At 62.5% G+C, this 57,671-nt stretch carries 51 protein-coding genes (1 of these 51 cut by a window edge); 28 read left to right on the plus strand and 23 right to left on the minus strand.

Annotation, left to right across the window (positions count from 1 at the left end; all coding sequences use genetic code 11):
- Positions 1 to 24: 24 nt before the first annotated feature.
- Positions 25 to 762, minus strand: coding sequence for a DUF4163 domain-containing protein (locus G7A66_RS03685; RefSeq protein WP_174294361.1), 738 nt, complete (start codon positions 760 to 762; stop codon positions 25 to 27).
- Positions 763 to 996: 234 nt separating this feature from the next.
- On the opposite strand from G7A66_RS03685, the gene G7A66_RS03690 reads away from it, so the two are divergent.
- The 9 genes from G7A66_RS03690 (at position 997) to G7A66_RS03730 (ending at position 8,381) form a co-directional block, all read left to right on the plus strand.
- On the plus strand, positions 997 to 2,412 hold the full coding sequence (locus tag G7A66_RS03690; protein WP_174294362.1) for a leucyl aminopeptidase family protein: 1,416 nt from the start codon (positions 997 to 999) through the stop codon (positions 2,410 to 2,412).
- An 81-nt stretch (positions 2,413 to 2,493) separates the two neighbouring features.
- On the plus strand, positions 2,494 to 2,838 hold the full coding sequence (locus G7A66_RS03695) for a hypothetical protein (protein ID WP_174294363.1): 345 nt from the start codon (positions 2,494 to 2,496) through the stop codon (positions 2,836 to 2,838).
- A 1-nt stretch (position 2,839) separates the two neighbouring features.
- On the plus strand, positions 2,840 to 3,772 hold the full coding sequence (gene argC / locus G7A66_RS03700; protein ID WP_174294364.1) for an N-acetyl-gamma-glutamyl-phosphate reductase: 933 nt from the start codon (positions 2,840 to 2,842) through the stop codon (positions 3,770 to 3,772).
- 237 nt (positions 3,773 to 4,009) lie between these two features.
- On the plus strand, positions 4,010 to 4,348 hold the full coding sequence (locus G7A66_RS03705) for a P-II family nitrogen regulator (RefSeq protein ID WP_174294365.1): 339 nt from the start codon (positions 4,010 to 4,012) through the stop codon (positions 4,346 to 4,348).
- A gap of 58 nt (positions 4,349 to 4,406) precedes the next feature.
- Positions 4,407 to 5,816 (plus strand): type I glutamate--ammonia ligase, encoded by a 1,410-nt coding sequence (gene glnA, locus G7A66_RS03710; protein WP_174294366.1) that lies wholly within the window; start codon positions 4,407 to 4,409, stop codon positions 5,814 to 5,816.
- 133 nt (positions 5,817 to 5,949) lie between these two features.
- Positions 5,950 to 6,549, plus strand: coding sequence for a lysozyme (locus G7A66_RS03715; RefSeq protein WP_174294367.1), 600 nt, complete (start codon positions 5,950 to 5,952; stop codon positions 6,547 to 6,549).
- A gap of 166 nt (positions 6,550 to 6,715) precedes the next feature.
- Positions 6,716 to 7,120 carry a hypothetical protein gene (locus G7A66_RS03720; RefSeq protein WP_174294368.1) on the plus strand — a complete coding sequence of 135 codons (405 nt, stop codon included), beginning with the start codon at positions 6,716 to 6,718 and terminating at the stop codon, positions 7,118 to 7,120.
- Complete coding sequence (locus G7A66_RS03725; RefSeq protein WP_174294369.1) at positions 7,117 to 7,818, plus strand: hypothetical protein; 702 nt, start codon at positions 7,117 to 7,119, stop codon at positions 7,816 to 7,818. Before G7A66_RS03720 ends, G7A66_RS03725 begins: the two co-directional genes overlap by 4 nt.
- Positions 7,815 to 8,381, plus strand: a complete 567-nt coding sequence (locus G7A66_RS03730; RefSeq protein WP_174294370.1) for a fasciclin domain-containing protein — start codon at positions 7,815 to 7,817, stop codon at positions 8,379 to 8,381. Before G7A66_RS03725 ends, G7A66_RS03730 begins: the two co-directional genes overlap by 4 nt.
- 21 nt (positions 8,382 to 8,402) lie before the next feature.
- On the opposite strand, the gene G7A66_RS03735 is transcribed toward G7A66_RS03730, so the two are convergent.
- The 4 genes from G7A66_RS03735 to G7A66_RS03750 all read right to left on the minus strand — a co-directional run bounded on the left by G7A66_RS03735 (position 8,403) and on the right by G7A66_RS03750 (position 17,075).
- Complete coding sequence (locus G7A66_RS03735) at positions 8,403 to 12,620, minus strand: translocation/assembly module TamB domain-containing protein (RefSeq protein ID WP_174294371.1); 4,218 nt, start codon at positions 12,618 to 12,620, stop codon at positions 8,403 to 8,405.
- Positions 12,620 to 14,692: an autotransporter assembly complex protein TamA gene (locus tag G7A66_RS03740; RefSeq protein WP_332310480.1), complete on the minus strand. Its 2,073-nt coding sequence runs from the start codon at positions 14,690 to 14,692 to the stop codon at positions 12,620 to 12,622. Before G7A66_RS03740 ends, G7A66_RS03735 begins: the two co-directional genes overlap by 1 nt.
- A gap of 97 nt (positions 14,693 to 14,789) precedes the next feature.
- Entirely contained in the window at positions 14,790 to 15,647 is an 858-nt protein-coding gene (locus tag G7A66_RS03745; RefSeq protein ID WP_174294473.1) for an arginyltransferase, read from the minus strand.
- 162 nt (positions 15,648 to 15,809) lie between these two features.
- Positions 15,810 to 17,075: a threonine ammonia-lyase gene (locus tag G7A66_RS03750; protein ID WP_174294373.1), complete on the minus strand. Its 1,266-nt coding sequence runs from the start codon at positions 17,073 to 17,075 to the stop codon at positions 15,810 to 15,812.
- Positions 17,076 to 17,186: 111 nt separating this feature from the next.
- On the opposite strand from G7A66_RS03750, the gene G7A66_RS03755 reads away from it, so the two are divergent.
- The 4 genes from G7A66_RS03755 to G7A66_RS03770 all read left to right on the plus strand — a co-directional run bounded on the left by G7A66_RS03755 (position 17,187) and on the right by G7A66_RS03770 (position 20,555).
- Positions 17,187 to 18,098, plus strand: a complete 912-nt coding sequence (locus G7A66_RS03755; RefSeq protein ID WP_174294374.1) for an NAD(P)-dependent oxidoreductase — start codon at positions 17,187 to 17,189, stop codon at positions 18,096 to 18,098.
- Positions 18,095 to 19,771, plus strand: a complete 1,677-nt coding sequence (locus G7A66_RS03760) for an amidohydrolase (RefSeq protein WP_408609235.1) — start codon at positions 18,095 to 18,097, stop codon at positions 19,769 to 19,771. Before G7A66_RS03755 ends, G7A66_RS03760 begins: the two co-directional genes overlap by 4 nt.
- A gap of 175 nt (positions 19,772 to 19,946) precedes the next feature.
- Positions 19,947 to 20,177, plus strand: coding sequence for a hypothetical protein (locus G7A66_RS03765; RefSeq protein ID WP_174294375.1), 231 nt, complete (start codon positions 19,947 to 19,949; stop codon positions 20,175 to 20,177).
- A 162-nt stretch (positions 20,178 to 20,339) separates the two neighbouring features.
- Complete coding sequence (locus G7A66_RS03770; protein ID WP_174294376.1) at positions 20,340 to 20,555, plus strand: hypothetical protein; 216 nt, start codon at positions 20,340 to 20,342, stop codon at positions 20,553 to 20,555.
- Positions 20,556 to 20,669: 114 nt separating this feature from the next.
- Here the strand turns inward: G7A66_RS03770 and tatC are convergent, their stop codons facing one another.
- The 9 genes from tatC to G7A66_RS03815 form a co-directional block, all read right to left on the minus strand.
- Positions 20,670 to 21,464: a twin-arginine translocase subunit TatC gene (gene tatC, locus G7A66_RS03775; RefSeq protein WP_174294377.1), complete on the minus strand. Its 795-nt coding sequence runs from the start codon at positions 21,462 to 21,464 to the stop codon at positions 20,670 to 20,672.
- Positions 21,465 to 21,466: 2 nt separating this feature from the next.
- The gene (gene tatB, locus G7A66_RS03780; protein WP_174294378.1) at positions 21,467 to 21,928 is read right to left on the minus strand and encodes a Sec-independent protein translocase protein TatB; all 462 of its coding nucleotides are present in this window, start codon (positions 21,926 to 21,928) and stop codon (positions 21,467 to 21,469) included.
- Positions 21,929 to 21,945: 17 nt separating this feature from the next.
- The gene (tatA, locus tag G7A66_RS03785) at positions 21,946 to 22,248 is read right to left on the minus strand and encodes a twin-arginine translocase TatA/TatE family subunit (RefSeq protein WP_174294379.1); all 303 of its coding nucleotides are present in this window, start codon (positions 22,246 to 22,248) and stop codon (positions 21,946 to 21,948) included.
- 71 nt (positions 22,249 to 22,319) lie between these two features.
- The gene (scpB, locus tag G7A66_RS03790; protein WP_174294380.1) at positions 22,320 to 22,928 is read right to left on the minus strand and encodes an SMC-Scp complex subunit ScpB; all 609 of its coding nucleotides are present in this window, start codon (positions 22,926 to 22,928) and stop codon (positions 22,320 to 22,322) included.
- On the minus strand, positions 22,925 to 23,734 hold the full coding sequence (locus G7A66_RS03795) for a segregation and condensation protein A (protein WP_174294475.1): 810 nt from the start codon (positions 23,732 to 23,734) through the stop codon (positions 22,925 to 22,927). Before G7A66_RS03795 ends, scpB begins: the two co-directional genes overlap by 4 nt.
- A gap of 11 nt (positions 23,735 to 23,745) precedes the next feature.
- Complete coding sequence (nagZ, locus tag G7A66_RS03800) at positions 23,746 to 24,765, minus strand: beta-N-acetylhexosaminidase (RefSeq protein WP_174294381.1); 1,020 nt, start codon at positions 24,763 to 24,765, stop codon at positions 23,746 to 23,748.
- An 86-nt stretch (positions 24,766 to 24,851) separates the two neighbouring features.
- On the minus strand, positions 24,852 to 25,667 hold the full coding sequence (locus G7A66_RS03805) for an SPOR domain-containing protein (RefSeq protein ID WP_174294382.1): 816 nt from the start codon (positions 25,665 to 25,667) through the stop codon (positions 24,852 to 24,854).
- Between the two features lie 2 nt (positions 25,668 to 25,669).
- Complete coding sequence (argS, locus tag G7A66_RS03810; protein ID WP_232366622.1) at positions 25,670 to 27,427, minus strand: arginine--tRNA ligase; 1,758 nt, start codon at positions 27,425 to 27,427, stop codon at positions 25,670 to 25,672.
- A gap of 67 nt (positions 27,428 to 27,494) precedes the next feature.
- Positions 27,495 to 28,154: a hypothetical protein gene (locus G7A66_RS03815; RefSeq protein ID WP_174294383.1), complete on the minus strand. Its 660-nt coding sequence runs from the start codon at positions 28,152 to 28,154 to the stop codon at positions 27,495 to 27,497.
- Between the two features lie 74 nt (positions 28,155 to 28,228).
- Between G7A66_RS03815 and ispH the strand changes: the two genes are divergently transcribed.
- From ispH to rnhA, 3 genes are read left to right on the plus strand one after another with little or no spacing between them, the layout of a single operon-like run.
- Complete coding sequence (gene ispH / locus G7A66_RS03820; protein ID WP_174294384.1) at positions 28,229 to 29,236, plus strand: 4-hydroxy-3-methylbut-2-enyl diphosphate reductase; 1,008 nt, start codon at positions 28,229 to 28,231, stop codon at positions 29,234 to 29,236.
- Positions 29,237 to 29,255: 19 nt separating this feature from the next.
- Complete coding sequence (gene thrB / locus G7A66_RS03825; RefSeq protein ID WP_174294385.1) at positions 29,256 to 30,296, plus strand: homoserine kinase; 1,041 nt, start codon at positions 29,256 to 29,258, stop codon at positions 30,294 to 30,296.
- On the plus strand, positions 30,293 to 30,736 hold the full coding sequence (gene rnhA, locus G7A66_RS03830) for a ribonuclease HI (RefSeq protein ID WP_174294386.1): 444 nt from the start codon (positions 30,293 to 30,295) through the stop codon (positions 30,734 to 30,736). The genes thrB and rnhA overlap by 4 nt, the downstream gene beginning before the upstream one ends.
- Here the strand turns inward: rnhA and G7A66_RS03835 are convergent.
- Together G7A66_RS03835 and G7A66_RS03840 are read right to left on the minus strand one after the other, a co-directional pair.
- Positions 30,729 to 31,811 (minus strand): NAD(P)/FAD-dependent oxidoreductase, encoded by a 1,083-nt coding sequence (locus G7A66_RS03835; protein WP_408609237.1) that lies wholly within the window; start codon positions 31,809 to 31,811, stop codon positions 30,729 to 30,731. The two genes, rnhA and G7A66_RS03835, sit on opposite strands and share 8 nt — an antisense overlap.
- A gap of 35 nt (positions 31,812 to 31,846) precedes the next feature.
- Entirely contained in the window at positions 31,847 to 32,962 is a 1,116-nt protein-coding gene (locus tag G7A66_RS03840) for an alpha/beta hydrolase (protein ID WP_332310482.1), read from the minus strand.
- Between G7A66_RS03840 and G7A66_RS03845 the strand changes: the two genes are divergently transcribed.
- The 7 genes from G7A66_RS03845 to G7A66_RS03875 all read left to right on the plus strand — a co-directional run bounded on the left by G7A66_RS03845 (position 32,963) and on the right by G7A66_RS03875 (position 40,452).
- The gene (locus tag G7A66_RS03845; protein WP_174294388.1) at positions 32,963 to 33,484 is read left to right on the plus strand and encodes an A24 family peptidase; all 522 of its coding nucleotides are present in this window, start codon (positions 32,963 to 32,965) and stop codon (positions 33,482 to 33,484) included.
- An 86-nt stretch (positions 33,485 to 33,570) separates the two neighbouring features.
- Positions 33,571 to 34,608 (plus strand): Flp pilus assembly protein CpaB, encoded by a 1,038-nt coding sequence (cpaB, locus tag G7A66_RS03850; RefSeq protein ID WP_174294389.1) that lies wholly within the window; start codon positions 33,571 to 33,573, stop codon positions 34,606 to 34,608.
- A 79-nt stretch (positions 34,609 to 34,687) separates the two neighbouring features.
- Entirely contained in the window at positions 34,688 to 36,349 is a 1,662-nt protein-coding gene (locus G7A66_RS03855; RefSeq protein WP_174294478.1) for a type II and III secretion system protein family protein, read from the plus strand.
- 10 nt (positions 36,350 to 36,359) lie between these two features.
- Complete coding sequence (locus G7A66_RS03860; protein ID WP_332310483.1) at positions 36,360 to 37,058, plus strand: CpaD family pilus assembly protein; 699 nt, start codon at positions 36,360 to 36,362, stop codon at positions 37,056 to 37,058.
- 2 nt (positions 37,059 to 37,060) lie between these two features.
- Entirely contained in the window at positions 37,061 to 38,347 is a 1,287-nt protein-coding gene (locus tag G7A66_RS03865) for a pilus assembly protein CpaE (RefSeq protein WP_174294391.1), read from the plus strand.
- 109 nt (positions 38,348 to 38,456) lie between these two features.
- Entirely contained in the window at positions 38,457 to 39,428 is a 972-nt protein-coding gene (locus tag G7A66_RS03870; protein ID WP_174294479.1) for a type II secretion system F family protein, read from the plus strand.
- A 16-nt stretch (positions 39,429 to 39,444) separates the two neighbouring features.
- Positions 39,445 to 40,452 (plus strand): type II secretion system F family protein, encoded by a 1,008-nt coding sequence (locus tag G7A66_RS03875; RefSeq protein ID WP_174294392.1) that lies wholly within the window; start codon positions 39,445 to 39,447, stop codon positions 40,450 to 40,452.
- Between the two features lie 25 nt (positions 40,453 to 40,477).
- On the opposite strand, the gene G7A66_RS03880 is transcribed toward G7A66_RS03875, so the two are convergent.
- The 5 genes from G7A66_RS03880 to G7A66_RS03900 are packed head-to-tail and all read right to left on the minus strand — an operon-like array spanning position 40,478 to position 44,781.
- Positions 40,478 to 40,972: a MarR family winged helix-turn-helix transcriptional regulator gene (locus G7A66_RS03880; RefSeq protein ID WP_174294393.1), complete on the minus strand. Its 495-nt coding sequence runs from the start codon at positions 40,970 to 40,972 to the stop codon at positions 40,478 to 40,480.
- A 54-nt stretch (positions 40,973 to 41,026) separates the two neighbouring features.
- Complete coding sequence (locus tag G7A66_RS03885) at positions 41,027 to 41,896, minus strand: phosphorylase family protein (protein WP_174294394.1); 870 nt, start codon at positions 41,894 to 41,896, stop codon at positions 41,027 to 41,029.
- Positions 41,889 to 42,758: a crotonase/enoyl-CoA hydratase family protein gene (locus tag G7A66_RS03890; RefSeq protein ID WP_174294395.1), complete on the minus strand. Its 870-nt coding sequence runs from the start codon at positions 42,756 to 42,758 to the stop codon at positions 41,889 to 41,891. Before G7A66_RS03890 ends, G7A66_RS03885 begins: the two co-directional genes overlap by 8 nt.
- A 31-nt stretch (positions 42,759 to 42,789) precedes the next feature.
- Positions 42,790 to 43,572, minus strand: coding sequence for an SDR family NAD(P)-dependent oxidoreductase (locus G7A66_RS03895; protein ID WP_174294396.1), 783 nt, complete (start codon positions 43,570 to 43,572; stop codon positions 42,790 to 42,792).
- Positions 43,573 to 43,611: 39 nt separating this feature from the next.
- On the minus strand, positions 43,612 to 44,781 hold the full coding sequence (locus G7A66_RS03900; protein WP_174294397.1) for an acetyl-CoA C-acetyltransferase: 1,170 nt from the start codon (positions 44,779 to 44,781) through the stop codon (positions 43,612 to 43,614).
- Between the two features lie 168 nt (positions 44,782 to 44,949).
- On the opposite strand from G7A66_RS03900, the gene G7A66_RS03905 reads away from it, so the two are divergent.
- From G7A66_RS03905 to G7A66_RS03915, 3 genes are read left to right on the plus strand one after another with little or no spacing between them, the layout of a single operon-like run.
- Positions 44,950 to 45,696, plus strand: coding sequence for a 2OG-Fe(II) oxygenase (locus tag G7A66_RS03905; protein WP_174294398.1), 747 nt, complete (start codon positions 44,950 to 44,952; stop codon positions 45,694 to 45,696).
- Positions 45,693 to 47,387: a putative 2OG-Fe(II) oxygenase gene (locus G7A66_RS03910; RefSeq protein ID WP_174294399.1), complete on the plus strand. Its 1,695-nt coding sequence runs from the start codon at positions 45,693 to 45,695 to the stop codon at positions 47,385 to 47,387. The genes G7A66_RS03905 and G7A66_RS03910 overlap by 4 nt, the downstream gene beginning before the upstream one ends.
- A complete protein-coding gene (locus tag G7A66_RS03915) occupies positions 47,384 to 48,310 on the plus strand; it encodes a methyltransferase domain-containing protein (protein WP_174294400.1) in 927 nt (308 codons plus the stop codon). The genes G7A66_RS03910 and G7A66_RS03915 overlap by 4 nt, the downstream gene beginning before the upstream one ends.
- 94 nt (positions 48,311 to 48,404) lie before the next feature.
- Here the strand turns inward: G7A66_RS03915 and G7A66_RS03920 are convergent, their stop codons facing one another.
- Positions 48,405 to 51,335 (minus strand): TonB-dependent receptor domain-containing protein, encoded by a 2,931-nt coding sequence (locus G7A66_RS03920; RefSeq protein WP_174294401.1) that lies wholly within the window; start codon positions 51,333 to 51,335, stop codon positions 48,405 to 48,407.
- Between the two features lie 241 nt (positions 51,336 to 51,576).
- Here G7A66_RS03920 and G7A66_RS03925 point away from each other — a divergent pair, with 241 nt between their 5' ends.
- Together G7A66_RS03925 and G7A66_RS03930 are read left to right on the plus strand one after the other, a co-directional pair.
- Positions 51,577 to 52,113, plus strand: a complete 537-nt coding sequence (locus G7A66_RS03925; RefSeq protein WP_174294402.1) for a hypothetical protein — start codon at positions 51,577 to 51,579, stop codon at positions 52,111 to 52,113.
- Between the two features lie 211 nt (positions 52,114 to 52,324).
- On the plus strand, positions 52,325 to 55,441 hold the full coding sequence (locus G7A66_RS03930) for a TonB-dependent receptor domain-containing protein (RefSeq protein ID WP_174294403.1): 3,117 nt from the start codon (positions 52,325 to 52,327) through the stop codon (positions 55,439 to 55,441).
- Between the two features lie 87 nt (positions 55,442 to 55,528).
- Here G7A66_RS03930 and clpB read toward each other — a convergent pair whose 3' ends face one another.
- Positions 55,529 to 57,671, minus strand: partial view of an ATP-dependent chaperone ClpB gene (clpB, locus tag G7A66_RS03935; protein WP_174294404.1) — the 3' portion only. Its footprint extends 437 nt past the window's final position; only the last 2,143 of its 2,580 coding nucleotides appear in the window; its start codon lies off the right edge, out of view — the gene reads right to left on this strand; the stop codon is at positions 55,529 to 55,531.

A 57,671-nucleotide genomic window follows, 5' to 3' on the forward strand; every position in this document is an offset into this window, starting at 1 on the left:
GGGCCCGGTCAGCGCAGGGCCCGGTCAGCGCAAGGCGAACGCTTCGTGATATTCCGGATTGACCGCGCTCAGAACCGCTTCGCTGACCGGTACGTCAATCTCGTAGGCGCCTTCGGCCCAAGGGCCCGCCACGTAAGGTCCGGCAAGCAGGCCGAGCCGGTTGAACTTGCGCCCGTTCGAAGAGCCGAGAAGAATCGTCAGATCTTTCAGCGGCGGACATTGCTTGAAATCATCGGCGATATCGGCGGCATCGGTGCCATCGCGGCGTTCTGCGCGTTCCGCCTGCAGCTTCGTGCAGAATGGCTCCCTGACCGCGTTCTCCAGCGCGGTCATGTCGCTGAAGAATGCTCGCGGTTTCAAGGCAGCCCGGCTCTCCCGATCCCAGACGAGCGAATTGAACCCGTAGTTGCCGTGAGCACCGCCCGTATAGCTGGACCGGCGAGCCGAAAGAGAGAGATATCGCGGCAGATCGGCCACCACCTCCCACTCCACGCGCAGCAGATAGCGGTTGTAGGGGAAGCCGCTGTCCCGCGCACCGTCGCGCCCCCTGGTCGCACTTTCCTGGAGCAATTCGAGGCTGTTCTGACGCCGCCGGTCGAGCAATGCGCGAAGGCCCGGCTCGTCGCCTGCGGCTTCCGGCCAGGAATATTCAAATTCGTAGAGATCGTTCGTTTCGGCAACCGAGAAGGCACCGCCCCCTGCAGTGGCCTCGCTTGCCGCCGCTGTGGCGCTCGCGCTTGCCTGCGTGCTGTCATCGGCCAAAGCCGTCGCTTCCGCCCGCGGTACGGCTGCGGCGCTATCTTCTTGGCCAGTGCCGACTGCATCATCCCCGGTCGCTCCGGGCGAACAGGCGCAGAGCCCGCATGCGGCTACTAACCCGATTGCCGGTTTCGCAACAGACTCGAGCCGCATCTACTTTATCTCTCGCAGCATGATTCTCATATGCGCCAGCGCCTGAAAGCTGACAAGTCACCTGACCTGTGCCATGACGCAAATATGACTGTTCAAACCGATTTGATAGAGGCCGATCGCGGCCAGAATGCAATTTCTCTCCACATTGTCGACAAGAACACTTTCGATGGATGGCGCAAGAGCCTTAACGAAGGGCAGCAGGCAGTGCTCGACGCTCAGAAGTTCGATGGCAGTGGCTACCAAACAGCGATCGTCCCGTTCGGGGCCGAAAAGCCGGCTGGCTGGTTTGCCGTGGGCGGCGTGGCCGATGTCGGCAATCTGTCGAGCTGGTGCCTTGCGAAACTGGCTGAAATTCTTCCGGAAGGCACTTACCGCCTTACCGGCCATGAGCCCGGTCCTGCCCTGCATGGCTGGCAAGTGGCGCAATATCGCTTCGATCGTTACCTCAGCAAGCCCGGTGAGACCGGCCCGCGCATCCTGCTGACGAAGAATGCAAGAGACATTCCGTCCGCGCAGGCTGAAGCCCGTGCGGTGAACAAGGTGCGCGATCTGGTGAATACGCCGGCCGAAGACATGGGGCCGGCAGCGCTGGAAGCCGAAGCCGAACGCCTGGCAAAGCTGCACGATGCGGAACTGACCGTGACGCGCGGCGATGCGCTGGAGCGCGATTACCCGATGGTTCACGCAGTGGGCCGGGCCGCGGCGCGCGAACATGCGCCGCGCCTGATCAGGCTGGAATGGGGCCGCAAGGACGCGCCCCGGCTCGCAGTTGTCGGCAAAGGAGTCTGCTTCGATTCGGGCGGGCTCGACGTGAAAAGCGCCAGCGGCATGAAGCTGATGAAGAAGGACATGGGCGGCTCGGCGCACGCTCTGGCGCTGGCTGGACTGATTATGGAAGCGGGGCTGGACGTGCGGCTGCACCTGCTGGTGCCCGCTGTGGAAAATGCAATCGCGGGCAACGCCTTCCGCCCGGGCGACGTGCTGAAATCCCGCAAGGGGCTGACGGTCGAAATCGGCAACACCGACGCGGAAGGCCGGTTGATTCTGGCCGATGCGCTGACCCGGGCGAGTGAGGATGACCCTGAACTGATAATCGATTTCGCGACGCTGACCGGCGCGGCGCGGGTGGCGCTCGGACCCGATCTGCCCGCCCTGATGACGCGGCGCGACGATACGGCGCAGGCATTGCTCGACGCCGGCAAGGCGCATGACGATGAATGCTGGCGCCTGCCTTTGCCCGCGCAATATGCGGAATTCCTCAGTTCCGATATCGCCGATACGAACAATGCACATGGCAATTCTTTCGCCGGAGCCAGCGTGGCCGGTCTGTTCCTCGACAAATTCGTGGGCGACAATAGCGACGGATCGCCCATTGACTGGGCGCATTTCGACACGTTCGCATGGCAGCCGGTGGCAAAGCCCGGCAGGCCCAAGGGCGGCGCGGCACTTGGTCTTCGGGCGGCATTTCACATGCTGAAGGCGCGGTATCCGGCTGCGTGAATCGCGATTGCCGCAAGTTTGCAACCGGCGCAGTCAGCGGCTAGATGGCCCGCTGTAATCAACAAGGGCTTGAACGAGACCGTGAGCGAAGCGTGCCAATATGATCTCCCGCGCGGCACTGTGACACTGGCCGGTCCGGTCGACAAACCGGAACCGGGCACCCTGCCCCTGCGCGGTGACATGGCGCATATCGCGCTGGCCGACCGTTTTCTGGTTACGCATTACGTGCAGCCGCAGAAGCGTAGCATCGGGGTTGACGGCGCGACATTGCGCTTCGCACCTGCCGCCGATGCTGCGGCGGTCGCCCAAATGGAAAGCGGATCGACCTTCGAAGCACTCGATTTCGCCGGTGGCTGGTGCTGGGGATGCTGCGGTCCTGCAGGGCCTACGGGGTATGTCGAGATCGGCAGCCTGGCCGGCAATTGAAATGGCAGCGCGGATTTTCATCGATGGGGCTGCAGGCACCACCGGGCTGGAGATTCACCAGCGCCTGTCGGGCCGGGAGGATGTCGAACTTCACCGCCTGCCCGACGAACTTCGCAAGGATGGGGACGCTCGCCGCGATGCGCTGAACACTTGCGACATCGCGATCCTGTGCCTGCCCGACGACGCGGCGCGCGAGGCGGTCGGCATGATCGATAGCGATTCGACCCGCGTCATCGATGCCTCCAGCGCACATCGTGTGGCGGATGGCTGGACTTACGGCTTTCCGGAAATCTATGGCCGCAATGCGATCCGGAAAGCGCGCTTCGTCAGCAATCCCGGCTGCTATCCCACGGGATTTCTCGCCCTCGTCGCTCCTCTGGTGCGCGAAGGATTGCTACCGGCGGACTGGCCTTACAGCGTGCATGCGGTGTCGGGCTATTCAGGTGGCGGGAACGCGCTGATCGATCGGTTCGAAACTGAAGGCGATCTGGCATGGCGCGGCTATGGTTATGCCATGGGGCACAAGCATCTGGCAGAAATGCAGATCCATGCCGGACTCGCCCACCCGCCCCTGTTCGCACCTGCAGTCGTGGACGCGATGCGGGGCATGGTGGTCGAGGTTCCGCTATCCTTACGCGCCATGCCGCGTGCGGCGACAGCGCCGGAACTGCGAAACGCACTGGCAGCGCACTATCGCAATTCATCCATCATCAGCGTCAGCACGGGCAAGATGCCGCAGGAACTGCTGCTGCAACGCGGCGCGGCGCCCTGGGATGGCATGGAATTGTTCGTCTTCGCCGACATGGAGACAGACCAGGTACGCCTTGTCGCCCGGCTGGATAATCTCGGCAAGGGAGCGAGCGGCGCTGCCGTCCAGTCGTTGAACCTGATGCTCGGGCGCGAAGAGACGAGCGGGCTTGAACTTTCTGCCTAAAAAAGTTGCAGCTTGTGGGCACAATTCGCGCAATCGGGCGCTGAACATCTGCAGGCAGCGCGACAGCCTGGTGCGAAACCGGCGCTGACCGACAGTTCCGTGCTGGCGATCCGGTTGGCATGGTTCTTGAATGGTTGCGCGCGAAGCAGCGCCTGCGACCAGAGCGGAAAATCGCGGTGCGATCGGCGCAGAACCGCATGCAGGGCGCCGTTACAAATCGCGGTCAAGGGAGGCAGCGTGAAAAAAGTCGAGGCAATTATCAAGCCGTTCAAGCTGGACGAAGTTAAAGAGGCACTGCACGAAGTCGGCGTGTCCGGGATCACCGTGACCGAAGCGAAAGGCTTTGGGCGGCAGAAAGGCCACACCGAACTCTACCGGGGCGCGGAATATGTTGTCGATTTCCTGCCCAAGGTGAAGCTGGAGGTCATCGTCAGCGACAATATTGCCGATCGCGTCGTCGAAGCTATCGCGTCCGCTGCCCAGACGGGGCGTATCGGCGACGGCAAGATCTTCGTTTCCGCGATCGAAAGCGCGCTCCGCATCCGCACCGGCGAACGCGACGAGGACGCTTTATAGACATCGTCATCGCTGCACATCAGCGCAGCAACAAGTTTTCAATCGAGAAGGACTGACAATGGCCACCGCTAAGGAAATCATCAGCGACATCAAGGACCGCGACATCGAATGGGTCGATCTGCGCTTCACCGACCCCAAGGGGAAGTGGCAGCACCTGACGATGGTCGCCAATCTGCTGGGCGAGGATGAGCTGGAAGACGGCCTGATGTTCGACGGATCGTCGATCGCCGGATGGAAGGTCATCAACGAAAGCGACATGATCCTGCGGCCGGATCTGGAGCGGACGTATATCGATCCGTTCAGCGCCACGCCGATGATGATCATGTTCTGCGACATCGTCGAACCCTCCAGCGGCGAACTCTATTCCCGCGATCCCCGCTCCACAGCAAAGCGCGCCGAAGCCTATCTGCAGACGACCGGCATCGGTGACACTGTCTTCGTCGGGCCGGAAGCGGAATTCTTCATGTTCGACGATGTCCGCTTCGAAGACGGCTATGCCGCGTCGGGTTTCAGCATCGACGACATCGAATTGCCGACCAATTCTGGGCGTGAGTATGAATCCGGCAACATGGGTCACCGCCCCCGCGCCAAGGGCGGCTATTTCCCCGTCGCGCCGGTCGACAGCGCCGTAGACATTCGCGGCGAGATGGTTTCGACCATGATCGAGATGGGCCTCAACTGCGACAAGCATCACCATGAAGTCGCCTCGGCTCAGCATGAACTCGGCCTCACCTACTCCACCCTGGTGGAAACGGCCGACAACATGCAGATCTACAAATATGTCGTCCATCAGGTCGCCCACGCCTACGGCAAGACAGCGACCTTCATGCCCAAGCCGATCAAGGACGATAACGGGTCCGGCATGCACACTCATTTTTCGATCTGGGAAGGCGGCAAGCCGACCTTCGCCGGCAACGCCTATGCTGGCCTGTCGCAGAACTGCCTCTATTTCATCGGCGGCGTCATCAAGCATGCCAAGGCGCTGAACGCTTTCACCAACCCGACCACCAACAGCTACAAGCGTCTGGTCCCGGGCTACGAAGCGCCCGTGCTGCTGGCCTATTCGGCCCGCAACCGGTCTGCGTCCTGCCGGATTCCCTATGGCGCGGGCGACAAGGCGAAGCGCGTCGAATTCCGTTTCCCCGATGCGATGGCGAACCCCTATCTCGCCTATTCCGCCATCCTGATGGCAGGCCTCGACGGTATTCAGAACAAGATCGACCCGGGCGAGGCGATGGACAAGAACCTCTACGATCTGCCGCCTGCCGAACTGGCAGACGTGCCGACCGTCTGCGGATCGCTGCGCGAGGCGCTGGAATCGCTCGACGCCGATTACGAATTCCTGCTCAAGGGCGATGTCTTCACCAAAGACCAGATCGACGCCTATGCCGAACTGAAATGGGAAGAGGTCATGCGCGTGGAGACCACCCCGAACGCTGTCGAATACGACCTTTACTACAGCGCCTGACGGCTGAAAATCCTGATGGGGCGTGCGGGAGAGATCTCGTGCGCCTCATTTGCTTCAACGCTGAAAAGCCTTTCCTACAGCGCCCTTTGCTGCGTAATGCCTGCGCCTCCTCATCCAGGTCGAGAGGCAGTTCATGCAGCGCAAAACCATCTTCGATGCCGTTCGGAATATCCTCGGGCGCGGGTTTCGCGCTTCCGAGGTCATCGAACTCGACCTAGCTATCGAGAATGCTCTCGGGCGTGAAGACAGTGGCGACTTGAGCAGCTCGCGTTCGTCCATGATTTCGGCTGAAGGCATTGCGCTCATCAAGAAATTCGAAGGTTGTGCGAAGATCAGGCGTGACGGATTGGTGGAGGCCTACCCCGACCCGGGCAGTGGCGGCGACCCCTGGACCATAGGATGGGGCGCAACGGGCACGGGGATTGCCCGCGGCACTCTGTGGACGCAGGACCAGTGCGACGCGCGGCTCGTAGCAGACCTGGCAAGCTATTCGCAGGAGGTTGCCCGCGCGATCGGCGGTGCTCCCACCTCGCAAGCCGAATTCGACGCCCTTGTCAGCTTCCACTATAACACGGGAGCAATCGCCCGAGCCACACTGACAAAGCACCATCGCGCAGGCCGGAAATCTGCCGCGGCTGCCGAATTTGCCCGCTGGAACAGAGCCGCCGGAAATATTCTTCCCGGCCTGGTGAATCGCCGCAGGGCGGAGGCCGCGCTGTATTCGCAGGGTTAAATCCTGCCTGCCGGTTAATCACGCTCGCAAACCATGCATCAGGTGCGCTTCGAGGGGCGGAAAAGGGGAACCTATGGCGCAGCGAGCCTGTTTTGCAGGACGAAGGAGGCTCAAATGCGCCACATTGTCATGATCGCTGCTGCGCTCGCCATCTTGGGCGTATCGGGTGGTATCGCCTCCGCTCAGGGCCAAGGACAGGGACAGGGACAAGGACAGGGACAAGGACAGGGACAAGGACAGGGACAGAGAAGCGATAAAGAGGCTGATCGTGAGCGAGCCGACAAGACGCCGAGGCAGAATGGCGATGTGCAGAACAGTCGGGCCGGATCTGACCGAACTGATAGAGGCGTTCCCTCCCGGCGCTCCGATGAAGCGGCAGATGAGCGGCAAGATCCTGCAACAGGTCCGGACCGGGCGACTGAGAGCGCAAGTCCGAACGCCATGCGCGGCAAGGGGCAGGTTACGTCGGGAAGCGGTAATTCTGCAGCCGGTCGCGCTGAAGATCGTAGTTTTTCACGCGATCTGCGGTCCGGAGAAACGAACGGTCGATCCCGCAAAGCCGATGCGATGAACAATGGACGGTCCCGTTCCGACGGTCGGAATGCCGCTCAAGGCAATCTGCGCCGGGCCGATGCAAACACCCAACCGATCTCCAGGCGTATCGTCGGCGACCGTGCACAGTTCCAGTTCGTGCAAAGCGACTATCTGATCCGCGGATGCCCGCCGGGCCTCGCCAGAAAGAACAACGGCTGCCTGCCACCCGGGCAGGAAAAGCAGCGCTTTCTCAGCTACGGAGCCGACTACTTCGGTTATCGCAATCTTGAGGACGGTCGCTACCGATACGGTAACGGCTATCTCTATCGGTTCAGCGACAGCGGTGGCTTGCTCGGATACATCCCGCTGCTGGGCGGAGCGCTGTCGATCGGCAGGATTTGGCCGCAAAGCTACCAGCGCAATCAGGTGCCGGACTATTTCACTGAATATTACAATCTTGGGCCGCCGCGCAATTACGGCTATGCCGGCGACGTCATCTACCGCCTCAATCCGCAATCTTCAGCCATTACCTCCATCGCGGCGCTGCTGACCGGAGACGAATTCAACGTCGGCGAAATAGCGCCCAGCGGATACGATATCTACAATGTGCCGGGTGCCTATCGGGAGCGATATCGCGATACCCCCGATGCAGACTATCGCTACTCCGATGGCTATGTTTACGAGATCGATCCGGCGACCCGGATCGTTCGTGCCGCAATTGAATTGCTCGCATGAGGCGCGGCGTCCCCTGGTTCATTGCAGTCTCGGCAACGATCGGCCTCGCTGCATGCAGTCCCGGTGAGGAGCAGCCAGCGGAAGAGCCGGCTGAACAGGTTTCGACCCGCACACTGGCGTCCGTCATCGCCGGAGTGGACGAATTGTCGAGACTGTCGGGGATCCTTACCACATCAGGCCTCGGCGCAGTTTTCGACGGACCAGCAAGCTATACAGTCCTCGCTCCCGGCAACGATGCGCTGACATCTGCCTTGCCGCCAAACATCGATGACGAGGCGGCGCTGCCGATCATCGTGGCGCTCATTCGCGATCACATTCTGCCCGGACACCTCACGCCGGCGATGATCCGGCAGGCGATTATCGAACAGGGCGGGCCTGTAGAGATGCGGACCTTGGGCAAGGGAACGGTCAGCTTTTCGCTTCAGGGCGAAACATTGATCGCCAGCAAGGGCGGAGATTCCGTGCCGCTGACGGGCGGAGCGCTGGTGGCGGATAATGGCGTTGTCATTCCGCTGGACGGCATCTTTGCTCCGCAACCGGCAACATCCACCGACTCCGAATAGGCACACGCACAACGTTGCGGGTCAGTAATCACGGCTGACTTCAGCGACCACGCTCTCGCGGCCGATGGTCGAAATGCTTGCCAGCAGCGAAAGCCAGCGAGTGATGCGGAATTCGGCGCTGGTCGCGCTGTAGCCGCGCCCGTCGGTAATCAGTTCGACATAAATGCGGCGGGATAAGTTCTTGCCGATGGCAATGCCGGTTCCGCGCCGCAGGGCGGCATCGGCATTCACGATCCGCAGGCGGTCCAGACCGATGGCGTTGCGCAGCGAATTGATCGGGTCCAGCCCGCCATCGCCATCGCCGCGCAAAGATGCCAGCGCCGCGCCCAGTTGCAGCGCGTCGGTTGCTGACAGAGCGGTGATCGATCCTCCAAACAGAAGACGGGCGAGGATCTCTTCCTCAGGCAGCATCGGCGTAGAGGAGAAGCGCACCTCGGGCGACTGCGCGTTTCCTTCGACATTGACGGTTACATCTATGCCGTTCTGACGGCTTTCCGCCTGAATGTTGATGCGCGGATCGATCGGGCCGTTCACGTCGAAATCGATGCGGCCACGCTCCAGGTCGAAACGCGCACCGGCAAAGCTGTAGATGCCCTGTACCACCTGAGCATCGCCGCCGATACGGGGATCGTCGGTCGTTCCGCGAATGCTGAGATCGGCACTCCATTCGCTTTCGAGTCCAAGCCCGTCCACATCGATGCGGTTGTTGCCCTGGGCATTGATGAGATAACGCCATGGCGCGCTGCGGCGGCGGGCGGGCGCAACGTCATAGGGCAGGTTCACATCGGTGGTCGCGATCTGCGGCAGCCGCAGTTCCTCGGCCGCGCGGCCCAGGCGCCAGCTCGCCCGTTCGATTTCCAGGCGCCCGGCGATGGTGCCTCCGATGCCGTTCGATACGAGCCGCAAGGGCCCGGTCACGACGGCCTGGAGACCGGCCTGATTGAGCAGGAGGGCGTTCGATGCCGCGACCTTGATGTCCAGTGCCGGTCCTCTTGCCCCCAAATTGGCGAGATCGACCGTGCCGCTGCCGACCACGGTGCCGCCATTCGGTGTATCACCGGCGAAACGGGCGATCCGTAGACGTGATCCATTGAACGTGCCGCGTGCCTGGATGTTGCGGATATCGGTTCCGGAAAGCGCGCTCTGCAACCTCAAATCACTGGTTGAGAGAGAACCTCGCACCTGCGGATCGGCGAGATTGCCGGTGATATCGGCAGCGATCTCGACGGGGCCAGTAAGGTCGAAGGTATCGACCGCCGCCAGACGCCACAGGGCCGAAGCAGGCCCGGCATAGCGAAGCTGCGCCGCCAGATTGCCCCTGCGCAGCCGATCGGCCAGCCCGCCCTGCCCCGGCAGATTGGCTATGCGGCCTTGCAGCCTCCCGCGCCTCTCGCCGCCCTCTGTCGCGACCGCACGCGTCTCCAGCCGGTCAGGCGTCAGCCGCAGGACGAGGGCAAGATCGATGGGCCGCGATGTCAGCACGAGGCCCGAGCGGGTCAGGCCGTCGATCTTGACCCGTGCCTGCCCGGTCGGCAGTCCCCCGGCGCTCTGGCTGTAATCGACAGTTCCGGAAACCGTCCCGCCCAGACCGATGGTGTCAGCCGCAATATCGAGCAAGGCCAGCGGCATGTCGGCCAGTTGCAGTTCCAGCGCTGTCTCGCTCCCGCCAAAGCGGCCCCGCGCGATGGCGCTACCCTGCCCGTAATTCACCTGCGTGGGGCGCAAGGTCCAGCCACCGCTTGCATTTTCCTCCAGAACGGCTCGGCGCGGCATCGTGATGTCCCGCCCGGCGTAGCGCCCCTGTGCAGCGACCGCGATACGCTCTGGCGCGACATTGGCGGCCAGCCGCAGTTCGAACTGGCTGCCCCTGCGTCCGGCGATCTGCGCGTCCACCCTGCCGCGCCCGTTCCGCAGTTCGGCCTCGGCTGCCAGGCGCCCGATAAAAATATTGCCATAGCTGAGGCCTTGCGCACTCGCCTCGCCATCGATCGTGCTGTTGCCATCCGCCAGATAGCCGGTGACATCGACTTGCGCCCGGCCGATGGCGAGCGGGGTGTCCCCTCCGAAGCGCGCATCGCGGACGGTCAGATCGATATCGAAGCCCTGGCCGCCCGCGCGCGGTGCCAGCAGGATCGCACCATCGACACCGCCTTCCGCAAAGCCGAGCCGCCCCCTTGCCGCGCCGCCCTGCAGGACGAGATCGCCAGTGACATCGGTGCCGCTGACCTGCAGCCGGTCGATCGCTATGCGGGCATCGCCCCCGGGCGGAGCGAACAGGCGGAAATCACCGTCGAAAGGTCCGAGCAGAGACTGTCCCCTTGCCGCGAGCGAGAAGCCACCATCTTCAGGGCGCAACGCCACGCGAACATCGCGCAAGCCCGCTTGCGGCAGCGGATCGGCAAAGACCAGCACGGCTTCCGGCCCGGAGGGTATCAGCGTGCCTTCGACCGTGAATGGCCCGAATTGAACGTGCCGCCCGCGTCCTGCCAGCGTCGTGCGGCCATCCGCGATGCGTCCGTCGAGTTCCGCCTGCAGCTTGCTGGCGTTCACGCGAAACTGGCGGAAGGAAAGCGGCTGGCCCTTGCCGAAAGTCACTCCTCCGGCGAAGCGGATGTTCTCTCCGGCAATCGTCGTCAGGGTGGGATTTGCGACCTGCACGAGTCTCCCATCGACAACGCCTCGCAGGGTCCAGGGCTGGTTGCGGGCAACATCGAAAACGATCTGTGCGCTGCCGTTGGCACGGCCGATATTTCGAAATTGCAGCCCTTGCGCCCGAACCGGCCCCGCCAGAGTATAGGCCCCATCGGCAGGCCGCGCGCGCAGTGCCAGCTCAGCACTGGTTTCGGGGAAGCGGACGCGCAATTCATCCGAGAACAGACGGCCTTGGTCGGCGATCAGCATGCCTGCGACAGTGCCGCCGACGAGGCGCGGATCGAGCAACTCGTTCCCGAGCCTGATCCGCCCCACCTCTGCATTCAGGGGCAGTTGCAGCCGTGATCCATCCAGACTGGCAGTGCCATTCTGCCGGAGATCGGTCACTGCGATTTCACCGGATAGCAGACGGTCGAGCGTCAGCCGGTGCCGAATGCTCAGGCTGCCGAAAGCACCGTCGGCGGTACCGCTCAGCCAAAGACCCTCAAGCCGCAGATCGCCGCCGAGTATGTCCGGCTGGCGCAGGCGAAGGGCGAAGCGCACATCCTCCAACAGATTGCGGCCGAGATCTACCTGGCCCTGCACTGCCCCGATCACCGCATCGGAAGCGAATTTCGCCTGCCCCTGCAGGATGCGCTGCTGCAAAGTGCCGGTTGCCCTCAGCGACAGCGCACCCGCGACCAGATCGGCTGGCAGGCCGTCCAGCGCGGTGCCCGGTGTCACCTGACCTGCGATTGCATATTCGCCGCTGCGGTTGGCGAGGCGGAAGACCGCGAAACGCGTGCCCGCGCGCTCCACAAGGAAGCGCCCTGCCCAGTTCGTCCACGATCCCTGCCCGTCGACGATTGCGCGATAATCCTCGTCCGCGCCAAGCAGGCTGGCCAGAACGCCGCCCGCAGGCGCAGCGTAGTCGAGGCTGAGGTTGAAGCGATCCTCGTCGGGCATGGCGTCGATCAGCGCGAACAGCCGGTCGCCTCCGCCGAGGCCACCGCGCACCTTGGCGTATATCCTGCCTGAATGAATATCGGCTTCGGCCGCCAGATCGATCGTGCGACTTCCCCCGCCGAGAATCTGTTGCGCAATCGTCAGGTCGGTGATGCGAAGACGGTCTATGGATATGTCGAAATCGGGCAGAACAGGCGATTCCGGATCGCCCGGCCGGAGATTGGGCAGGCGATACAAGGTGCCGCCCCGCGTCAGCAGATCGCGGATGTCCAGACCGCTGGTGAACCAGCGCAAGGGGCGCCAGTCCAGCGCCACGGTGGGCAGCGACAGGAACACGCCTTCAGGGTCGGACAGCGCGACATCGTGCAGCGTGGCGGAGCTGTAGATGCTCCCCTCGATGCGTCCAATCGTGATGCCGAGGCCGGATGCGGGCGCCAGTTTTTCTATCCTGTCGATCAGGAAGCGCCTGCCGGGCGCAGTATCGAGCGCGGCCAATCCGCCGACGATAACAAGCGCGAACGCCAGAATTATCCCGAGCGACCATCGCACAATGCGTGCAGCAACAGAGCCAGCCCTGCGATCATGGCCAGCAGCATTGCCAGCGCCGTCTTCGCGAATATCGTCAAGGTGGTCGCCGGCCATCAGAAGGCCTGCCCCAGCGACACATAGACGGCGAAGGGATTGTCGTCCGGCCCGGGGTTGATCGGAACGCCGAGATCGACCCGGATCGGGCCGAACCCGGTCTGATACCGTATCCCGACCCCCGCGCCGACCCGCAGCACGTCCAGAGTGGGCGCGGCACCAACGCTGACCGTTCCGGCATCGACGAAGGGGACCACCGATAGCGCCCCGTCGAAGATGCCGGTCTGGATGCGGGCCTCCAGTGCCAGCTCGACCAGCGAACGGCCACCGTTCGGCTCGCCAAACGCATTGCGCGGACCGATCTGCTGGAAGCCATAGCCGCGTACCGAACTGCCGCCACCTGCGTAAAGGCGGCGGGAAGGTGCGATATCGATAAGATTCGCTCCCGGGATGCTCGCCACTGCCACCCGGCCCGCCAGCACCACCCCTTCGGACATCCGGCGGTAGTAGCTCGCATCAATCTGGCTGCGCAGGTAGAAGCTCTGCGTGCCGCGGTTGCGGGAGATTTCGGGAGAAAGGCGCAAGCCGAGGCGGTAGCCGGTCGTCGGATCGAGCAGGTCGTCCGTCGTGTCGATCAGCGCCTGGCCGGGCAGCGCCGCCACGAAATAGGTTTCGCGCGGAGTCTGCGATTCGCGCACCGAGGCCGGGGCCTCATCCGTGGCGATGAGTTCGAAGCCGCCTCCCCAGCTAAGCGGCTTCTGGAACAGCAGCGTGGACAGGCGCTCGTAGGTGCCGATGAGCGCGACGGTACGGGCGTCATAGGCATCGCTGTCCAGCGTGCTGGCATAGGCATCCAGCGTCAGCACCTTGTCCCGCCCGCCGAAATTGTTCTTCCGGAAGGTGATGCCGGCCAATTGTTCCTGCGTTCCCAGAATGCCGCGCACCCGCAGCGATCCTTCAGGCGGGAACAGGTTGCGATGTTCCCAGCTGGCCTGGAGGCGGATACCCTCTTCCGACCCATAGCCGATTGCGCCCGCCACGGTCCGCAGCGGCGCACGGGTGAAATTGACATCCAGCACCACCACGCCCGGTTCATCGCCCTGCGGCTCCGCAATCCGGCGCGGCGTTATACTCGCGGTCGAGACCAGACCGGTTGCCGTCACTGCACGGCGCAGATCCAGTTCCAGGCTGCGCTGGTAGATGTCGCCAGCCTCGAAGCGAGCGATGCCTGCCAGATGCTCGCTGCCGAGGAATTCGGGATCGGAGCTCACGACGCCGCCGAATGCGTATTTGCCGTTGGGGCGAACGACCATCGTCAGATCGCCTTCCAGCCGTGCATGGTCGACCACAAGTTCGGGCGCATCGATCTCGGCGAAGGCATAGCCGCTTTCGCCCAGCGCGATGTCGAGATCGACCTGTTCCTCGACGATCCGGTCGCTCGAAAGGTCCATCCCACTGGCGATGTCAAAGGCACCGCGCAGTTCGTCATAATCAGGCGCTGCAGTCAGATTGCCGAGGTCGATCTCACCAAAGCGGTAACGCGGGCCGGGAATGATGTCGAAACGTACCGTGGTGCGCCCGGCGTCGGCGGACGCAGTGCCTGCGGCGGGCTGCGGTGCAGCAATGGTGCGCGAGACCTGCGCATCGTAATAGCCGTAGATACGTAGAAGGGTCCCGAGCAATTCCTCGTCGCGGCGCGCCCGCGCCGTCAGCTGGGCGACATTCGCTTCCTCGCCTTCCAGCTCCTCCAGAGTGGAGAGAGCAGCAAATCTCTCGACGAAATCGTCACGCGGCGGGAAATCTTCGGCGCGTTCCGGATAGGCGATCACCAGATTGTCGTCGATCCGCCGCTCTACCAGCACCGGGGGCGGTGCCAGCAGCGGTTCGTCGAAAGTGGCGAATTCGATGTCGTCTTCAGGCTCGAGCGGCGCAAGCTGCGGCAGATCGAGATCGTCTTCCGGCCAGGGAACGGTGATCAGCGGCATGTCCGCCAAGGGCGAATCAGCTGCGAGTTCGGGCAATTCTGCGACCGGCTCCGGCAGATCGGCGGCATCGGGAGCGGTTTCGACAGCCCATTCCTGCGGATTGGCCACCGCTGAATCGGGAATCAGATCCTCTAGGCGCGGCGACACCGATCCGTCTTGCGCATGAAGGGAAAGAGGAAGGCAAAGAGCAACGGCAGCGGTGGACAACGCCAGCTGCTGCAATGCGGACTTGCGGACGGCGATGTCAGCTGCTGGTTGCTGCGACCTTCTTGTGGGAACCGGAAGGTTGCCATTTCTCGCCCGGTGCGGTGCCTGCCCCGGCTTTACCGGTGCCGGCGACGGAACTGGCGATGAGGGCGTCCTGCTGTTCGGCTGACATCCGCACCCAGCCGCCCGGGGTAAGCCGTTCAAGCGGCCTGTAGCGCACCTTGTACTGCATGCGCGGCGACCCATCGACCCAATAGCCGAGATAGACATACGGCAGCCCATCTTCGCCCGCGCGGCGAATATGGTCCAGAATAATGTAGTTCCCAAGACCGGACCGCGCCTCATGTTCAGGGTCGTAGAAACTGTACACCATCGACAACCCGTCTCCCTGCCGGTCGGTCAGACAGGCGCCCACCAGGCGGCCCGGCTTCCCATCGGCGGAAGGTTCCCTGTATTCGGTCACATAGCTGGATATCGGCGTGTGTTCCACCATATCCGCAAAATCCATCTCATCCATCGACACCATGCCGCCATCGGGGTGGCGCATGCCGAGATATTTCTGCAGCAGCTCGAACTGTTCCGCCGTTGCCCAAGGGCGGCATTCCGTCACCTCGAGATCGGAATTGCGGCGCATGTTCTTGCGCTGCGTGGCAGAGGGGCGAAAATCCAGTGCCGCGACACGTACCGATACGCAGGCCTGGCAATTGGCGCAGCTGGGCCGGTAAGCGACCGTCTGGCTGCGGCGGAACCCGATCCGGCCGAGCGCTTCGTTCAGCTGGTCGGCATTGTCGCCCTTCAGTTCGGTAAAGACCTTCCGTTCGCTGCGGCCCGGCAGATAGGGGCACGGCGCGGGGCTCGTGACGAAGAAGCGGGGAAATCTGACGGGGGCGGTCATAGGGCGGTCACGGGGGCTGCTGTTATCCTGTCGGTCGTTCATCCTTGCGGCCGGAAAGGCGAAGCATCGCCTGTCCTGCCCGAGTGATTATGCCACGATGCGCGAGAGGTTAAAGCCTTTTAACCACGAATCGTACAGCCTCAGGTTTTTGCGGTCAGCGCGTCAGTTCAGTTCGACCTGGCTGACCGAATATCCCTTGCCCTGGAGTTCGGCGATCAGCCCGTCGAGCTGCTGCTTGTCCCGCGCTTCGCATTCAATGTCGGTGATCAATCCCTTCGCCGGCAGGGTCGTGAAAATGCGCTGGTGATATATTTCGATGATGTTGACGTTATGCGCCTCGAATTCGCGCATTACCTTGTAGAGCGCACCGGGCCGGTCCTGCAGGGTTATCCGCAGCCGCGCGAGGCGACCCGAACGGGCGAGGTCGCGCAGCAGCACATTCGCCAGCAGGCGCGTGTCGATATTGCCGCCGCAAAGTACCAGGCCCACTTTCCGGTCCCTGAAGCGTTCCGGATGGTCGAGAACCGCCGCCAGACCAGCGGCACCTGCCCCTTCGACAACGGTTTTCTCGATCTGCAGCAACAGGGAAACGGCATTCTCCAGCGATGCCTCATCCGCCAGCAGAATGTCGTCGACCCGCTGCCTGATCACCTGCTCGGTGAACCGGCCCGGTTCCTTCACCGCTATGCCTTCGGCCAGCGTATCGCCCCCGCAGGGCAGAGACTCGCCCGACAGGCGGTTGTGCATCGAGGGGAACAGGCGAGCCTCGACGCCGATCACCTCGATTTCGGGCTTCAGCGCCTTGGCCACCGTAGCCATGCCGGAGATCAACCCGCCGCCGCCGATGGGCGTGACAATGCAGTCGAGTTCCGGCGCATCTGCCATCATTTCCAGCGCCACCGTCCCTGCACCTGCCGCGACATGCGGATCGTCGAAGGGGTGAACGAAGGTGAGTCCCAGTTCCTTCTCGAGCTTGCGGGCATGGGCATAGGCTTCGTCGAAGGTTTCGCCTTCGAGCACGACATTGCCGCCTACGCTTTCGGTCTGCATCACCTTAACCGTAGGCGTGGTGCGTGGCATGACGATGGTGACCGGCACGCCCAGACGCGTTCCGTGATAGCTGAGGCCCTGACTGTGGTTGCCCGCAGACGCGGCGATCACGCCGCGTTCGCGTTGCGCCTTGTCCATCAGCAGCAACGCATTAAGCGCGCCGCGCTCCTTGTAGGCAGCGGTGAACTGCAGGTTTTCGAACTTCAGCCAGACTTTCGCGCCGGTGATGTTGGAAAGCGTCTGGCTGAACATGGTCGGCGTGCGCACGACCGATCCCGCGATGCGATCCGCCGCCGCCTGAACGTCGGCTAATGTCAGAGGCAGCTCTTCCGTTAGGGCAGAGGAGGATGCGGCGGCCTGGTCGATGCTGTGCGTCATGGCAGCGGCCCTTACGGGATAAATGCAGGCTGGGGAATGGCGGAAGGACAAGCCGGGCATTGCGCCGCCGCGGCATTTGCTTTCGCGCTCGATTTGTCACATCCCCCGGCCATGACCGAACCTCTGAAAATCGCCTTCATCGGCCTCGGCGTCATGGGTGGACCTATGGCCGGGCACGTTGCCGCAGCCGGCTACTCCGTCACGGCCTACAACCGCACCACCAGCCGCGGGGAGCAATGGCTCGAAGATCAGCGCGCGAAAGGCCACGACGCGCAGATCGCCAGGACGCCGGCGGAAGCAGCGGCCGGAGCCGCGATCGTCCTCACCTGCGTGGGTAATGATGAAGATCTCGAAGCTGTGACGCTTGGCGATCAGGGGGCTTTCGCTGCGATCGCGCCGGGCGCTCTGTTCATCGACCATACGACCGTCTCGGCTGCAATGGCCCGCAGGCTGGACCACGCCGCCCGCGATGCAGGTTTCGCCGCGATCGATGCTCCGGTTTCCGGCGGCCAGGCGGGGGCCGAGAACGGCAGGCTGGCGGTCATGTGCGGCGGCACGGAAGAGGCGATTACCCGCGCGCGGCCCGTGATGGAGAGCTACGGCGCCCGGATCGTGCATGTCGGCGCTGCGGGTGCAGGCCAGACGGCCAAGATGGCGAACCAGATGTGTATCGCCGGAACGCTGGCCGGCCTTTCGGAAGCGATTCGCCTCGCGGAAGCCGCAGATCTCGACATGGAAGGCGTTCTTGAGGCGATCTCCGGCGGCGCTGCGCAAAGCTGGCAGATGGAGAATCGCTGGCAGACGATGGTCGCGGCCGAATTCGACCACGGCTTCGCACTCGACTGGATGCGCAAGGATCTGGGCTATGCACTCGACGAGGCTCGCCGGCTCGGGCTATCCGCTCCGGTGACCGCTCTGGTCGACCAGTTCTATGCCGATCTGCAGGCGATGGGCGCCGGCCGGCAGGATACCAGCGCCCTGATCAGACGACTGCCGGAAGGCTCCGAAGGAAAGACTACATGAGAATGCAACTGCTCCGCACCGCCTGCAAGCTGGCGCTCGCCCTCCCCGCGCTTGTTCTGGCTCAAACAGCCCAGGCCGATGTGCTGGTCGACAATATTCAGGGCCTAACCATCGATGAAGACGGCGAAGTGGACCGCTTCGAAGCGATGTGGATCGACGATGAAGGCCGGGTGAAGCAGGTATTCGACAGCCGCGACCGCAGGCCGGTGCGTACCGATTACCGCGTCGATGGGCAGGGCCGCGTGGTGGTGCCCGGCATGATCGATGCGCATCTTCACGTGATGGGCCTCGGCTTCGGCGCGCTCACGCTCGACCTGTCGCAGACCCGTTCCCTGGCAGAAGCGCAGGAGGCGATCCGCGCCTTCGCGGCCGAAAACCCGGAGCGCCCATGGATCATCGGGCGCGGCTGGAACCAGGAATTGTGGGGACTGGGACGCTTTCCCACCGCCGCGGAACTGGATGCAGCCGTCAGCGATCGGCCGGTCTATCTCGAACGGGTGGACGGTCATGCAGGATGGGCCAATACGCGCGCCATCGCGGCAGCCGGGATTAGCGCCGATACGAAGGATCCCGCAGGCGGACGGATAGAACGCATCGCCGGTTCGCAGACACCAGCAGGCGTGTTTGTCGATGCCGCGGGCGAGCTTGTGCAGAAGGCCGTCCCCCCGCCCCGCCCTGATGACCGTGACGTTGCCCTGCTTGCAGCGCAGCGCCGTCTGCTCTCCTCCGGAGTCACCGCGGCTGCAGACATGGGCACCACGATCGAGGATTGGCAGACCTATCGCCGCGCAGGAGATATCGGCACGCTTAAGATGCGGATCATGGCCTATGCCCACGGGGTGGACGCCATGGAACTGATCGGCGGCCCGGCCCCTACTCCCTGGCTTTACGACGACCGGCTGCGCCTCAACGGCGTTAAACTGTATCTGGACGGAGCGCTGGGATCGCGCGGTGCATGGCTGCTCGAACCCTATGCCGATGACCCCGGCAACACCGGCCTTCCCTTGATGACGCAGGCACAATTGCGCAATCTGATGAGCCGCGCGGCGATGGAGGATTTCCAGCTTGCCATCCATGCGATCGGCGATTCCGCCAATCGCGAAGTGCTGGAAGCGATCGAGGAACTGTCTAGCAGCTATCCCGGCGACAGGCGCTGGCGAATCGAACATGCGCAGATCGTCGATCCGGCGGATATTCCGCTGTTTGGCCGGAACGGCATCATTGCCTCGATGCAGCCGGTGCATCAGACCTCGGACAGGACGATGGTCGAGGCTCGGCTGGATCCGCCGCGCCTAGCCGGTGCCTATGCGTGGGCGTCGCTTGACGAGGCTGGCAGCAGGCTAGCCTTCGGCTCCGATGCGCCGGTGGAATCTCCCGATCCCTTCGCCGGACTGGCTGCTGCAATCTCCCGGACGGATGCCGAGGGCATGCCGCCGGGCGGATGGATGCCCGAACAGGCGGTTTCGCGCGAGATGGCTCTGGCAGGCTTCACGTCGAACGCAGCCTATGCCGGTTTTGCCGAGGGCAGGTTCGGGCGGCTTGTGCCAGGGGAGCGCGCGGATTTCCTGTTTATCGACCGTGATCCGATGATTGCCTCACCTGCCGAACTCCGTGCCACGAGGGTTCTGGAGACATGGATTGGCGGGGAAAGGGTCTGGCGTCGGGGCGACTGATCCGGACCCGAGCTGCGCGTTGTGGGGGCGCGCGTTTAGCCGCTGTTAACCGCTCCCTCATATTGTCGGCCGCATTGTCGGTCTGATTGCGGGATACTGCGTGTTTCAATCGTGCAAGACTGCTTCTAAAGCGTCGGCAAGGTGGAATGCGGATTTCGCCAAACGGAGAATTCGAATGAAGTTTCGCATCATGGCCCCTGCACTGGCAGCAATGGCGCTCGTTTCCGCTCCAGTCGCGGCTCAGCAGGCCGAGGCAGAAATCGCCCGTGCGCAGGCTCCGGTCGAGCGTTCTATGAATTTGGCAGCGCAGCAGAATACGCTCGTCTTCTTGGGGGGCATCGCGGCGGTGATTGCTGCCATCATCTTCCTTGCGGCAGATGATGACGACGATGCCGTCAGCGTGTGATATCCCACACGCGTTTCGGATAGTGTTTTCAAATGGCAACAGATGCCACCTATTCGGTGCCATCGCGCCCAGACAGTAGAATACCGGGGTTGCGACTATAAACGGCATGCTTTACGGCGGCCGGAGCAGATTAGAATTTAGAGCAATCGAGGAGAACCTAATATGAAGATTCGTAACGTGGCAGCCGCTGCTGCCGCACTTTCGCTGGTTGCATCGCCTGCCCTGGCGCAGACCAACGTGGATCGCGTTGCCGCTCCCGTCGAAGGCGAGAGCGAACTGGGCGGTTCCAGCATCATTCTCGCGATCCTGGCAGCTGCTGCCGTGATCGCCGGCATCATCATCGCTGTCGATGATGACGAAGACGCTATCAGCGCCTGATCGTTCGATCATAGCGTAATGAAAACGGGGCCTTTCGGCCCCGTTTTTGTATCTGCTGAATGAGCAGTCGTTTATTACTCCGGTATCCGAAACAGAGACCCGCGCGGGCCCGGTTCAGCTGTCGGCCACCTGCTTCGCTTCTGTCTTCTTCATGCGGCGTTCGCCCAGCCACATCAGGGCCAGGGATCCTTCGAACAGCAGCATCAGCGGAATGGCGAGCACGAGCTGCGAACCCGGGTCCGGCGGAGTAACCACGGCAGCTACGGCCACCACCAGTACGATCACGTAACGCCGGGCGGAGATCAGTTGCGCGCGTGAGACAATGCCGGCCTTGTTCAACAGCAGCAGCAATACCGGCAGCAGGAAGCTGATACCGAATGCCAGAATGAACTGCATGACCAATGCGAGATATTCTCCCATCGCTGGCAATGCTTCCTGCGCCAGCCCCCCGGACGTTCCTTCGAAATCAAGAAAGAAGATGAACGCGGTCGGCATAACCACGAAATAGGCGAGCGATGCCCCGGCGGTAAAAAGGATCGGCGTGGCTATGAGAAACGGCAGGAATGCGCTCTTCTCCTTCGCGTAGAGGCCTGGCGCGACGAATGCCCACAATTGATTGGCTATGATCGGAAAGCTGATGAAAAACGCTGCGAACAGCGCCACTTTCAGTTCCACGAAGAACGCTTCATAAAGCTGCGTGTAGATCAGCCGGCCCTGCTGGTTGCCTTCCGCGAAGGCGACGGTCAGTGGGCGGACGAGGAAGCCGAAGATATCATCGGCGAAATAGAGGCACACGGCGAATGCAATCGCCAGCGCTATGACGCAACGCACCAGGCGCGTGCGCAGTTCGATCAGATGATCCAGCAGCGGGGCCTGCGTTTCGTCAATATCTCTCAACTGGATTGCCATGATCAGCGTGCCGCCTTGTCTGAAGCGTCCATGTCTGTTTGCGGGCGCTGGACATGATTCTGCGGATCGTTTCCGGCCCGCATTTCGGCCTGTGCGCGGCTTTCGGCCGAAACGCCCATGCTATCTTCTGCGCTTTCGCTGTGCGGCTTGTCATCGGCAGACGAGGCCGTGGATGCGCCTGCAGCACCGTCATCGGGCACTATCCCAGAGTCCTCCGCTGTCATGACATCGGGGTGAGCCGCCATGATCGCGCGGTTCTGTTCGCGCCACTTGCGTTCCATATCCTCCATCTCCGCCTCGCGGATCATCGTGTCGAGCCCGGAACGGAAATGGCCGGACACTCGCCGGATCTTCCCGATCCAGCGACCGGCGGCGCGAAGAGCGGCGGGCATGTCCTTGGGGCCAATGACCAATATCGCCACGATGACGACGACGAGAACTTCGCTCGCAGCGATATCGAACATGGTCCCCGCCCGTCAGGTCAGCGGGGCGCGTCGCCGCGCGTGGCTGCATCCTGCCCGGCAGCATCCGCAACATTGGCTGTTTCCTGTGCGTTGCCAGTGGCCGGCGGAGCGGGCGTGACTGCAGGTGCGTTATGCGACGCCGGGGCGTTCAGGCGCTTGGCTTCTGCCGCATGCGCCTCGTCCTCGTCGCTCATTCCGGCGCGGAAGCTCTTCACGCCCTTGCCGAAATCGCCCATCATCTCCGAAATCTTGCCCCGGCCGAAAAGCACGAGAATGACGACGGCGATAATCAGCAGCTGAATTGGGCCAATACTACCCATGAGGCGATCCTTTTTTGCCTAGGTTCCATGCTTCGATATAGTGGATGTGCCCGGACTTTGCCAGCGATGCATCAGTCAGGACCGGCAGCTCCGTCGCTTTCGTTCGGACCTGACAGCGCATCGTAAGCATCATCTACCGGGTCGAGCAATCCGGCGCTTCTCAATTCGTCTATGCCCGGCAGGTCGCGGCGCGAGGCGAGGCCGAAATGCGCCAGGAATTCCTGAGTGGTGGCGTAGATTACGGGCCTTCCGGGCACATCCCTTCGTCCGGCGGCGCGGATCCAACCCGCCTCCATCAGCACGTCCAGCGTTCCCTTCGCCGTCTGAACGCCGCGGATGCTCTCGATTTCCGCCCGGCTGACGGGTTCGTGATAGGCGACGATCGCCAGAACTTCGGTGGCCGCCCGCGACAGGCGCCGCACCTGCTCGCGTTCTCGCCGTAGCAAATGGGCAAGATCCGGCGCGGTCTGGAAGTGCCAGGCCGCGCCGCGCCTGACCAGTGCCACACCCCTGCCGGCGTAGAACGTTTCAAGATCATTGACCGCGGCGCGAATCTCGGCTGCATCCGCATCGCCGAGGTGAGCGGACAATGCTGCGATCGTCAGCGGCTCCTCGGAGGCGAAAAGCGTCGCTTCGACTGCCCTCGTCAGCGCATCAGCCTCTTCTGCCGGGGGATTCACGATGCAGTGCGGCGCAGGAGCATCGGCTGGAAAGCGCCATTCTGCCGCAATTCGGCGCGCCCGGTACGCGCAAGTTCGAGCGCGGCGACGAAGCTGGAAGCGAGCGCGCTGCGGCGAAGGCGCGGCCGCTCCCACCCCGGCTCGGCCACGGGGGGCAGCAAGTCTTCCAGTCTCATCCAGTCGCGGCTGACGCCCAGCATGGCCGCAACCCGCTCCAGAGCGCTTTCGAGCGTCATGACTGGCCTGTCGCGCACCATGTGGACTGCAGGCGCGGTGCGGGCCTTCACTTGTCCGTAGGCCTGGATCAATGCGAACCAGTCGCATTGCCATTTAACCTTGCGATCGGTGCGCAGACCTTCGGGCGCCCCCCGCAGGAAGACATCTCGCCCCGTCCGATCGCGGGCAAGCAGACGAGCCGCCGCTTCCCGCATCGCGCCGAGCCGTGCCAGCCGTAATTGCAAGCGCAGCGCCAGCTCTTCCGGCCCCGGCTCCTCCTGCTCCTCAGCCGGAAGCAGCAGAGCGGATTTCAGATAAGCGAGCCATGCCGCCATTACGAGGTAATCGGCCGCGAGTTCGAGCTTCAGCGCTTCGGCCTGTTCTATGTAATCAAGATATTGGTCGACCAGCGAAAGAATGGAGATGGCGCGGAGATCGACCTTCTGCCGCCGTGCAAGGTCCAGCAGCAGATCCAGCGGTCCTTCCCACCCGTCGAGTTCGAGATAGAGCGCCGCGTCATCTGCGGTCGTCGGTCCCGCCCCATGATCGGTAGCACGGGCGCCTGCCGGTTCCGTAACGGCAAACAGCAACCCCGTGCCGCTCACCCGGCAATCCCCGCCGCAGCGAGCAAGGCGTCACGACCAGCGAGCAGTTCTGCCTTGTCCGGCGGGCCTTCCCTGGCGCCGGTCCCTTCCAGCGCCGCCCGCAGGCGCTCACGGGTTTTCGCACCTGCTTGGGGCAAGGCGGCGGCTATGCCGGTCATGTCATCCATCTTCGCCCAGCAATTCAGCACCAGATCGCAGCCGGCGGCAATCGCGCGGGAGGACCGCTCGGGGATCGTCCCCGATAGTGCCTGCATGTCGATATCGTCGGTGAGCAGCAGACCGTCGAAACCGATATGACCGCGGATCTGGTTCTCGATGATCGTCGGCGACAGAGTCGCGGCGTTTTCCGTGTCCCATGCAGTAAACAGCAGATGACCCGTCATGCCGATGGGCGCGTGATTGAGCGCGCGGAAGGGCTGCATGTCAATTGCAAGCTCTTCGGCGCTTGCCTCGATCGTCGGCATGCTCTTGTGCGTGTCGGTATTCGATCGACCATGGCCGGGCATATGCTTGATGCACCCTGCAACGCCTGCATCGGCAAGCCCCTGCAGGATCGCCCGGCCCAGCGCCGCAACCTGCATCGGTTCGGCGCCCAGTGCCCTGTCGCCGATAACATCGTGGCCGCCTGGCCAGCGGATATCGAGCGGGGGGTGGCAATCCACGGTGATCCCCACCTCCGCAAGCTCCAGACCCAGAGCATGCGCGTTCAGCCGCGCCGCCTGCATCGCAGATGCGGGTGCCACCTGGTACAAGCGGTCGAAGATCTCGCCGGCGGGAAAGCGCGTCCATTCAGGCGGCTTCATCCGCGCGACCCGGCCACCCTCCTGATCGATGCAGATGAAGAGATCGTCCTGCCCATGCAGGGCGCGCAATTCGGCAGTCAATGCGCGGATTTGCTCGCGATCAACGCAATTGCGACCGAACAGGATATAGCCTGCAGGCACGCTGTCGCGAAAGAAGTCACGCTCATCGTCGGTGAGCCTGGCCCCCGACATGCCGAAGATCGCTGGTGTCATGCAGGCGGGAATCGCAGGAAAACGCGGGTTTCGCAAGCGATTGCGAAACCCGCGTTGTGGACATTACTGACGCTTGCAGCGCTGGCTCAGGGCTTCACCTGGCAGGCGACGCCGTCGTTCTTCAACGAAGTGCACAGCTGGCGAGCGGACGACAGGTCGCCCGCGACCGCCTGCAGACGGTAGACTATGCCGATGTCTGCGTTGCCGCGAACGATGCGGTAATTCACGCCATTGAGCAGATCCGTGCGCGAGCGCAATTCGCGCCAGCCAGCCTCGGCCGTGGCTTCGTTCGAGTAGGCACCCACCTGCACAGCGACTCCGTTGATCGCTGGTTCGGGCGTCTCTTCCGGTTCGGGTGCCTCTTCTTCCTGTGCCACGTTGATGGAAGGGCGCGGCGCGTCGTTTTCGGCGATGCGTCCTTCGCGGGTCTGACCTTCGGCGACCGCGGGCGCGACATCGCCCGTGCCGGCGAATTCCTTGCCGCCAGGATCTGCGGGCCGGGTCCTGTATGGTTCGTCGGGCGCTTCGATGGTGCTGCCATCGGCGACAATCCCGCCGTCACTGCTGGTATTGGCAAGATACCAGCCGCCGCCAACCAGAACGGCCAGTGCCAGCAAGGCCAGCAGGACGAAACCGATCAGCCGGGCCGTGTCGACGCCGCCCTCTTCCTCGTCATCATCTGCCGATTCGAGCCACGGCAGGCGCTCGTCCTCTCGGCTGAGAGCGAGTTCGTCATCCGTGCGGTATGCACCATCTGCCTCTGCATGATCGCCGGTCCGGTACTCATCGGCCGCGCGGTAGTCTTCGGGCGAAAAGCCGGTTTCATCGCCATCAGGCGCGAATTCAGGATCGGCACCTTCGCCAGCTTCGTAATCATCGTCCCGGCGTCCGTTGTCGGCCATGGTCACATCTCCTCGACAGGTTCGACGCCCAATATAGCAAGACCGTTACGAATCACTTGCGCAACCTGGGACACGAGGAACAGCCTTGCCGCTGTCAGATCACGATCGGCGGTGATGACCCGCTTCGCAGCATCGTCATTGCCCGCATTCCAATAGGCGTGAAAAGCCGCCGCAAGATCGTAGAGGTAGAAGGCGATACGGTGCGCTTCCCGCGCCTGCGCCGCCGCTTCCACTATCCGCGGGAACTGCGCCGCCTGCTTGACCAGCGCGAGGTCAGCCGTGCCGAGCAGGTCGATATTCTCGTGAGAAGGCGCAATGCCATCGGCCGCGGCCCTGCGCAAAGTCGAATGGATACGCGCATTGGCATATTGCACGTAGAAGACCGGATTATCCTTCGACTGTTCGATCACCTTGGCGAAGTCGAATTCCATCTGCGCTTCCGGCTTGCGCGTCAGCATGGTGAAGCGGACGACATCCTTGCCGACTTCCTCGACGACCTCGGCCAGAGTGACGAAATTGCCGGAACGCTTGGACATCTTCACTGGTTCGCCGTCCCGCAGCAGATTAACCATCTGCACCAGCTTCACATCGAAGGTTATGGCCCTGCCCTCACCCTCCGACAGCGCGGCGACGGCAGCCTTGATCCGCTTCACCGTTCCGGAATGGTCGGCGCCCCAGATGTCGATCAGCGCATCGGCATCTTCCGCCTTCTGCATGTGATACGCGAGGTCGGCACCGAAATAGGTCCACTTCCCATCGGATTTGCGGATGGGGCGATCCTGATCGTCCCCGAACTTCGTCGACCGGAACAGCGGCAGCTCCACCGGCTCCCAATCATCCAGCGTCTTGCCCTTGGGCGCTTCGAGAACACCGTCAAAGACGAGATCGCGCGCACGCAGCCATTGTTCGGCAGCGTACGGTTTACCCGCGTTCTGCAACTCCGCTTCCGAAGCGAACACGTCGTGATGAATGCCCAGCAGGGCCAGATCCTGCCGGATCAGATCCATCATCGCGGAAACCGCCTGGCTGCGGAAGACGGGCAGCCACTCTTCCTCTGGCGCCGAGACATATTTTTCGCCGAGTTCTTCGGCCAGCGCTGCTCCCACGGGACGCAGATATTCGCCCGGATAAAGGCCTTCGGGTATCGCGCCGATGTCCTCACCCAAGGCTTCGCGGTAGCGCAGATGCGCGCTGCGGGCGAGCGTATCGACCTGCGCACCGGCATCGTTGACATAATATTCGCGAATGACCTCGTGCCCGGCATGCTCCAGCAGTGCCGCCAGTGCGTCGCCCACTACTGCGCCGCGGCAATGGCCCATGTGCATCGGCCCGGTCGGGTTGGCGGAAACATATTCGATGTTCACCCGCGTGCCGGCACCCATGTCGGAGCGACCGTAATCATCCCCCAGTGCGGCAATGGCGGCCACCTCCTCGCGCCAGGTCGATTCTGCAAGGCGCAGATTGATGAAGCCCGGCCCTGCGATCTCGGCGCTTTCCACGTCGGCATCGCGGTCCAGCTTCTCGATGATCTTCGCGGCCAGGTCACGAGGGTTGGTGCGGGCCTTCTTCGCCAGCACCATCGCGGCGTTCGTGGACAGATCGCCATGCGAAGCATCGCGCGGCGGCTCCACTGTCACCCCGGCGCGTGGCGTCTCGGGCGGAAGATTGCCCTCCATCTCGAGCGCGGACAGGATGGCGTCCAGCTTTTCCGCAAAAGCGGCGTGGATCGTATTGCGGCGAGGCATCTGTTGTTCGGACATGGCCCGCGCCTAGCCCAAGCGCATTGTTTCGCAAAGCCCCGACGAAATGGGCTGCCGTGCAATCCGGTCAGCGAGTCGCGTTATAGGCCAGCTGCTCCTCGCTCAGCTGGAAGCCGACCAGCAGTTCGAAGCTCGCCCGTTGCAGCGCGGCCCGTACGGCGGGGTCGGCCAGGGGATCGAGCGCGGCATCGGCATCACCAGGCTTGCGGCGGCGGGTAATCTGGGTGCGGATATTGTCCGGCAGGGTCGCCGCAGCGCGATCTATGAAGGCACCGGCAGTGGCACTTGCCTGCGCGCGTTCCTGCCCGTCAGCGAAGTCGATACGGACCGTTCCGACCCGCTTCGACACGACCTGGCTGCCGCCGCGTAGCACGGTGGCGAAATAGGGCAGTTCCACGCTGCGCGCGCCGCGAGTGTCGGCCCTGCGCGCCCGCACGTCGAAGCTGGCTTCGGAATAGATCCTGTCGCCCGTATCATTGCACGTGCTGCGAACGTTGGTGATGGCAGCGGTTACATCGAGGTCGTTGACTGTGCGCGAATCCGGGCTGCGGAAGGTCGTGATATTGCCGGTGTAATCCGGAACGCCGACCGCCGGGCAGGCGCTGCGCACCGCCGAAATGCCGACGCCTTCGCCCAGAACGAGGTCGCCATCCTTCGCACATCCGGCAAGGGCGGCACCGGCGGCAAGAACACTCAACAGGCGGAAAGATGCGGTCTTCGGTGTCATCTGCGGCGAAATCCTCGATATCATATGGCGCGCAGCCCTAGCGGTGCTTGGGCGAAAGGGCTAGGGGGGGATGCATGAACGCTCCCTTGCAGAACACGCCCCCGGCCCGGCGAGGCGCTCCTATCGGAGGTAATCCCGTGGAAGGCAAACCTGCCCTCACCCTGCTCATCGCCGCACCCCGCGGTTTCTGTGCCGGTGTGGACCGGGCGATCGAGATCGTGGAGCGCGCCCTCGCCCGCTATGGTGCGCCGGTCTATGTCCGTCACGAGATCGTGCATAACAAGTTCGTGGTGGACAGCCTGCGGGAAAAAGGCGCCATTTTCGTCGAGGAACTTGAGGAAGTGCCCGACGGCGCGCCTGTCGTGTTCAGCGCGCATGGCGTGCCGAAATCCGTTCCCGCCGAAGCCGACCGGCGCGGTCTGGACTATCTGGACGCCACCTGCCCACTGGTCAGCAAGGTGCACCGCCAGGCCGAACGGCAGATCGAAGCAGGCCGCCACATCATCTTTATCGGGCATGCGGGTCACCCCGAGGTGATCGGCACCATGGGCCAGGTGGCGCGAGGCGAAATGACGCTGGTCGAGACGGTCGAGGATGTCGCTGCTCTGGACTTTTCGTCAGAAACCAAATTGTCATTCCTGACCCAGACGACGCTTTCGGTGGACGATACGGCCGCGATCGTCGACGCTCTCAGATTCAAATACCCGCATATCGTCGGACCGAAGGCGGAGGACATCTGCTACGCCACGTCGAACCGACAAGCGGCGGTCAAGGCGATCGCCCCCGGCAGCGATCTGGTGCTGGTAATCGGCGCGACCAATTCTTCCAACTCCGTCCGCCTCGTCGAGGTCGCGCAGCGCTGCGGCACCAATGCCCGGCTGATCCAGCGCGCCGACGATATCGATCCGGCGTGGCTGCACGGCGTCGGCACGATCGGTCTGACGGCCGGAGCCTCTGCCCCTGAAACCCTGGTCCGTGAAGTGGTCGACCGGCTGGCCGAATGGCGCGATGTCGAGGAACACACGCTCGTCACTGCCGAGGAAAAAATGGTCTTCAAGCTGCCTCGCCAGCTGATGGACTGACCGGCCTGGAGCGCGCAAAATGGCCGTTTATACTCACCTCGGCGCGGAAGACCTCGCCGACATCATCGCGCATTACGATGTCGGCGAACTCGTTTCCGCAAAGGGCATTGCCGAGGGCGTGTCCAACAGCAACTGGCTGATCGAGACTACCGGGCCGGGCGCGCGGAAGGACGGCAGCGCCGGTTCGGATCTGGACACCGCAGGCAGCCGGTTTATCCTGACGATGTACGAAAAACGGATTGAGCTGAAGGATCTGCCGTTCTTCCTCGGCCTGCTCGATCATCTGTCCGCCAAGGGCCTGCCAGTTCCGCGGACGATCCACGATAATGACGGTGCTGCGTCGCGGATGATCGACGGCAAGGCAATCGCACTCATCGAATATCTCCCCGGTGTGTCGGTCGACAGGCCGACCCCCGAGCAGGCCCGGGCAGTCGGGGTGGAACTGGCACGGCTGCATATCGCCAGCCGCGATTACGGCGAAACCCGGACGAATGATCTGAGGCCCGCAGATTGGCGTGCCTTGTTCGACAGTTGCGGAAAGGACAATCTGCGCAAGATCGATCCTGCGCTGACCGGTCTCGTTCGCATGAAACTACCGGAGCTGCGGGCGAAATGGCCGAAGGACCTTCCCCGGTCCATCATCCATGCCGACCTGTTCTGCGACAATGTGCTGATGCGCGGCAACCGCGTGGCCGGGATGATCGATTTCTATTTCGCCTGCAACGACATGGTTGCTTATGATTTCGCGGTGACTCACGCAGCGTGGTGCTTCACGTCGGACGGGCGATGCTTTAATTCCGAAGTGTCGAATGCCTTGCGCGAAGGCTATGAAAGCATCCGCCCGTTCTCGGACGAGGAGCGCGCTGCCCTGCCGGTTCTCGCCCAAGGTGCCTGCATGCGCTTCATCGCGACTCGCGCCTATGACTGGCTGCATGCCGAAGAAGGGGCCATGGTGAAACGCAAGGACCCGATGGACTTCGCGCGGCGATTGCAGTTCTACGGTCAGAAAAGCGCGAAGCTCTTTTCGCCGGAAATTTCAACGGGCACATTGACCGCATGAAACAAGTCGAGATTTTCACCGATGGCGCGTGCAAGGGCAATCCCGGTCCCGGCGGCTGGGGCGCGTTGTTGCGGCTGGGCGCGCATGAGAAGGAATTGTCGGGCGCCGACGCGGCGACGACCAACAACCGCATGGAGCTCACCGCGGCGATACGCGGTCTGCAGGCCCTGATCGAACCGTGCCGGGTGACGCTTTATTCGGACAGCAAATATGTGCTGGACGGCATGACTAAGTGGGTCGCAGGCTGGCAGAAGCGCGGCTGGATCAACGCCAGCAAGAAGCCGGTGCGCAATGCCGATTTGTGGCACGAACTGATCGCCGCCGCCGCTGCTCACGAGGTCGAATGGCGCTGGGTGAAGGGCCATTCCGGTCATCCGGAGAACGACAGGGTCGACCGGCTGGCCAGCGATGCGGCCGATTCGGTTGCTGCGCTCAGATAAGCCTGTCGGGTGCGTAGGTTTCCGCCTGCAACTGCGATAGATCTACTGCACCGCCGCTCATCTGCACTTCATCGACCCGGCCGTGCAACAAGTGGCGCGCCATCAATTTGGCGGCAGCAGGCGCCGTCTGGATGCCGAAGCCGCCCTGCCCCGCAAACCAGGCGAAGTTCGGGGAGCGGGGGTCGCGGCCATAGACCGGCAGCCGGTCGGGCGCGAAGCTGCGCAGACCGGCCCACTTGCGTTCAACCGCTTCCACCTGCCAATCGGCCACGGATTGCAAACGATCGATCGCGAGAGCCACATCCCATTCCTCGGGAGCAGCATCGACCGGCGCGCTCGGCGTTTCGTCATGCGGGCTGAGCCAGAGCCGTCCGTGCTCCGGCTTGAAATAGAAACGGCCTGCAATATCCAGAACCAGTGGCATTTGTGCAGGCGGTTCGGGCAGGATGCGCAATTGTGCGACGGTTCGCCGCAAGGGCGAAATCCCAAGCGGGCCGATCCCTGCAAGCGCCGCAATCTCGTCGGCCCACGCCCCAGCCGCATTCACGACGGTGCTGACCTGAAGCTTCATTCCGCCAGCGGCAGCCAGTCGCCAGCCCTGTGCCTGTTCTTCGATGCGAGTGACGCGCTGCGAACGGTGGAAAACTGCGCCTGCACGGCGCGCACGCTTCAGATAATGTTCGTGCAGCCCCGCGACATCGATGTCGGCGCAGGCGGGCTGGAAGATGCCCCTTGTCCATTCGGCCCTGAGCCCCGGAATCATCCGGCGAAGGGCAGACTGGTCGAGCCGTTCCAGCGTGGCCTCCGTGGCGGCGAAGCGCTCGATGAAACCGTCCAGCAGCGCTGCGTCCGCATCACGGCCGATGTATAATGCGCCGCGTACCTGGAGAAAGCCGCCGTCGCGAAGATAGGCTCCCGATGCGGCAGTGAGCGGCAGGATCTGCGGGCCGCCGTAGCATTCTTCCCAGAACGCAGCGGAACGGCCCGTCGCATGATAGCCCGCCCGGTCCTCCGCCTCCAGCACCACGACGCTGGCGTGGGGTGCCAGTTCGGCGGCGAGGCTTGCGCCTGCCATTCCTGCGCCGACAATCGCGAAATCATACCTGTCGCTCAAGCCGCTTCCTCATCGGCCCGCCCCGATTGCGCGGGTGCCACGCGGGCGAGAAAAGCATCGATGTGCGACATCGCACGGTTTCGCACCTCGTCGACCTCGCGCAATATCTCGTGCCGGGCCTCCGCGCCGAAGCGAACCAATTCGCTCTGCGGCAGTCGGCGCGCGGCTGCCTGGATGGCCTTCCAGCCGACCAGCCGGTCATTGTCGGTGGCGACGATCAGCATCGGTATGCTGATCGTCTCGAGCAAACCGGGAGCGGTAAGATCACGCATTGAGCGGTAGGCCCGCTCGACCCAGCGCCAGCTGCCCGGCCCCATGACAAGCTCGGGCCTGGCTTTGCGCCACCACGCTTCGTCAGCGTAGCGGTCGGCATCATGGGTCAGCAGTCTTTCGCGGCTGGCTGGCATTTCGCCCGGCTTCTCGCTCCATTTCCATGCAGGCCGCGCCGGATGGCCGAGGCGCGCCATTGTCCGCGCGGCAAGGTGCATCAGCCCATTCGGCGCTGCGCTGTCGGTGAAGCCCAACATCGGCGCGGACATGACCAGCGCGTGAGGCACAATTTTTCGCTCTGCCACTGCGCGCAGGGCGAGATGCCCGCCCATGGAATGGCCGATCAGCACATGAGGCGCAGGGTTGTTGTCCTTCCACTCACCCCAGAAATGAGCCAGATCATCGATCCACACGGCGAAGTCCTCGACGTGGCCGGTCACCGGATCGATCCCCAGCCGACCCGATCCCGCCTGCCCGCGCCAATCCATCGCGGTCGCATTCCACCCTGCGCGATGCCATTCCTCAAGCGATTCCAGGTATTTTTCGTAATGATCGCCGCGGCCGGGCAGGAACAGGATCGACCCGCGCGAGGAGCTTTGCTCCGATGGACGAGACAACCAGTCGATCCGGCGGATGCTGTGCCCATCGGCGGCAATCCAGCGCTTCTCAACCGCATGGGCGGGAATGGCGCGACGGTCTATCGGCTGCGCTTGCTGTATCGAACCCGCAGGGTCGGCGTCGATATGATCCGTTTGGCTAATGGCGCCCTCCTGCCCTTGGTTACTATTTGGTAAGCACTGGCCTGTAGCAATGCCCTCATCAAGGGGACCTTGGGGGGTCACATGCTTAGCGGATATTTTCACTACGGCCTGCTCGCAGGCTTGGCAATTGCGCTGCTGGTTACTGCCTTCACCGACATTCGCTGGCGGCAGATCGACAACAGGCTGAACGCCGGGATCGCGCTTGCCGCCCCCCTCTACTGGTGGGCGAGCGGCCTTTCCCTGTGGCCCGGCGTCGCCATGCAGATCGGTATTGCCGCTGCTGCCTTTGCGGTTCTGGCTGCCCTGTTCGCGATGCGGATGATGGGCGGCGGCGACGTAAAGCTGCTGACCGCGCTGGCCCTGTGGATCGAACCCTCGTGGTTCCTGAAGCTGCTGATCATGATGGCGCTGGTTGGCGGCGTCCTGACGCTGGTCGCCGGCGCGTGGCACGTTGCCCGGCGGCAGAAGGACCGCCTTCAGATTCCCTACGGCGTCGCCATAGCCGCCGCCGGAATCTGGGTATTGGGCACCCATTATCTGCCCGCGGCCATGCCGACTGACGCGCAGCATCCCACGGCACTGGCGAGCGCCGGATTGGGGTGAACCCGATCTTAACCATTCTGACGATAATAATGAAAACCATGTTGGCCGGCACAGTTGCCGGTCTGAAATAGGGGGCTTGATAAGCCATGGACAGGAAGAAGCTGGTATTGCTGCTGGGGGCGCTGATCATTGCGATCGGTACAGCTGTTGCAGCGCGGAGCATTTTTGCAGGGGCCAGCGCCCCGCAGGCGGAAGCAGCGGTTGCAGTTCCCGTCGGGCCCAAGGTCCTGGTCGCCCAGCGCGGCCTGCCCGTCGGCACGATCGTCACCGCCGATGCCATCGGTTTCCAGCAATGGCCCGAAGGCCTGGTGCAGGACGCCTATTTCATCGACGGTGAAGCTGACATCGCCAAGCTGCTCGGAACGGTCGTGCGCCATCCCATCACCGCTGGTGAGCCGGTGACCCAAGGCTCTCTCGTGGCACCCGGCGACCGCGGTTTCCTTGCTGCGGCTCTCGGTCCGGGCATGCGCGCCGTCACCGTTCCCGTCTCCGCCAAGACCGGCGTCGGCGGCTTCGTCTTCCCGGGCGACCGAGTGGACCTGGTGTTGACGCAGACCGTGAAGGGCGCCGAGGGCACCGATCTCAAGACTTCGGAAACGATCCTCAGCAATCTTCGGGTTCTCGCGACCGACCAGTCCACCACGCAGGAAACCGTCGAGGGCAAGACGGTCGTTCGCGCCTTCCGCACCGTCACGCTCGAAGTGACACCCAAGATCGCCGAGAAGGTGGCCGTGGCACAGACCATCGGCACGCTCAGCCTCTCGCTCCGCTCCATCGCGGACAGCCAGAGCGAGCTGGAACGGGCGATTGCCGAGGGAGTGGTGAACATTCCCGACGATGCCACGCCAGAAGAAGAGGAACGTCTGCTGCGCTCGGCCATGACCCGTCCCAGCGACAAGGCCGCGACCTTCGTGACCGGAGGCGACGTATCGCGCTTCCAGCGCCGGTCCATGCCCGCGATGACCAGCTCCCGGCCCGAGCCGATGACAATCGCCGCTCCTTCCATGGGCGTATCGACCCCGGCACCGCAAGGCGGCGCCAGCTCCGCACCGGTGCAAACGGGGCCAACGGTCCGGGTCACCCGGGGCAAGAACACCACTGAAGTACCGGTGGGGACCAACTGACATGACCCGCAACCCGCAGAAAATCCGCCGCATGAAGGCATGGGCCGACAGGCCAGCCGCCACCAACAGGGGCACGATGATGAAACGCCGCCTAACCGCCAAATTGTTGCCGCAAGCTATCATGGCCGGGATCGCCTTCGCTCCGCTCGCCGCGCTGACCGCACCGGTCGCCCAGGCCCAGTCCGTCGTTCGCCCTTCGCAGGACATCGTCCTGTCCATCGGCCGCGGCGAACTGGTGACGGTCTCGGGCACCATGGCCGACGTCTTCGTCGCGAATGAAGACATTGCCGATGTGCAGGTAAAATCGCGCAACCAGCTCTATGTCTTCGGCAAGAACGGCGGCGAAACGACGATCTATGCCAGCAATGACGCCGGCGATGTCATCTGGGCCGCCAACATCCGCGTGGGATCGAACATCGACAGCGTCGATCAGATGCTTGGCCTGGCCATGCCGGAAGCCAAGATCTCCGTTGCGACGATGGGCACCAATACCGTGCTCCTGACCGGAACCGTCGCAGCGCCCGAGGATGCGGCCGAAGCCGAACGGCTGGTGCAGGCATTCCTGGGTGACGGCGCGAATGTGATCACCCGGCTGAAAATGGCGACGCCGTTGCAGGTCAATCTGCAGGTTCGCTTCGCCGAAGTCAGCCGGTCGCTCGTTCGGGAAATCGGTGCCAATCTGCAGACCCGCGACAATACGGGCGGCTTCATGTTCGGCGTGGGCCGTGGCCGGGATTTCGGCTCGATCGGCGACATCGACGTGTCGGATTTCCCGCTTGTCGATGCATCGAACGTCTATGGCTTGCCCCCCGGCAGCCTGGAACTGCCTTTCAATCCGCAGACCGGCAGGTTCGTCACCGGCGGAACGGCGTATGATTTCAAGCGCAACACGCCCGGTCAGACAGCGATCAACCTGGCTGGACAATTGTTCGGGCTCGACGTGGCTGCCGCCTTCGACCTTGCCGAACGCGTCGGCCTGGTCACCACTCTTTCGCAGCCGAACCTGACGGCGCTTTCCGGCGAAACGGCAGATTTCCTCGCCGGCGGTGAATTTCCCATTCCCATCAGCCAGGGCCTCGGCACCACGGCGATCGAATATCGAAAATACGGCGTCAGCCTCGCCTATACGCCCACGGTTCTCGCCAATGGACGCATCTCGATCCGTGTGGCCCCCGAAGTGTCCGAACTGTCGAGTCAGGGAGCCGTCACTCTGAACGGTTTCCAGGTTCCGGCCCTGACCATCCGGCGGGCTGAAACAACAGTGGAACTCGGCTCCGGCCAGAGCTTCATGATTGCAGGCCTGATGAGCAACAACAGCCAGAACACGATCGAGAAGGCCCCGGGCCTCGGCGATGTGCCGATCCTGGGTAATCTGTTCCGCTCCACCAATTTCCGCAAGGGAGAGACCGAACTAGTGATCGTGGTCACGCCTTATCTGGTGAACCCGGTCAATGCGAACGAGATCGCCTTGCCGACCGACGGTTTCCGCGCCGCTAACGAAGCGCAGCGCCTGCTGGGCTTCATGGAAAATGACGGCATAAGCGGCGCGAGCCGTCCGATGCCGACAGCGCGGGAATCCGAAGTTCCCGCAGGACCGGCGGTTTCCACCGTCGATGCTGCCGCCATTGTCCCGGCGCAGAACGGGACCGACAAGACCAACCGCCGTGCCGAACGCAAGCGCAAGGGCAATCGCACGGCCGAGGCCGCTGCCGCGCCTGCCCCGGGCTTCAGCTTCAATTGAGTAGAGGTGAATGACGATGACCCAATCCGACACCAAGTCAGGCACCGGTTCCGTGCGGCGCATCGCGCTGGCGGCCCTCGCCCTTTCCGCAACCTTCGGCCTAGCCGCCTGTGGCGGAATGCCTGACAATCGCAGCCTCTATTCGGTGAAGCAGCCGGTGGTGGAACGCACCAACTACACGCTGGATGTGAACACCGGGCCCGGTGGCGTGCCCGTTCCCGAACAGAAGCGCCTGGCCGACTGGTTCGAAGCCATGGACCTTCGCTATGGTGACAGGATCTCGATCGACGATCCGATGCGCAGCCAGGCGACACGTAATGCAATTGCCGAACTGGCCGGTCGGCGCGGCATCCTGATCAGCGAAGGCGCGCCGGTCACGGCCGGTTACGTCGATCCGGGAGAGACTCGCGTGATCATCACCCGCACCACCGCATCGGTGCCGGGTTGCCCTGACTGGGAAGTCAAGGGCGAGGCCAATTACACCAACGGCACTCACCCGGGTTACGGCTGTGCGACCAACAGCAATCTGGCCAGCATGATCGCCAATCCGGAAGATCTGATCGCAGGCCAGACCGGCACCGGCGAAACGGTGGTCCTTACCTCGAGCAAGGCGATCACCAGTTACCGCGACCAGGCTCCCACGGGTGAAGGCGGGCTCAACAAGTCCAGCAGTGCCAGCGGCGCTGGCGGCGGTTCAGGAGGAAATTGAACATGAATGCTCCGTGGAAAGCCGGACTGCCCGGCAATCGCGATCCTTTCGCCGCCTATATCTGCGACGAGAACGCGCTCGACGCCCTGCGCCCGGTCATTATCGAGATGGGCTGGCAGCCCGAGAAGTGCAACAAGGGCGGGCTGCGCAACGCTGTCCAGTCCCTGTCGGTCAGCGCAAGCCCGAACATCCTGATGGTCGATCTGTCGGAAAGCGGCGATCCGCTGAACGACATTAACGCCCTGGCGGAAGTTTGCGAGCCCGGCACGGTCGTGATCGCGGTCGGCCAGGTGAACGACGTGCGCCTTTACCGCGACCTTCTCGCCAGCGGCATACACGACTATCTGCTCAAGCCGCTGTCGGCCGGGCAGTTGCGCGATGCGCTGAACGGCGCGCAGGCGGTCTTCAACTCGCCCAAAGCCAACGATCCCGATGCGGTCAAGCGGCACATCTCCACGGCTGTTGTGGGCACGCGCGGCGGCGTCGGTGCATCCATGCTGGCGACTTCGCTGGCATGGACGTTCAGCGCAGACAAGAAGCTGCCGACCGCCCTGCTCGATCTCGACGTGCATTTCGGCACCGGAGCGCTGGCGCTCGATCTCGAACCCGGCCGCGGGTTGACTGACGCAATCGACAATCCCAGCCGTATCGACGGATTGTTCATCGAACGTGCGATGATCAGGGCGAACGACAATCTCGCCATCCTTTCGGCAGAAGCCCCGATCAACGCCCCGCTGATGACCGACGGCTCCGCATTCGTGCAGCTGGAGGAAGAGTTCCGCCAGGCGTTCGAGATGACGGTCATCGATCTGCCGCGAAACATGCTGATCAACTTCCCGCATCTGCTCGGCGATGTGAACGTGGTGGCGCTGATGACGGAAATGACACTGGCATCCGCCCGCGACACGATCCGTATCCTGTCGTGGCTGAAGACCAACGCATCTCATGCACATCCGCTGATCATCGCAAACAAGGTGCAGTCGGGTGTAGCCGAAATCAGCAAGTCCGATTTCGAAGCCAGCATCGAACGCAAGATCGACTTCCAGATCCCCTACGATGTGAAGGCCGCGACCAATGCGGCGAAGCTTGGCCAGACCTTCGTCGATGCCAATCGGAGCAGCAAGGCCGGAGGTGTCATCCGCCAGGTGGCTGACCGTATCATCGGTGCCAGTGACGAGGATGCGGGCCTGGACGAACCCGAAAAGAAAAGCCTGCTTTCCAGCTTCGATCTGAAGTCGCTGCTGGCGAAGAAGGACAAGAAGCCCGCAGCCGAAAAGGTTGCGGGGTAAATTCCCGGTTTGCGGGCGGCGGGTCCTGTTTGCCGCCGCCCGCATCACTCCCGATGCCAGCGATGCGCTGGTGGCGGATCGTAGCGACGATGAAAGGCGGAACGAGAGCATGAGCATCATACAGCTCCTGCTGGTAAGCGGCGGACTGATGGCATTCCTGACCATCGGTTATGTGCTGCTGGCCGGCCCTTCTGCAGTCAAGGAAAGCCAGCGCAGGCTGCAAGCCGTTCGCTATCGCCATTCCGAAAGCACGGACACGAAGGTCGAATCGCAGCTCAAGAAGGCAATCGCGGCACGCAAGCCCAAGATGCACCGCATCGCCGGGTCGGCCAGCAAGGCCGAGGCGCTGGCCATGCGGCTGGACCGCACCGGTAAGGACTGGACGGTGCAGAACTACCTCTATGCATCGCTGGGTCTCGCATTGGCCGCCACGGTCGTTCTCTTCCTGCGCTCCGGCTCCCCTGCCCTGTCGCTGGGCGTCGGCATGGTCGTGGGGCTCGGGCTGCCGCACATGGTCGTCAACTTCTTCATCAAGAAGCGCACCAATGCCTTCAACAGCAAGTTTCCCGATGCCATCGAACTGCTGGTTCGCGGCCTGCGCTCCGGTCTGCCGGTTACCGAGACCCTGGGCGTCGTGGCACAGGAACTGCCCGGCCCCGTGGGTCAGGAATTCAAGGGCATAACCGAACGCATCAAGATCGGCCGCACCATGGAGGAATCACTCCAGGAAACGGCCGACAGGCTTGGCATCGCGGAATTCAATTTCTTCTGCATAACTTTGGCTATCCAGCGTGAAACGGGCGGCAATCTGGCCGAAACCCTTTCGAACCTTGCCGATGTCCTGCGCAAACGCGCGCAGATGAAGCTGAAGATCAAGGCGATGAGTTCGGAATCCAAGGCTTCCGCCTATATCGTCGGCGCGCTGCCCTTCATCGTGTTCGTCATGATCTGGTGGATCAATCCTTCTTACGTCGGCGGCTTCTTCGAAGAGGACCGCCTGATCGTGGCCGGTCTGGGCGGCGTCGTGTGGATGTCCATCGGCGCGTTCATCATGGCCAAGATGGTCAGCTTCGAAATCTGAAGACAGGATCAAGGCAATGTTCAACAGTTCAGACGGTCCGACCCTTCTTGGCGTCGATGTCATCATGGTCGGAAGCATTCTGGCCGGGGTCGCCGCCATGGCGGTGCTGCTGGCGATCTATGCGGCCGTCACCGTCAGGGATCCGATGGCCAAGCGCGTCAAGGCGCTGACCTCGCGGCGCGAGGAACTGAAGGCGGGCATCGTCAACAGCAACAGCCGCAAGCGCACCAGCCTTGTCCGCAAGAACGACAAGACCGAACGCGTCAAAGGCACGCTTTCGGGCATGAAGGTCCTGCAGCAGAGCCAGATCGATATCATCCAGCAGAAGCTGGCGCATGCAGGCTACCGCAACAAGGAACTGGCCGTCATGGTGATCGGTGCGAGGCTGATTGCGCCGATCGTATTGGGGATCGTCGGCCTGCTGCTTTTCTATGTCTCGGACATGTTCGCCGACTGGAGCAGCTTCAAGCGGTTTGCCGCCTTCGCCGTCATGGTCCTGGTCGGCTACAAGGGTCCGGAACTGTTCCTCAAGAACAAGGCTGGCAAACGCACCGTGGAAATCCGGAAAGGACTTCCCGACGCGCTCGACCTTCTGGTGATCTGCGCGGAAGCCGGCCTGACGGTCGATGCAGCGTTCAACCGCGTGGCCAAGGAACTGGGGCGGGCCTATCCCGAACTCGGTGACGAATTCGCCCTGACCGCAATCGAACTGTCGTTCCTGACCGAACGCAAGCAGGCCTTCAACAATCTGGCCTATCGTGTCGATCTGGAGTCGGTGAAAGGCGTCGTGACCACTATGGTGCAGACCGAGAAATACGGCACGCCGCTGGCATCGGCCCTGCGGGTGCTCTCGGCCGAATTCCGCAATGAACGCATGATGCGGGCGGAAGAAAAGGCCGCGCGGCTTCCCGCCATCATGACGGTGCCGCTGATCCTGTTCATCCTGCCGGTGTTGTTCATTGTTATTTTGGGCCCGGCGGCCTGTTCAATCAGCGATGCCTTTGCCGAAAAGCCTGGCAGTTAGACGCACAGACCAGAACCGGCGAAACTCAGGCCCCGGCGTCGTAATCGGCACCGGGACCGATCTTTTCCGCCTGTTCACGCATTCTTTCCAGCAGATTGCGAAGCGCCGTCTGTTCCGCCTCGTCGAAAGGTTCAAACAGGCGGCGCTCGATCGAACGGGCAAGCGGCATGATGCGTGAATGCATCGCCCTGCCCTCATCCGTAAGCACCAGATGATGCGAACGCCCGTCGCGCAGATTGGGCGCGCGGGTCAGCAGGGCGCGGCTCTCAAGCTGCTTGCAGGCGCGATTGATCGCCACCTTGTCCATGCGGATCAACGCCGTCAGTTCCCGCTGCGTCAGCTTGCCGGCATCGCCGAGCACGGCCATGACCCGCCATTCGGTGACCTTCAGCCCGAACCGACTCTGATAGGCTTCCGCAATCCGGTCGCTGACGGCGTTTGCGGCGATGGAGAGCTGATAGGGCAGGAATTCCGCGAGGCCGTGGCGCGGAACTTTACTCGTCTTCTCGGGCGTTTGCATGAATATGGTTTCTATCGAAACCTGTTAGATTGCAAGCCCGCGCCTGAGCAGCCGTCAGAATAACACCCGGCCTGCAACCGCGTCGAGACGCGCGATCAGCTTCGCATCACGCTGATCGGGTGCGGTGATGATGGCGTGTTCCAGCGCCGTATCGACCGGACTCGGCGTTCGATCCGCCGGTAGCAGATCGGCCAAGGCGCGCAGGGTGGCCCTCCCCTTGTCGGCATTGGCGCCAAGCACTGCGAGGATGTCGGTGGCTTCAACGCCCGCTTCCTCGTCACGCCAGCTGTCATTGTCCGTCACCATGCCGAGCATGGCGTATGGCAGTTCCGCCTCGCGGGCGAGCCGCGCCTCCGGCATGCCGGTCATGCCGATGACGTCGCCGCCCCAGCCGCGGAACATGCGGCTTTCCGCGCGCGTCGAGAATTGCGGCCCCTCGATCGCTACATAGGTTCCGCCGCGGTGAAGATCGGCTACAGCCGCTTCGGCAGCGTCGCCTGCCAGCGCAGCAAACCTGGCGCAGACCGGATCAGCAAGGCCGACGTGAGCGACGCAGCCCGGTCCGAAGAAGCTGCGTTCACGGCCCGCCGTTCGGTCGATGAATTGATCCACCGCCACGAAATGGCCGGGTGCCATCGCCTCGCGCAGGGAACCTACGGCGGATATGGCGAGAATGTCAGTGACGCCGCACCGCTTCAGGACGTCGATATTGGCACGATAGTTCACGGCATCGGGCGTCAGCCTGTGGCCGGTGCCATGGCGCGAGATGAAAGTGAACCGCACATCGCCCAGAAAGCCTGTCGTCACCGGCCCCGAAGGTTCGCCGAAAGGCGACTGGACAGTAATCTGCTGCGCATCTTCCAGCAGATCGGCATCGTACAGACCCGATCCGCCAATTACGCCAATGTGCCAGGCATTACTCATATTCGGGTTCGTTCCACCAGGGATAGAAGTCGGGCATGTCTGCGGACACGCGGTCCGTGAAGTCCGCTTCGCGCTTTTCGAGGAAGCTGGCAACGCCTTCCTGGGCGTCTCCGCTGCGCGATAGGCGATAGATGGCGCGGCTGTCGACACGGTGTGCCATCATCGGATGCTCTTCGGCACTCAGACGCCACAACATCGCGCGGGTCATCGCCACGGATACGGCGGAGGTGTTGTCGGCAATCTCGCTCCCCAGCTCCATCGCCGCATCCATCAGTTGACCCGGTGCATGGATCGAGCGGACCAATCCGTGCTCCAGCGCTTCCTGCGCGCCGAAAATACGGCCCGTCATGCACCATTCCAGCGCCCGGCTGATGCCCACCAGCCGCGGCAGAAACCAGCTCGACGCCGCTTCGGGCACGATGCCGCGTTTGGCGAAGACAAAGCCATAGCGGGCGTTTTCCGAAGCGAGGCGGAAGTCCATCGGCAATTGCATGGTGGCGCCCACCCCCACCGCCACGCCGTTACACGCGGCAATCAGTGGCTTCTTGGACCGGAAAAGGCGGAGGGTCAGCTTGCCCCCACCGTCGCGCACCCGCTGGTCGGACAGGTCCGAAACTTCGTCCTTGCTGGCAAAAGGTGCATCCCCGTCCGCAGGCGACAGATCGGCCCCGGCGCAGAAGGCCCGCTCCCCTGCCCCGGTGAAGATTACCGCCCTCACCGCATCGTCAGCGTCGCTTTCGTCCAGCGCCGCCGTAATCTCGCTCATCATGTGCCCGGTATAGGCGTTGAGCTTCTCGGGACGATCCAGTGTCAGGATCGCCAGTTTACCCTGCCGTTCGTAACGTATCTGCGAAAAGCCCATCGCCTCTACCCCCGGGTCACTGCTTTTCGGATCAGCGCGGAGCCATGCGGATGGCGCCGTCGAGGCGGACATCCTCGCCGTTGAAGTAGCCGTTCTCGATCATCGTCATGGCGAGGTGGGCATATTCCTCCGCATTGCCGAGCCGCTTGGGGAACGGCACCGACTGCGCGAGTGCATCCTTCACCTGCGGCGGTGCAGCATTCATCAGCGGCGTGTTGAAGATGCCGGGCAGAATTGTGTTCACCCGAATGCCCTCGCTCATCAGGTCGCGCGCGATTGGCAAGGTCATGCCGACGACGCCGCCCTTCGACGCGGAATAGGCAGCCTGGCCGATCTGGCCGTCTTCCGCCGCAACGGAGGCGGTGTTGACGATAGCGCCGCGCTCGCCGTCTTCCATGGGGTCCAGCGTCATCATCCCGGCTGCCGATTTTGCAATGCAGCGGAAAGTGCCGACGAGATTGATCTGGATGATGAAATTGAATGCATCGAGCGGGAAGTGACTGATGGAGCCGTCTTCCTTGTTGCGGCGCGCGGTCTTGATCGCGTTGCCTGTGCCGGCGCAATTAACCAGCACCCGCTCCTGCCCATGCGCCTCGCGCGCTTTGGCGAAGCCGGCATCGACGCTGGCTTCGTCGGTTACGTTCACTTCGCAGAAAATTCCGCCGATTTCCTTGGCCAGCGCTTGTCCTTTTTCTTCCTGCAGGTCGAAGATGGCGACCTTTGCACCTTGTGCGGCCAGCGCCCTTGCCGTGGCGGCACCCAGGCCCGATGCGCCGCCGGTCACGATGGCGGAAACATTGCTGTCGATCTTCATGGCTTATCCTCTTTCGTTTGGATGTTTGTCTTGTTCGGCTTACAGGCTTTCGACGATGGTGACATTGGCGACGCCGCCGCCTTCGCACATTGTCTGCAGCCCGTATTTCTTTCCGTTCGCCTTCAGCGCATGCAGCAAAGTCGCCATCAGCTTCGTGCCCGATGCGCCCAGCGGATGGCCCAGCGCAATCGCGCCGCCATTCACGTTGAGGCGTTCGGGATCGGCCCCGACATGCTTCAGCCAGGCGAGCGGAACCGGTGCGAAAGCTTCGTTGACCTCGTACAGATCGATGTCGCCGATGGTCATGCCAGCGCGCTCGAGAGCGCGGTCGGTCGCGAACAAAGGTTCTTCCAGCATGATAACCGGGTCGCCTGCGGTGACGGTGATGTTGTGGATGCGGGCCATGGGCGTCAGACCCTGCTCCTTCAGCACCCTTTCCGAAACGATCAGCGCAGCGCTGGAACCGTCGCAGATCTGGCTGCTGCTCGCGGCAGTCAGGCGGCCTTCTTCCGACAGCTTCTTCACGGCTGCGATGCTTTCCAGCGTCGCGTCGAAGCGTATGCCTTCGTCGACCTTGTGCATCTCGGTCCCATCGGGAGTCTCGATCTCGACAGGCACGATCTCCGCATCGAAGGCGCCGTTGCGGGTGGCGGCAATCGCCTTTTCGTGGCTGTGCAGGGCGAAGCGGTCGAGATCGTCCTTGGAGAAGCCATACTTCTCCGCGATCATCTCCGCGCCCTTGAACTGCGACCACATGATGCCGGGGTATTTCTGCTCCAGACCGGGCGACTTGTAATGACCCATGCCCTCTTTCATGTGCAGCGTCGCGGTCGAGCCCATCGGTACGCGGCTCATGCTTTCGATGCCGCTGGCGATGACGACGTCCTGCGTTCCGCTCATGACTGCCTGCGCCGCGAACTGGATAGCCTGCTGGCTCGACCCGCATTGCCGGTCGATAGTGACGGCGGGCGTGCTTTCGGGTAGGCGCGAGGCGAGAACGGCGTTACGCCCGACCTGCATCGACTGTTCGCCAGCCTGACTGACGCAGCCCATGATCACGTCCTCGACCGTCGCAGGGTCAATGCCGCTACGCTCGACGATGGCGTTGAGCGATTGCGCGGCGAGATCGACGGGATGCACCCCTGCAAGGCGCCCGCCCCGGCGCCCCCCGGCCGTGCGAACCGCATCGACGATATAGGCTGTAGTCATGTTCGGTCATCCTCTCGACGCTATTTTGGCGCAAGGGGTAGCCAGCGTCCCGCAGCCGGTCAAGCAGGTTGCAGCTTGCTACTGGTTGGCAAATCGGCGCCCGCTCCTCTTTCGGATCGTAGCTCCTTGCCAAGGGACAAGGCAGGCGAATAGAACGGTGATATCGCCATGACCAAGACACTCTTCGCCATCAATCCCGGCCTCGACCGCGCTTCTCACGCCGCTGAATTTGCCGCCAGCGGCAGAGTGCAGATACGCGATGTGCTGACCACGGAAGCCGCTTGTGAAATCCGGCGCCTTCTGGCGAGCGAAACGCGCTTCGGTGTCGCGGCGCAAGGGCAGGACGGAGAGGCCGATGAAGGCCCACGGCGCATTTCGGGGAGAGAGATCACCACACAATCCGGCAAGCAGCGCATGCGTGACTTGGCGCAGGATGCGTATCGCGCGGCTGGAAAGGGCGATTACGCCTTCCTCTATGCGCAATATTCGCTGGTAGAGGATGTGCAACACGCCGGAGGAGCGACCACCCCGCACGGTATTCTGCTGGAACATCTGAACGCTCCCGAGTTTCTGGGCCTCGTACGGGACGTGACCGGCATTGCCGAACTGGTGAAGGCCGATGCGCAGGCTACGCTCTATGCGCCGCAGCATTTCCTTTCGCGTCATATCGACAGTCACGTCGCCGAAGGCTGGCGCGTCGCTTATGTCCTGAACCTGGCTCCTGACGACTGGCATCCCGATTGGGGCGGCTATCTGAACTTCTACGATGAGGAGGGCGATATCGTGCATGGCTATCGCCCCCGCTTCAACGCGCTGAACCTGTTTGCGGTGCCCCGGCCTCATGCCGTATCCTATGTCCCGCCCTTTGCGCCGGTCGGCCGCTTTGCGATCACGGGATGGCTGCGCGACAGATGAATAAGCCCTCCCCGCTCGACTGGCGCAATCGCGCGGTGGCCGCGGCGCGCGACGGCAGAGAGGCGGAAGCCCGCTCACTTCTCCAGAAGGGGCTTGCCCTCCACCCGCGAAGTGCAGAGCTGTGGAACAGCGGCGGCAATCTCCTCATGCAGTTGAAGGATTATGCAGGGGCTGAGCAGCACTTCGGTCAAGCCCGCGACCTCGCACCTGAGAGGCTCGAATTCCTGCTGAACCACGCCATCTCGATGTCGAGGCAGGACAAGAACGAGGCAGCATTGGCGCTTCTTCGCCGTCATCAGGCTGAAGGCGAGAACGATGTGCGGTATTGTTCGGCCCGCGCGGCTGCGGCGCGAAGTTCAGCTTCGCTGAATGAAGCGGCCATCTGGTATGACAAGGCACTGGCGCTGGACGATGCCCACGCGCGAGCATTGCATGGCCGGGCCAGGGTTGCGCTCGAACGCGGCGAAGAGGATGCGCCTCAGCGTTTCGAGCGCGCACTTGCCGTGAACAGGGGTGAAGCGGATCTCTGGCTTGGCCGGGCGCAGGCCCTCGACGTTGCCGGGGACACGGCGGGCGCCCGGCAGATTGCCGAAGCGCTTGTGCAGCAGGCGCCGCAATGGCTGGAAGCCCTGCGCGCACTGGCGCAGTTCAGGCTGGCCGCAGGTGAAGCCGACTTCGCCAGCCACTTCGATGCGGCGCAGGCCGCCCGCCCCGCCCTTTCCGCAATTGCGATCGACCACACTGCCGTTCTGGCCAGCATGGATCTTTTCGAACAAGCAGCCGAGGTCGCGGCACGGGCAAAGCACCGCTTTGCTGGCGATGCCTCCCGCTTTGCTTTGCTGGAGGCGACCCACGCGGGGGCGGCTGGGGATAATGAACGAGCAGAGCGGATTTTCTCCGATCTGGAGACGGAGAGTGGCGAAAGGTATCTACAGGAGGCCCGCCACCGCATCCGCCTTGGTGAATTTGCACGCGCGGAACAACTGCTCGAACGAGTTCTTGCCGAGCAGCCGGAAGACATTGCGGCTTGGGCACTGCGCGACATTGTCTGGCGGGTGACCGATGATGCGCGGAGCGAATGGCTTCACGGTCAGCCGGAGGTTGTCCGCATGATCGAGTTGGATGACTGGCAGGAAACTCTCCCGCCGGCTATCGCCCTGCTTGACGAGTTGCACGACAAATCCGCGCTGCCTCTCGGCCAGTCGCTGCGCGGGGGAACGCAGACGCGCGGCCTGCTGTTCGACAGGGCGGAGGCCGAGCTTCTGGCTCTGCGGCGAAGCATCGAAAAAGCGGTTGATCGATACCGCCGAAGCCTTCCCGCAACCGATACGGGCCACCCGCTCCTGCGACATCGCGACGAAGCCTGGCATCTTGCCGGTTCATGGTCCGTGCGGCTCTCAGGCGGCGGCGACCATCATGCAGGCCACATTCATCCGCAGGGCGTGGTCTCGTCGGCTTTGTACATGATGTTGCCTGAGCCCGCGATTACCGGAGAGGGGTGGCTCGAACTTGGGCGGCCACCCAGGGACCTCCACCTCGACCTACAGCCCCTGAAGGTCCTGCAGCCGCGTGCCGGGTATATGGCCTTGTTTCCCAGCACGCTCTACCACGGAACCACGGCTTTCACGGCGGGGCAGCGCTTGACAGTCGCTTTCGACATAGTGCCGGATAGTGGAAAGCGCGGGACATGACCGGGAACTCCACTGGGCCTGATCCGAGCAGGGGTTGGGATGATTTCTGGACCAGGGATCGCCGCCAGCGGCGAGGCGGTGGCTGCCTGCCCGGCGGAGCCAGCGGCATAGAAGACGTGCAGAAACGTGAGTGGCAAGGTTTTGCGAAGAACCTGCCGCGCAAATCGCGCATCCTCGATCTGGCTACCGGTGACGGCAGGGTGATGCGCTGGATTGCCGCAGTACGGCCGGACGCCAGACTGGTCGGCGTCGACCAGGCCATGGTTTTGCCAGAGCCGCCGCGCGGATCGAAAGTTCGGGCCGGAATTGCCATCGAATCTCTACCCTTCAGCGATTGCTGGTTCGATGCGATCGTGAGCCAATTTGGATTCGAATATGCCGATATGGAGCAGGCTGCGCAGGAGATCGCCAGGGCGCTCAAGCCAGGCGGGGTCGCAGCCTTGCTGACCCATCGCCCGGATAGTCCGATTGTCGCTCACAATCGCGCGCGCAGGCACCAGATAAGCTGGGCTCTGGACGAGGCGAAGCTGGTCGAGCAGGCCAAAGGCAGCCTCTCGCTGCGCCGGACTGGCGCAAATTCGATCGTGCCACCTAACCTTGCTGCCGCGCCTGCAGAAGGGGCGCGTCGTTTCGGCCACGGATCGGCCGCCTGGGAGATTGCGGAAGCCGTTCGGCGGTCGCTGATCAACGGGAACCAGGCATCAATGCAGATCGTGGCACTTCTCGATGAGATTACGGCGAAAGCCCGCAGCGAGATCTCTCGACTTCAGTCTCTGGAAGAGGCTGCTGCAAATCTTGAACGGCCCGAGGCTTTTGCTGCGCTGCTCGCTCAAGCCGGTCTGGTCCAATCGGCAGTGAAGCCGCTGAACGACCGGTCATCTTCGAGTCCCTTCGCGGACTTCCGGACCATTCGCCACATCTGAAGCGACAGGTACTGGCGCATTTCAACATCCATGAAAAAGGGCGGCGAACCCGAAGGTTCGCCGCCCCATTCTCATGCTTGTTTCTGCGAAGTTCTTAGAACTTGAATGCCGCAGAGACGAAGAAATCGCGACCGAGAACGTCGTAAACACCGGCGTAGGTGTTTGCCTGTTCCTGGTTGTCACCAAGCAGCAGGCTGTTCGTGTCGTTAATCACTTCGCCGGCCGCATTGAAGATCGGCGTGTCAGGCAGCGTGTCGAACAGGTTGTTGACACCCATTGCGATGCTGAACTGTTCCGTTACGTCGAAAGCGAAGCTCAGGTCGATGAGGTCATAGCTGTCGATTTCTTCCGAACCATTGAATTCTGCGAAATCAACATCATCATTGTCGTCTTGAACGGACGAAAGGTGGCGCCAACGGACAGAAGTTGTCAGCGGACCGTCGATGAAGGAAGCACGGCTGGTCCACTTGTATTCCGGTGTCGGATTACCGCAGTTTACCGTACCGAACCGGCCTGCACATTCGATAACATCACCTTGGCCAGCGATCGGTTCGAAGAACGAGGATTCGGTCCATGTGCCGAGGAACGACAGATTTAGGTCCTGCTCACCCGTGTCGGTCAGCAACGAGAACGGCACTGCAGTGGTGTAGCTCACCTCGAGATCGACACCCGACGTACCGAGTGTGGCAATGTTGGCGGTGGATACGAGCGGCGGATTAGCCGTCGTAATCGCGCCGATGCCGTTACGAATGCCGACGAAGGCCTGGCAGATCGGATCATTGATATCCTGGATCTGAGCAAAGCAGAGATCGAACGCCGTACCGAGACCGATGGGCGAGATCGCGTCTTCCACTTCAATGTCGAAGTAGTCGGCCGTGACAATAAGGCCCGGGATGAAGCGTGGCTGCAGGACAACACCGGCGGTGAAGCTATCAGACGTTTCTTCCTGAAGGTCGGGGTTACCGCCGAACAGCGCAGGAATTTGCGTGTTCAGCTGGATCGACGAATCGCCGACACTGCCTGCGGGAACGCCGGTAGCAATGCAAAGCTCACGCGCACCGGGGTTGGCGGCGATGAAGGCTGCACTTGCGCACGGGTCGGTCGCAGCCGGGAAGCCGATTGCCTGACCTGCAAACAATTCGCCGATGTTAGGCGCACGGATCGCACGCTGATATTGCGCACGGAAGGTGACATCGGGGATCGGAGCAAATTCGATACCGCCGGCATAGGTGAACGCATCACCCACGGCTTCCAGCGAGTAGTCGGAATATCGAGCCGCACCCGTGATATCGATACGGGCCGAACCGAATTCGATCGGAACGTTAATTTCGCCGAACACTTCACGCACATCGTAGCTACCTTCGGTAGCATCGCCGGCGTTGAAGCCGATGACATCGCCCGACGAAAGAGCGGTGTCGGGAATGAACTGCGAGGCCACCCGGCGATATTCTACGCCGACGGCGAAACCGATGGCTTCAGCCGTACCGATGCCGAAATCGCCCGCCGTGCCGGAGATTGCCGCGTTGGCAACTTCCAAAGTGGAAATGTCGCCATTCTGCGCCAGGATGGAAATAGCGTCGAGCTGGGGCTGCGTCAGCGTACCCGGACCGAAAATATTGATCGGCGTGGCACCTGGGGTTCCGTCTAGCCCCGCCTGGAAAGCCGAACGCGAGATGTTGCCTTCCTGTACGTTCGCATTGCGAGTGCGGGCATACATGTAATAGGCATCATAGTTCAGGTAGTCGTTGATCGCTCCGCGAGCACCGCCGAGAACACGGAACGCGTTACGCTCGTCCAGGCTGTTGCGCGAACCGGTTTCAACCGTACGGCGTTGAAGGAACAATTCGACCTGACCGTCACCAGCGCCGGTCGATTCCGTTGCTTCCAGCTGCTGCAACTGCGCGAAATCGGCAGCGCTCAGGAACGGACGGACAGTTGCCAGATCGACGATGAAGTCGCCGGTCACCGGCGTTGCCGCCAGTTCGGTCGCTACGCGGTTGTTCACGAAGGTGACTTCCGTGTAGAATTCGTGACCGTCGGAGAACTCGTAGTCGGCATAGCCGCCCATCAGGTAACGTTCCTGCGGGATCAGCAGGTAGTTAGCCGGAGCGTAGTTGTAGAGATCGCCGCGACGCTGGCGGAAATCGCCAGGGACGTCGAATACGACTGCACCGTTTGCGTCGAACTCAGTGCCTGTCGTGTCACCGTCACCGAAGTAGCGGATCACGCCGGAAGGCAGGGTGGAAGAACCGAACTGCTGCAGCGGAGCGCCGCTGGTTTCGCCGCCGAGGGCGAAGTTCGAGAATCCGCGCTGACCCTGGAAGATCGGATCACGGCTGTAGTACTCGGCGAATACGGTGGCGCTACCGCGGCCGTCATCGAAGGACGTACCGATCGCACCATGCACTTCATACCGTGCGCCGTCGCCTTCTTCGGTCAGGCTGTACTGGCCGCCAAGCTCGACACCTTCGATGTTGCGAAGACGGAAGTTGGTCACGCCGGCAATAGCGTCGGAGCCGTAAACTGCGGAGGCACCGCCAGTCACAACGTCGACCGAGTCGATGAGGAAAGACGGGATGGTGTTCAGGTCGACGACCTGCGTGGTATCGAAGAACATCCAGCGGCGGCCATTGACCAGGACGAGGTTACGGTTCGTGCCGAGGCCGCGCAGGTTCAGCGTAGCCGTACCGTTGCCGGGGTTGTTCGAGAATGCGGTGGTGCCGGGCACGACCTGCGGAAGGGTGTTGATCACGTTCTCGACGTTGACCGTACCGGAGAGCTTGAACTCTTCGTCGTTTACAACAGCGATCGGCGCGGCGGTTGCCGTGGTGCTGCGCTGAATGCGCGAACCGGTCACGACGATGAAGTTATCTTCGATCCGCTCATCGGGAGCAGCTTGGAGAGCGACTTCCTGATCGGTCAGATCGTTATCGTCGACGACCTGCGCATGAACGGGCGCGGTCATCATGGCACCAGCCATGACAGTTCCCGCCAGCAGCGCGGCCTTATTAAAACGGTTGGACATTCCAATCCCCTTGTTGATGGCCCCCACAGGGCGCCTTCTTAAACATGTAAGTCATCGGACCTTTGGCCCGAACGGCAGACGTCTAGGCGAAAGATTGTTGTTGCTGCAACGCCGAAAAGGGCGGTCGGATTGCGTGAACGCCGGTGTGTGACTTTCAAGTTACAGTTGGTGAAGCGGCACGAATGTGCCAATCCGCAGCCCTACCCGGCCATGCAAGCGGCCTCTTTCAAAAGGCAGTTCGATGAAACATCTTATGAACGGCAGAACCTTGCTTTTTCTGGGCTCGGCAGCCCTGCTGCCCGGCAGCGCCCACGCACAGGACAATGCAGACAGCGCTTATATCGAAAGCCTGCGCGCCTGCCAGAACGTACCAAGCGACTCTGAACGCCTCGCCTGCTACGACCGCTCGGTCGCGGCAGTGACGCAGGCGACGGATCAGGGAGAGCTGCGGATCCTCGATCGGGAGGCGGTCAGTCAGACGCGCCGCCGCCTCTTCGGTTTCTCGCTCCCCGATATCGACATTTTCAAGACCCGCGGCGATCAGGGCGATCAGGAACTCGAAACGCTGACATCTACCGTAACTGCCGTACGCAAGCTGAGAGAGGACGCGTTCCTGTTCCAGATAGCGGATGGAGGAACATGGCAGATCCTCAATGCTCCCTCGCGCCTCCGGCGGATCGAAGTCGGTGACAGTGTCGAGTTCAAGAAAGCGGCGCTCGGAACATATTTCGTGCGGGTAAACGGCGGCATCGGCGTAAAGGGCCGACGGGTTCGCTGAAGACCAAATAACTGCCGAGACCGGGAGTGTTGCAGTTTGGCGACAGATTTTACCCAAACATGAGCGCGCGCTTAATAAGCATTGCAGCCAAGCCCTCGCTTGCGGCAGTCCGATACCGCTAGCGTGATGCACACGAGCGTGCAGCGCCTATTGCTTCGTGTCGAATTCAGGCCGGGTCGCACCGGCAAACCCTTGGGGAATGACCAACCACATGAACTATTTTCTTAACACCGTCCCTCACGCCAGGATCGGCCTTCTCGCCAGTGCCGGCATTGCGGCACTCGCGTTCGCAAACCCGGTTTATGCTCAAGCCAGCTCTCCGGGCCTGCCGACTGTGGACTGCCCGGACCTCGACGATGACGGCGTCTGCGATCCGGATGAATCAAACCTCAGCAACGCCGACACCACCGCGGAAATGCCAAATACGATCGTCGTGACCGGTTCGCGCATCCGCCGCGACGAGTTTTCGACCGTTGAACCGATCACGGTCATCACTGCCGACGAGATCACTCAGGGTGGTTTCGCTTCTTCGACAGATGCGCTCCAGAGCAATGCGGTTACCGCCGGCGCGGGTCAGATCAACAACTACTATGCCGGTTTCGTAACGGACGGCGGCACGGGTGCAAATACACTCGGTCTGCGTGGCCTCGGCCCGGCACGTACGCTGATCCTGCTGAATGGGCGCCGTCTTGCGCCGGGTGGTACTCGCGGCTCCCTGCTGGCTGCCGACCTTAACGTCCTTCCGACCGCGATCGTGGAGCGGATTGAAGTTCTCAAGGCTGGTGCCTCGTCTGTTTATGGCTCTGACGCAGTTGCAGGTGTTGTCAACATCATCACCGACGACCAGCTTCGCGGTCTCCACCTCGACCTGCAGGTCAACGTTCCCGAAGTCGGCGCAGGCGTTACGACTCGTGCAGCAGCGTCCTTCGGCTTCCAGGCCGACCGCCTGAACTTGATTGGCTCGTTTGAATATACGAAGCGCGGTGGCTACCGGCGCAATCAGAACGACTGGTTCAATTGCCCTATCGCCGGCTTCCTCGATGGTGAAGGCAGCGAATTCGGTTCGGGCGACTATATTGACCCCGCTACCGGCGAGCCCAAGTGCTTCGGTCTCGATAACGGCGGTGTCACGATCAACACGCTTGGTGTTTCGACGCGAAATGCTCCGGATCGTCTGACGGGAGTAATCGGAAGGTTCAACCGTCTTGTACCCGATGCGTCCAACGTGAGCGGACCCACGCCAGGCTTCTCGGGCGTCAATCTCAACACCCGCGACACTTTCGATCCGGTTCAGGAAAACGAATTCCTGATCACGCCGCTTGAAAAGTACACCGGCTATCTCAGCGCGTCGTATGAGCTCGATGCTCTGGGCAATGCCGAACTGTACGCCGACATTCTCGCCACCCGGCGTAAGTCGGAAGCCGTTCTTTATCGTCAGCTCTCGCTCGATTACCCGATCTACCTGAACGACGATTTCACACCCACGGGCCGGATCAATCCGCTGGTGCCCGCTCAGTTCCAGAATTCCATTCTCGGTTTCCCGAACCAAACCACCGGAACTGGCTTCCTTGGGGCCCGCGCCTTCATCGGCTTCGGATTGACCGATAGCCGTCAGAACGTCGACTATGTGCGTGCAGGCGGCGGTCTCCGTGGTGACCTGGCGTTCGTTCCCGACTGGCGCTATGACGTTTATGTCGGCAAGTCCTGGAACGACGCGACCTACGAAGCCGAAACGTTCCTTACCGACCGTATCGCTGCATCGACGGATGTTGTTCTCGACGCTGACGGCAACGTGGTTTGCGCAAGCCAGGCAATCAATCCGAGCTGTGTGGCTGCCCCGCCGCTCAATGCCGACACGATTGGCGGTCGCTTGCCGCAGGCGTATCGGGATTACATCCTGGCAAATACCATCGGCACCACGCAATTCCGCGAAACGACTTTCGCGGCAAACATCGACGGTCCGCTGTTCACGCTTCCCGCCGGTGAGGTGCAGCTCGCACTCGGCGCAGAGTACCGCAAGCAGAGCATCAACGATCAGCCCGATGAAAACTCGGTCAATGGCAACCTTTACAACCTTACGGCTTCGACCCCCACGGTCGGCTCGGACAGCGTGAAGGAAGTCTTCGGCGAAGTGTTCGTTCCGCTTCTCAGGGATCGTGCGTTCTTCGAAAATCTGACGTTGAACGCATCGGTACGTTACACGGATTACGAATCCTACGGCAGCGACGTCACCTACAAGGTCGCGGGTGAATGGGAATTCTTCCCCGGCGTCGGAGTTCGCGCAAGCTACGGCACCTCGTACCGGGCACCGGCTCTTGCCGAGCAGTTCCTCGGTGCGACCAGCGGGTTCCTCGGATCGGGTTCGGACCCTTGCGACTCGGACAACTTTCCGGCCAACCCGGCTGCACGTACGCCGAACGAGCAGATCATTGCCGCGAACTGTGCTGCTGTCGGGATCGACGTGAACACGTTCGTTCAGACGAGCGGGATCACGGTACTCCGTAAAGGCGGCGCAGAAACTGGCCTGGCAGCGGAAACGTCGACCAACTGGTCGGTCGGCGCGGTCGTCAGTCCTCCGATCCCGCAGTCGATCGGGTCTCTCACGCTCGCTCTCGATTACTTCGACATTAAGGTCGAGAACGGCGTGTCCGACCTCGCGGGCGGAACGATCCTGAACCGTTGCTATGGTGAAGCGAACTTCGACCCGGCCGGTGGTTTCTGCCGCTTCGTTGATCGTAACACCAACAATCAGCTCGAAGTCACCAGCAGCTTCGTCAATCTTGCCGAAGACATCGTTAAGGGCTTCGAGTTCAATGGCCGCTTCTCAAGCGATATCGGCCCGGGCCGCTTCGTTCTGAATGCCAATGTGACGAAGTATACCGAACAGTCGACCCGCCTGTTCCCTGAAGAGTTCCTCGACGACGCCAATGGCATCGTCACGAGCCCTGACTGGGTCGGCACCTTTGACGCAACATACGCGATGGATAATGTGACACTGCGTTACGGTGTCGATTGGACTGACGGAGATCGGAACGCCACCTACGATTTCTTCGCCTTCGACAACATCACGGGTGAAGTAGACGAAGAACTGGTGCAGTCCTTCCGTGACATCTACCTTCTCGAAGTGGACGATTACTTCCTCCACAGCGCGTCAGTTCAGTTCGGCCAAGACGATTACGAATTCACCATCGGTGTTCGTAACCTGTTTGACACCCGGCCCCCGCGCATCTCTGCAGTCGGCTTCAGCAGTGTTGGGAACGCACCGCTGTACTCGGGCTACGATTACGCGGGGCGTACCTTCTTCGCGAATGCAGCTTACAAGTTCTAATTCGTTGCACGTAAAAAGAGAGGGCCCCGGGAAACCGGGGCCCTCTTTTTGCGCTCCCGGACGGGCTGCGACTGAAAGCGCGAGGGATTATCCCACGATAATCCTCAACTCGCCGTCACCTTCGTCGATATGCACGGTGCTGCCGTCGGGGATGTCGCCGGCCAGCAGCCTGTCGGCGAGCGGGTCCTGCACATAACGCTGAACCGCGCGTTTGAGCGGCCTTGCTCCATAAACAGGATCATAGCCTACCCGCCCTAACCAGCGGCGGGCCGCCTCGGTGAGTTCCAAAGTGATCTTCCGATCGCGGAGCAACTTCTGAACACGGCCAAGCTGGATATCGACGATCGGTGCCATGTGTTCGGCCGCAAGACGGTGGAACAGGATGATCTCGTCCAGCCGGTTCAGGAATTCGGGCCGGAAGTGTGCGCGCACCACATCCATCACCTGAGGTTCGACATCGGTGACGCTCTGCCCTTCCTCCAGATTGGTGAGATACTGGCTGCCGAGATTTGAGGTAAGGATGATCAGGGTATTCGAAAAATCGACTACCCTGCCCTGCCCGTCGGTCAGCCTGCCGTCATCGAGCACCTGCAGCAGAACATTAAAGACATCTGCGTGGGCCTTCTCGACCTCGTCGAAGAGCACGACCTGATATGGCCGCCGCCGCACCGCTTCCGTCAGGACGCCGCCCTCTTCATAACCAACATAGCCCGGAGGCGCGCCGATCAGCCGGGCGACGGCATGCTTCTCCATGAATTCGCTCATGTCGATCCGTACCATCGCCGCATCGTCATCGAACAGGAAACTCGCCAGTGCCTTGGTCAATTCGGTCTTGCCGACACCTGTGGGCCCCAGGAACAGGAACGATCCCAGGGGGCGGTTCGGATCCTGCAAACCGGCTCGGGCACGGCGCACGGCCTTGGACACGGCCTCGACCGCCTGGGCCTGCCCGATGACGCGCTTGCCGAGGATCTTCTCCATGTCGAGCAGCTTCTCGCGCTCGCCTTCGAGCATCTTTTCCATCGGCACGCCCGTCCAGCGGGAAACCACACCGGCGATGTCGTCCTCCGTCACTTCTTCGCGCAAAAGAGCATTTTCTGTCTGGCCCTGAGCAGCTTCGAGCTCCTTCTCCAGCTGCGGAATACGCCCGTAGGAAAGCTCGCCCGCCCGCGCCAGATCGCCCTCGCGCTGCGCCTGCTCAAGTTCCAGCCGGGCTTGGTCCAGCTGCTCCTTCAAGCGGCCTTCGGCTGCGATCTTGTCGCGTTCTGTCTGCCAGCGAGACGTCAGTTCGGATGATTTCTGCTCGAGATTGGCCAGTTCCTCGCGCAGGGTCTCGAGGCGGTCGCGCGAAGCCTCGTCACTTTCCTTCGCCAGAGCCGATTCCTCGATCTTCAGCTGGATGATGCGGCGGTCGAGCTGTTCGATTTCTTCCGGCTTGCTTTCCACTTCCATGCGGATGCGGCTTGCCGCCTCGTCCATCAGGTCGATGGCCTTGTCCGGCAGGAAGCGATTGGCGATATAGCGGTTGGACAGTTGCGCCGCCGCGACAATGGCACCGTCGGTGATGCGCACGCCGTGGTGAAGTTCGTATTTGTCCTTGATCCCGCGCAGGATCGAGATGGTGTCTTCCACGCTGGGTTCATTGATGAAGACCGGCTGAAAGCGGCGCTGCAAGGCCGGATCCTTCTCGACATACTTCTGATATTCGTCGAGCGTCGTGGCGCCGATGCAGTGCAACTCGCCGCGCGACAGGGCAGGCTTCAGCAGATTGCTTGCGTCCATCGAGCCTTCGGAGGCTCCAGCGCCGATCAGCGTATGCATCTCGTCGATAAACAGGATGATCTGCCCGCCTGCGCCCTTCACCTCGTCCAGAACGGCCTTCAGCCGTTCCTCGAATTCGCCGCGATATTTCGCACCGGCAATCAACGACCCCATGTCGAGGCTCATCAGCGTGCGGCCCTTCAGGCTGTCAGGCACGTCACCATTGGCGATGCGCAGGGCCAAACCCTCGGCGATGGCGGTCTTGCCGGTGCCAGGCTCGCCGATCAGCGCCGGATTGTTCTTCGTCCGGCGCGCGAGGATCTGAACAGTGCGGCGGATTTCCTCGTCGCGGCCGATAACCGGGTCGAGCTTGCCGTCCCGCGCGGCCTGGGTCAGGTCGCGGGCGTATTTTTCCATCGCGTCATAGGCTTCCTCGGCGCTGGCCGTGTCGGCCTTGCGTCCGCCGCGC

It is taken from the genome of Alteripontixanthobacter muriae, assembly GCF_013336795.1.
In the GTDB taxonomy this organism is placed as follows: domain Bacteria; phylum Pseudomonadota; class Alphaproteobacteria; order Sphingomonadales; family Sphingomonadaceae; genus Pseudopontixanthobacter; species Pseudopontixanthobacter muriae.

Bases quoted from the DNA above. Each gene is read 5' to 3' on its own strand.
- G7A66_RS03690 (WP_174294362.1), top strand. From the start codon at position 997: ATGACTGTTCAAACCGATTTGATAGAGGCCGATCGCGGCCAGAATGCA.
- argC (WP_174294364.1), top strand. From the start codon at position 2,840: ATGGCAGCGCGGATTTTCATCGATGGGGCTGCAGGCACCACCGGGCTG.
- glnA (WP_174294366.1), top strand. From the start codon at position 4,407: ATGGCCACCGCTAAGGAAATCATCAGCGACATCAAGGACCGCGACATC.
- G7A66_RS03715 (WP_174294367.1), top strand. From the start codon at position 5,950: ATGCAGCGCAAAACCATCTTCGATGCCGTTCGGAATATCCTCGGGCGC.
- G7A66_RS03725 (WP_174294369.1), top strand. From the start codon at position 7,117: ATGAACAATGGACGGTCCCGTTCCGACGGTCGGAATGCCGCTCAAGGC.
- G7A66_RS03730 (WP_174294370.1), top strand. From the start codon at position 7,815: ATGAGGCGCGGCGTCCCCTGGTTCATTGCAGTCTCGGCAACGATCGGC.
- G7A66_RS03735 (WP_174294371.1), bottom strand. From the start codon at position 12,620: ATGGCCGGCGACCACCTTGACGATATTCGCGAAGACGGCGCTGGCAAT.
- G7A66_RS03745 (WP_174294473.1), bottom strand. From the start codon at position 15,647: ATGACCGCCCCCGTCAGATTTCCCCGCTTCTTCGTCACGAGCCCCGCG.
- G7A66_RS03750 (WP_174294373.1), bottom strand. From the start codon at position 17,075: ATGACGCACAGCATCGACCAGGCCGCCGCATCCTCCTCTGCCCTAACG.
- G7A66_RS03755 (WP_174294374.1), top strand. From the start codon at position 17,187: ATGACCGAACCTCTGAAAATCGCCTTCATCGGCCTCGGCGTCATGGGT.
- G7A66_RS03760 (WP_408609235.1), top strand. From the start codon at position 18,095: ATGAGAATGCAACTGCTCCGCACCGCCTGCAAGCTGGCGCTCGCCCTC.
- G7A66_RS03765 (WP_174294375.1), top strand. From the start codon at position 19,947: ATGAAGTTTCGCATCATGGCCCCTGCACTGGCAGCAATGGCGCTCGTT.
- G7A66_RS03770 (WP_174294376.1), top strand. From the start codon at position 20,340: ATGAAGATTCGTAACGTGGCAGCCGCTGCTGCCGCACTTTCGCTGGTT.
- tatC (WP_174294377.1), bottom strand. From the start codon at position 21,464: ATGGCAATCCAGTTGAGAGATATTGACGAAACGCAGGCCCCGCTGCTG.
- tatB (WP_174294378.1), bottom strand. From the start codon at position 21,928: ATGTTCGATATCGCTGCGAGCGAAGTTCTCGTCGTCGTCATCGTGGCG.
- tatA (WP_174294379.1), bottom strand. From the start codon at position 22,248: ATGGGTAGTATTGGCCCAATTCAGCTGCTGATTATCGCCGTCGTCATT.
- nagZ (WP_174294381.1), bottom strand. From the start codon at position 24,765: ATGACACCAGCGATCTTCGGCATGTCGGGGGCCAGGCTCACCGACGAT.
- G7A66_RS03805 (WP_174294382.1), bottom strand. From the start codon at position 25,667: ATGGCCGACAACGGACGCCGGGACGATGATTACGAAGCTGGCGAAGGT.
- argS (WP_232366622.1), bottom strand. From the start codon at position 27,427: ATGTCCGAACAACAGATGCCTCGCCGCAATACGATCCACGCCGCTTTT.
- G7A66_RS03815 (WP_174294383.1), bottom strand. From the start codon at position 28,154: ATGACACCGAAGACCGCATCTTTCCGCCTGTTGAGTGTTCTTGCCGCC.
- ispH (WP_174294384.1), top strand. From the start codon at position 28,229: ATGAACGCTCCCTTGCAGAACACGCCCCCGGCCCGGCGAGGCGCTCCT.
- thrB (WP_174294385.1), top strand. From the start codon at position 29,256: ATGGCCGTTTATACTCACCTCGGCGCGGAAGACCTCGCCGACATCATC.
- rnhA (WP_174294386.1), top strand. From the start codon at position 30,293: ATGAAACAAGTCGAGATTTTCACCGATGGCGCGTGCAAGGGCAATCCC.
- G7A66_RS03835 (WP_408609237.1), bottom strand. From the start codon at position 31,811: ATGGCAGGCGCAAGCCTCGCCGCCGAACTGGCACCCCACGCCAGCGTC.
- G7A66_RS03845 (WP_174294388.1), top strand. From the start codon at position 32,963: ATGCTTAGCGGATATTTTCACTACGGCCTGCTCGCAGGCTTGGCAATT.
- cpaB (WP_174294389.1), top strand. From the start codon at position 33,571: ATGGACAGGAAGAAGCTGGTATTGCTGCTGGGGGCGCTGATCATTGCG.
- G7A66_RS03855 (WP_174294478.1), top strand. From the start codon at position 34,688: ATGAAACGCCGCCTAACCGCCAAATTGTTGCCGCAAGCTATCATGGCC.
- G7A66_RS03860 (WP_332310483.1), top strand. From the start codon at position 36,360: ATGACGATGACCCAATCCGACACCAAGTCAGGCACCGGTTCCGTGCGG.
- G7A66_RS03865 (WP_174294391.1), top strand. From the start codon at position 37,061: ATGAATGCTCCGTGGAAAGCCGGACTGCCCGGCAATCGCGATCCTTTC.
- G7A66_RS03870 (WP_174294479.1), top strand. From the start codon at position 38,457: ATGAGCATCATACAGCTCCTGCTGGTAAGCGGCGGACTGATGGCATTC.
- G7A66_RS03875 (WP_174294392.1), top strand. From the start codon at position 39,445: ATGTTCAACAGTTCAGACGGTCCGACCCTTCTTGGCGTCGATGTCATC.
- G7A66_RS03880 (WP_174294393.1), bottom strand. From the start codon at position 40,972: ATGCAAACGCCCGAGAAGACGAGTAAAGTTCCGCGCCACGGCCTCGCG.
- G7A66_RS03885 (WP_174294394.1), bottom strand. From the start codon at position 41,896: ATGAGTAATGCCTGGCACATTGGCGTAATTGGCGGATCGGGTCTGTAC.
- G7A66_RS03890 (WP_174294395.1), bottom strand. From the start codon at position 42,758: ATGGGCTTTTCGCAGATACGTTACGAACGGCAGGGTAAACTGGCGATC.
- G7A66_RS03895 (WP_174294396.1), bottom strand. From the start codon at position 43,572: ATGAAGATCGACAGCAATGTTTCCGCCATCGTGACCGGCGGCGCATCG.
- G7A66_RS03900 (WP_174294397.1), bottom strand. From the start codon at position 44,781: ATGACTACAGCCTATATCGTCGATGCGGTTCGCACGGCCGGGGGGCGC.
- G7A66_RS03905 (WP_174294398.1), top strand. From the start codon at position 44,950: ATGACCAAGACACTCTTCGCCATCAATCCCGGCCTCGACCGCGCTTCT.
- G7A66_RS03910 (WP_174294399.1), top strand. From the start codon at position 45,693: ATGAATAAGCCCTCCCCGCTCGACTGGCGCAATCGCGCGGTGGCCGCG.
- G7A66_RS03915 (WP_174294400.1), top strand. From the start codon at position 47,384: ATGACCGGGAACTCCACTGGGCCTGATCCGAGCAGGGGTTGGGATGAT.
- G7A66_RS03920 (WP_174294401.1), bottom strand. From the start codon at position 51,335: ATGTCCAACCGTTTTAATAAGGCCGCGCTGCTGGCGGGAACTGTCATG.
- G7A66_RS03925 (WP_174294402.1), top strand. From the start codon at position 51,577: ATGAAACATCTTATGAACGGCAGAACCTTGCTTTTTCTGGGCTCGGCA.
- G7A66_RS03930 (WP_174294403.1), top strand. From the start codon at position 52,325: ATGAACTATTTTCTTAACACCGTCCCTCACGCCAGGATCGGCCTTCTC.